This window comes from Mariniflexile sp. AS56 (genome assembly GCF_030552475.1).
Taxonomy (GTDB): domain Bacteria; phylum Bacteroidota; class Bacteroidia; order Flavobacteriales; family Flavobacteriaceae; genus Mariniflexile.
In genome coordinates this window covers 115,343-173,013 of record NZ_JAUPED010000009.1, presented here as the reverse complement: position 1 = coordinate 173,013, position 57,671 = coordinate 115,343, and the positions used below count along the sequence as shown (strand labels likewise).

The window sequence follows — 57,671 nt, the reverse complement described above, 5'->3', positions numbered from 1 at the left end:
TACCAGAAGCATCTGTAATCGTACCACTTAACATGATTGGCACATCGATGTTGCGTTCTTCCTTAACTTCTTCAATAGCAAATAGGGCTGCTTTTGCGTTTAGGGTATCGAACACGGTTTCAACTAAAAGTAAATCGGCACCACCATCCAACAAAGCTTCCACTTGTTGTTTGTAGGCGATACGCAACTCATCAAAAGTTACGGCTCTATAACCAGGGTCATTCACATCGGGCGACATGCTTGCTGTACGGTTTGTTGGCCCAATAGAACCTGCTACAAAACGTGGTTTATTTGGTTCGCGTTTTGTGAACTCATCAGCAACTTCTTTGGCTATTTTAGCAGATTCGTAATTTAGTTCATACACTAAATCTTCCATCTGGTAATCGGCCATAGCAATAGTTGTGCCCGAGAAGGTATTGGTTTCAACAATATCTGCACCAGCTTCAAAATATTTTCCGTGAATGGTTTTAATAGCTTCGGGTTGGGTAAGTGATAACAAGTCGTTATTCCCTTGTAATGGTGTTGGATAATCTTTAAAGCGTTCGCCTCTAAAATCTTCCTCATTAAATTTATATTGCTGAAGCATGGTCCCCATAGCGCCATCTAGCACTAAAATACGGTCTTGCAAAGCTTTATGTATATTTGACATGTTGATATTTTTATATCTGTATGTCATCAAGAAAAGTAAAAGAAACACTTTTCGTTATCTTTCCAATATTCCTTAAAATACTAGTAGAAGGTAGCACCTTTCCCGAAATTCGGGAGGTTGCCAAGGTTTCAACGGGTCTAGTCCCTCAACCTTTCTTGATAACACTATTAATACGTTTATGAACTAGTATGCAAAAATACTAACTATATTTTTGTTATCCTATTTAATTCCTTTTTGAGACCTGCTTGGTTTCAAATAAATTATTCAAATAAAGTGGAGGATAAATACCTATCACCTCTGTCGCAAATAATGGCAACAATAACACCTTCATCAAGCGTTTCTGCGATTTTTAATGCACAATACACAGAACCACCACTGCTCATTCCTGCAAATACGCCTTCTTCTTTAGCTAAGCGTTGTGTTGTTATTTTAGCATCTTGTTCGCTAACATCAACAACGACATCTACTCGAGAACGGTCGAAAAATTTAGGCACATAGTCTGGTGACCATTTTCGAATACCTGGTATTCTAGCACCATCTTCTGGTTGTGCACCAACAATGGTAATGTTTTTATTTTTTTCTTTTAAATATGTAGAAACACCTGTTATGGTTCCTGTTGTACCCATGGCAGACACGAAATGTGTAATTTCACCATTGGTATCATTCCAAATTTCTGGACCTGTTGCTTTGTAATGTGCTTTCCAGTTATCATCATTTTCAAATTGATTCAATAAAAAATAACCTTTTTCATCTCTCAATTTAAAAGCTAAATCTCTAGAACCTTCAATTCCTACATCTGCAGGAGTTAAAATAACCTCAGCACCATAAGCACGCATGGTTTTAACACGTTCTTCAGTAGAATTCTCTGGCATGATTAATACCATATTCAAGCCAAATAAGTTTGCAATAAATGCTAAGGCAATACCTGTGTTTCCACTGGTTGCTTCTACCAAATACCCACCTTTTTTAATATCACCACGTTTTATGGCTTCATTAATCATATTAAAAGCAGCACGGTCTTTAACACTTCCGCCAGGGTTATCACCCTCAAGTTTTAAATACAGCTTAACGCCTTTTTTTGAAATAAGATGACTTGCCTCTACAAGTGGTGTGTTGCCTATTTGATCTAAAATACCTTTAACGGATGCCATTCTTTTTGGGTCTGATTTTTATTTCTGTTTGATAGGTTACTAAAGAATTTTCTGGAACCGATTCGGTAATCCAAACATTCGCACCTATCGTACTATTTGCACCAATTACAATATCGCCACCTAAAATGGTTGCGTTGGCGTAAATAGTCACATTATCTTCAATAGTTGGGTGACGCTTGGTAGACTCTAAGCTCTTTTTAACTTGAATCCCCCCCAAAGTAACCCCTTGGAAAATTTTTACATTGTTTTTTATAATGGACGTTTCACCAATAACAATACCTGTACCATGATCTACAAAAAAGGAATCGCCAATAGTAGCACCCGGATGTATATCGATACCTGTAATACCATGCACATACTCACTCATCATTCTAGGAATAATGGGCACATTTTGAACATACAATTCATGGCTTAGACGATAAATTGAAATGGCATAAAAGCCAGGACACGCTAAATAAACCTCTTCTAAACTTTTAGTTGCAGGGTCAAAATTCACGACTGCAACAGCATCTAAATCTAATTTTTCTCGAATAGATTGAAACTTACCTTGGAAGGTATTCCAAACTTCGTCACCATTCTCGATTTTAAAATTATCTGCTATTTTTAAAAATGTTTTTTCGAGGCATTTTAATTCATCATCATGTGCATCAAACAAATAATAAAATAAATCTTTCGTAAAAGATTTAACTACATCTTTTAAACGAATGTTATATTTTTTATGAGTTAATTTATTATTCAATTCATTGCAAGGCTCCATATCAAAAATTTAGATTATCTAATAGTTGTCGTTTTTTAATCCTGAAATTTACAACATTTAGAAAACTTAAGTAAAATATTTAATCTATTTATTGAATGGATTGTACCACTGCTTTAGGCGCTTCTTTACGAGACCCATCAAAACCATCAATACCACTTACTGTTGTATATTTTAACACATACTTCTTACCTGGATTGATAATTCTGTAAGCTGCTTGACACATTAAAGTTGCTTCGTGGAACCCACAAAGAATTAACTTTAATTTTTCAGGATAAGTATTCACATCACCAATGGCAAATATACCTGGTATATTTGTTTGATAATTTAATGAATTATCAACTTTTATAGCATTCTTCTCGATATCAAGTCCCCAGCTTCCGATAGGTCCTAATTTTGGAGACAAACCGAATAATGGAATAAAGTGATCAGTCTCTAAACGGAACTCTTCACCATCTTTACTCACTGTAAGGGCTTCAATTTTACCATCACCATGTAGTTCTGTAACTTCAGCAGGTGTTATTAAATTGATTTTCCCTAAGTTTTTCAACTCACTTACTTTTTCAACAGAATCTAAAGCGCCTCTAAATTCGTTTCTTCTGTGAATTAAAGTGACTTCTGAAGCAACATCAGCTAAAAAGATACTCCAATCTAAAGCAGAATCTCCTCCACCAGAAATCACGACACGCTTATCTCTGTATACTTCTGGGTCTTTAATGAAATATTCTAACCCATTATCTTCATAAATATCTAGGTTGTCTAATCCTGGTTTTCTTGGTTCGAAAGAACCCAAACCACCAGCAATAGCTACTACAGGCGCATGGTGTTTTGTTCCTTTATTGGTTGTAACAATAAAAGTTCCATCTTCCAATTTATCAATAGTTTCGGCACGCTCACCTAAGGTAAACCCAGGTTCAAATTGTTTCCCTTGCTCTACCAAGTTCTTTGTTAAATCACCTGCTAATATTTCTGGAAATCCTGGAATATCGTATATAGGTTTTTTAGGATAAATTTCTGAACATTGTCCACCCGGTTGTGGCAACGCATCAATTAAATGGCATTTAAGTTTTAACAATCCAGCTTCAAAAACTGTAAATAATCCTGTTGGTCCAGCCCCTATTATAAGTATATCTGTTTTAATCATTTTAAGACTCTTTTTACTCTTTTTTCTCAATTAATCCTTTAGTGAATTCGTTAAGTGTTTCCACTTTTTGTTCAAAATCACCTTTTATTGTTTTTCTATATTCGTTTAAATTCTTAACCAAATCGTCTACATTTTCAGGAATAACATCCTCAAAAAATTGACGTAAACGTTTGGCCGTTGTTGGCGACTTTCCGTTGGTCGAAATAGCTACCTTAACATGACCTTTAGTTACGATGCCACCCATATAAAAATCGCAATACGGTGGGTTATCTGCCACATTTACTAAAATGCTACGCTTACGACAATGCTTATGCACTTTTACGTTCACTTTAGGCACATCGGTAGTTGCTATCACGATATGCTTTCCTTTTAAATAACGTTTACTATAACGCCTTTTCACCAACTTAACATCACCTATTTTTGCCAAAGCTATAGTTGCTTCTCTAAACATGGGCGATACCATAGTCACTTTAGCATCTGGGCTTGACTTTAACAAAAAAGTCAATTTTTCTTCAGCCACATGACCTCCACCTACAATAAGTACGTTAAGACTTTTCAGCTTTAAAAAAACAGGGTATAGGTTATTTCTTTCCCCTGCATCTGCTAACGAAGACACCTTCTTTAATTCACCAACATTCACGTGTTCTGTTTTCATTTATTATTGGCTACTTCTTTATAAATACTTGTTAATTGAACACGTTCTTTTACCACTTCGCCTATAACAATAATTGCTGGGTTTGATAATTGCTTTTCTTCAACCACCTTTTTTATGGTGCTAATGGTACCAAAACCAAACTTTTCGTTTTCGGTAGTGCCTTCTTGAATAATCGCTATAGGGGTGTCTTGTTTGTTTTCTGCTGAAAAAATTCGAACAATTTCATCCAATTTTCCCATGCCCATCAAAATAACAACCGTTGCTGATGATTTTGCGGCAATGGCAACATCGCCCGATAATTGATGTGCTTTTGTGGTTCCTGTTATAACCCAGAAACTTTCTGAAGCACCACGTTTTGTTAACGGAATACCTTGATATGCTGGTACTGCAATAGATGATGAAATACCCGGCACAACAAAGGTTTCTAAACCAAAGGTTCTAACATAATCAATCTCTTCGGCACCTCTTCCAAAAATAAAAGGGTCACCGCCTTTTAAACGTACTACGTGACCTTTTTCTTTGGCTTTCGTTACAATAAGTTCGTTAATTTGTTCTTGCTGAAAAGCGTAACACCCTTTGCGTTTCCCCACAAAAATAAGCTCTGCATCTTGCGAAGCATATTTAAGAAGTTCTTCGTTTATAAGCGCATCGTACAAAATCACATCTGCCGCTTCAATGGCCTTAATTCCTTTTAGGGTAATTAATTCCACATCGCCTGGACCTGCACCTACTACCGTTAATCTTGGGGTTATCGAACTCATTCTTTTTATTTAAACCGCTTTATTTTCAAGCTTAGTATCTGCTGCTCTAAAGGCTCTTACTTTTTCTAAAAATTGGTTTGCACTGTTTATATACTCAGCTGCAAACGCCTCAGTAGGAGCATTTTTGTTTATTTGATAAATTAAGTCTGAAAATGAAGTTCCTAAATTTAGTTTTCCGCTTTCAACAAATAATTCATCAAACTGGCTTACAATACCTGCATGTGTATTTGTGTTTTTATTTTCTGCCAATAACATCGCCTTAGACGTGTTCACTAAAGAACTGTAAGCATGATAAATAGCACTTGAATACACTTTCTCGTCGAATGATTTTTGTGCGTTTTCAATTTTCTCTTCACTCTCTAAAAACAAAGTTGCAATTAAATCGATAACCACACCAGCACACTCACCAATACCAATTTCTTTCTCGTATTTCTCTTCTGTTCCCCAATCGATAAAATCTTCTTGAGTTAAGTTTGAAACGTCTTGAAGGTCATTCAATAGATCATAAAAATAACGGTCGCCAGTTACTTTATAATACTCTACAAACTTCTTCCCATCTGCATTTGCTTCATAATCGTTTAAAATTCTGCGCAAAGCTTCTGGCCCTCTTCTACTTGGTACTTTTACTACTTTATCAGCAAATAATCCGTTTCCACCACCTAAGTTTCCACCACCTAATAATACTTGTAAAGCTGGTGCTACTAATTTATCTGGTGTACGAACAGACATGCCTTGGAAACCAATATTTGCCATGTTATGTTGTCCACACGCATTCATACAACCACTAATTTTTATAACAACATCGTCATTTTTTAAATATTGTGGGTATTCTGCTTTTATAACACGCTCCAACTCATCTGCAATACCTGTACTACTTGCAATACCTAAATTACAAGTATCTGTACCTGGACATGCGGTGATATCTACAGCTTTGTTATAACCCGCTTCAACGAAGCCTAGTTTTTCTAATTCTGTATAGAAAAAGGCAACTAAATCTTCCTTTACAAACGGAATTACTATATTTTGACGCAACGATAAACGAATTTCACTTGCTGCATATTTCTCTACTAAATCGGCTAATAAACGTGCTTTATCTGTGTAAAAATCTCCTAAAAGAACTTTCACTCCAATCGCAACATAACCTGCTTGTTTTTGAGGTAGTACGTTTGTCGATTTCCACAAATCAAAAGCTGCTTGATCTTGAATAGTTACTTGAGGCGCCACTACTGAAACCGGTACTGAAGCTTCATAAGCGTCTGCATCGATAGCTACTGTTTTAAACTCAATTGCTGCTTGTTCTCCTTCAACCAATTCTTTAAAAGCATCTAAACCAATGTCTTTAATTAAGAATTTCATTCTAGCTTTTGCACGACTTTTACGCTCGCCATAACGATCGAAAACACGCACTACACCTTCCATTAATGGAATAATTTTATCTGAAGGCAAGAAGCTATATAACTCGTCTGCATGACGTGGTTGCGACCCTAAGCCTCCACCAATCATCACTTTAAATCCGCGAACACCATTTTCAATTTTAGCTATGAAACCTAAATCGTGCATGTATGAAAGTCCGGTATCTTCATCTGAAGATGAAAAAGAAACTTTAAACTTACGTCCCATTTCTTGACTTATCGGGTTTCTTAAGAAGAAACGAAATAACGCATCCGCATATGGTGATACATCAAACGGTTCATCTACATCAATACCTGCCAATTCTGAAGCAGTTACGTTACGAACGGTGTTTCCACACGCTTCTCTTAACGTAATCCCATCTTTATCCAATTCAGCCCAAAGTTCTGGAGTTCTGTTTAAATCAACATAATGAATTTGGATATCTTGACGTGTTGTAATGTGCAAACGACCACGAGAATACTCATCAGACACATCTGATATTCTTCGTAATTGGTTACTTTTCACTTTTCCGTAAGGCAATTTAATACGAATCATTTGCACGCCTTCTTGACGTTGACCGTAAATACCACGTGCTAAACGAAGACTTCTAAATTTCTCTTCATCAATCTTCCCTGTATTAAATAACTCGATTTTTTTAGATAACTCTAAAATCTCGTTTTCAACAACTGGATTTTCTATTTCTGTTCTAAAACTTTGCATTTTCTTTTTTTTTATTGAATGAAACCTGCTCCAACTGTACTATTATCTTGTGTATCTATCAAAATAAACGAACCATTTGTTCTATGGCTTTTAAATTGATCGAAGAAAAGTGGCTTATTGAATTTAAAGGTTACTGAAGCAATATCATTAACACCCAATCCTTTTACATTTTTCTCTATACCTGAATAATCTGGGTTAATTTTATGGTTGATGGTTTCCACTTTCGCCAACACTTTGTTAACACCATGTTGTAACACATATTTTGAACCCACTTCTAAATCTGATGCACCCATCCAGCAAATATTCGCTGTAAATTGCTTATCGATGGTTGGTAAATCGTTTTCTAAAACAATCATATCACCTCTGCTTACATTAATATCATTTTCTAAAGTGATAGTAACAGACGAACGTCTTGAAGCGGTTTGATATTTTTCATCATAGAAATAAATATCTTTAATTTTAGATCTTGTTTTAGATGGTAATACTAAAATATTGTCGCCAACACTTAACTCACCACCATATACTTTACCAGCATAGCCTCTAAAATCGTGAAAATCTTCCGTTTTAGGACGAATCACATATTGTACTGGGAAACGTGGTGTACCCACATTATAAATATCTTTTTTATCTAATTGCTCTAAATGCTCTAATAAAGCTTCGCCTTTATACCAAGACATTTTATCAGATTTGTTTACAACATTATCTCCTTTTAAAGCACTTACTGGAATGAATGTGATTTTTTGATCTTGGTAATCTCTCTTGCTCATTAAATCAGAGAAATCTGCTTTGATTTTGTTATAAACCTCTTCAGAATAATCAACCAAATCCATTTTATTAATAGCAACAACTACATCTTTAATTCTTAATAAATTATTGATGAAGAAATGACGGTTGGTTTGCTCGATAACTCCTTTTCTAGCATCAATTAAAATAATAGATGCTTGTGATGTTGAAGCACCTGTAACCATGTTACGAGTATATTCAACGTGACCAGGTGTATCAGCAATAATGTAACTTTTTTTCGCTGTTGAAAAATAAATATGAGCGACATCAATAGTGATTCCTTGTTCTCTTTCTGCCACTAAGCCATCGGTTGCTAATGAGAAATCTAAGTAATCATAACCTTTTTGTTTACTTGTTTTTTCAATAGCTTCTAACTTATCGGTAGTTAATGATTTTGTATCGTAAAGTATACGCCCTATTAAGGTACTTTTTCCATCATCTACACTTCCTGCTGTTGCAATTTTTAATACTTCCATTCCTCTCCCCAACCCTCTCCAAAGTAGAGGGAATTCTTTACGGGTATAATTTAAAAATTAATACTTCTTCTTTTATATTTACAAGGTTTAAACACAACCTCACTAATTCCCCTTTCGGGGGTTAGGGCGATTAAAAATACCCTTGTTGCTTACGTTTCTCCATCGCTGCTTCCGAACGTTTATCGTCAATACGAGCACCACGTTCTGAAATAGTAGAATCTCTAATCTCTTCTACTACCTTAGAAATTGTTGCTGCTTCTGATAATACAGCGGCCGTACAACTCATATCTCCAACGGTTCTAAAACGCACCATTTCCTCAATTACTTCTTCACTAGCATCTCTGTAAACAACTTCATCTTCTGCAGACCAAATCATGCCATCTCTTAAGAATACTTTACGTTTGTGTGCAAAGTAAATAGAAGGAATTTCAATATTTTCTTGTTCTATATAAGACCAAACATCTAATTCTGTCCAGTTTGAAATTGGAAAACAACGTACATTTTGACCTAAATTAATTTGACCATTCAACATATCGAATAACTCCGGACGTTGGTTTTTCTCATCCCATTGACCAAAATCATCACGTACAGAAAAAATACGCTCTTTAGCTCTTGCTTTTTCTTCATCACGACGTGCACCACCTATACAAGCATCAAACTTAAATTCTTCAATAGCATCTAGAAGGGTGGTTGTTTGAAGTTGGTTTCTACTTGCGTATCTACCAGTTTCTTCAGTAACTTTACCTTCATCAATAGAATCTTGTACATTTCTAACAATTAATTCTAAACCTAGTTCTTTAACCAATCGGTCTCTAAATTCAACAGTTTCAGGAAAGTTATGCCCTGTATCGATATGCATTAATGGAAATGGAATTTTAGCAGGATAAAATGCTTTAACCGCTAATCTTACCAAGGTGATAGAATCTTTTCCTCCAGAAAACAACAATACAGGTTTTTCAAACTGTGCTGCTACTTCTCTGATAATGTATATCGCTTCGTTTTCTAGTGAATTAATATCGTAAGTGTCTTTGTTCATAATCTTATTTTTTCTCGTCACGCCTGTTTTCTAATTTGTGACTTTCTACTTTTATACTTTTTACTTTAAAACTTAATTAAGCATGTAACCCACACTCTCTGTTTTCTAAAGCTTTTGTTGGATCGAAATATTTAAATTCGTTTGGTAATTTATTTTCTTCTAGGTATGTATCTAAATCAGCATCAGACCAATAGTAAAACGGACTTACTTTTAAAACCCCATCTTTACTAACACTAAAAATACCAATACTATCTCTAAAGGCTGTTTGCCCTTGACGTAAGTTTGTAAACCACACTTTAGGTTTATGCTCTTCCATGGCACGTTTAAAAGGCTCTAACTTCACTTGTTCTGTAAATAAAGCGTGTTCTGGAGCATCTACACTTGGAATACCCATTACAACATCTCTATGCGCAGAGGTTTGTTTAGGCACATATAAAGACACCTTTAAATTTAAATCTTTTATTACCGTTTCGGCATGTCTATATGTTTGTGGCGTATTATAACCTGTATCGCACCACACCACTGGAATGTTTGCTTCTACAGAACTTACAGCATGTAAAATAGCTGCTTCGTAAGGTCTAAAATTGGTTGTAACTACCGCTTCTTTATTAAGTTCAAAAGCCTTCTGAATAATTCCAGACGGCTTAACGCCTTTAAAAAGCGTATTTAATTCGTTTATTTCTTCTTGTGTTATCATCTCTATTTTCCCCACTTAATGTTATTCCAAATACGTTCATGAAAGAAGTACAATACCATCTTAGTAACTAATTCTACCGAACCTATCGAAAATGCTAAAGCTAACTCTCCTGTTATTAACCAAGAAATTAAAATAGTATCTAAGGTTCCAATAAGTCTCCAACTAATAGACTTTACAATACTTCTAAGCGGCTTCTCTTTAGCGCTGTCTGTTGTATAAGTAGTTTTCTCGTTTTGATTTGAATTTGTTAACACGTGCCCAATCATTTTACTTAGTATTATATTAATCCTATCGATTTAGTAGGAATTGCAAATTTAATACTTTTTATTACTTATCAAACTATTTTTTTATTTTTTTTAACTTACCTCAGAGACAAGTCTTTAAGCGTTGTATTTTTAAACACTTCCAACGTACTATCCCGCACTTGAATCATCAATTTGTTAACACTACACAAATGCTCGTCTGGACAATCATCACACTTTTCGTAAAAATTCAAACTCACACATTGCACCATCGCAATAGGACCTTCAAGAACACGCATCACTTCAGTCATTAAAATTTCCGAAGGGTCTTTTCTTAAATAATAGCCACCATGCTTTCCTTTTTTAGAACCCAAAATACCAGATTTTCTTAAAGTAAGTAAAATGCTTTCTAAAAACTTTTGAGGTATTTGTTCGCTTTTAGCAATTTCGCCCACTTGCACAGGTACATCACTACCCGTTCTGGCAATAAATGTAAGTGCTTTTAAGCCGTATTTTGTTTTTTTAGATAGCATGTGCTGGTTATATAATTAATTTAAAGCCTGTTTCAAATCGGAAATAATATCATCAATATGTTCTAAACCTACTGAAACTCTCACCATACCATCTGTAATACCTGCTGCCACTTTCACTTCGGCTTCCACCTTAGCGTGTGTTGTGCTTGCAGGGTGCGTTACTATAGTTCTTGTATCTCCTAAATTGGCAGATAGCGAGCACATTTTAACAGCATCTAGAAAAGACCTTCCTCCTTCTAAACCGCCTTTTACCTCAAAGGCTATAATATTACCACCTAATAACATTTGTTTTTTTGCAATGTCATATTTAGGATGCGACTTTAAAAATGGATATTTCACCCATTCCACTTTAGGATGTGCTTCTAAAAATGTTGCCAATTTTAGTGCATTTTCGCAATGTTTATCGGTTCTAACAGCTAATGTTTCTAATGATTTTGACAGCACCCATGCATTAAAAGGACTCATTGAAGGCCCTGTCAGTCTTGAAAACAAATAGATTTCTCTAATTAATTCTTTCTTTCCAACCGTAACACCACCAAGCACACGCCCTTGTCCGTCCATTAGTTTAGTAGCCGAATGAATAACCAAATCGGCACCATATTTTATAGGATTTTGCAAATAAGGTGTTGCAAAACAATTATCTACCACCAACAAAATGTTGTATTTTTTACAAATAGCACTTAGGTATTCTAAATCCAACACATCAACACCCGGATTGGTTGGTGTTTCTGCATATAAAAACTTGGTATTTGGCTTAATTAAACTCTCTATGGTTTCAACTTCATTAACGCTAAAATAAGAACACTCAATATTCCATTTTGGAAAGTATTTTGTAAACAAACCGTGCGTAGCCCCAAATACAGAACTACAGGACACCACATGATCTCCCGCATCTAATAATGTTGCAAAGGTTGAAAAAACAGCAGCCATACCACTAGCAAAAGCAAAACCAGCCTCTGCTCCTTCCATTAAACACACTTTATCTACAAACTCGTTAACATTAGGGTTACTGTAACGGCTGTACAGATCGCGTTGTTTCTCTTCTGCAAAAGAGGCTCTCATCTCTTCAGCATCGTCAAAAACAAATCCTGATGTTAAATATAACGGTACTGAATGCTCAGAAAACTGAGTCGTTTCAGATTGTGTTCTTACGGCTAAAGTTTCAAATTTTTTTCTTTCCTCACTCATTTTATATCTTCTTTTAGGTCTCAACTACCCTTAATTTGTATTAATTTATATGTTTAGACAACCTTAATATATCGCCAAAAACACCTCTTGCCGTCACTTCCGATCCGGCTCCCGCACCTTGAATAACAATAGGTTGCTCACCATACGATTCGGTAAATATTTCAAATATAGCATCACTTCCTTTAATCTGTCCTAATGTACTATCTCCCGGAATGGATACTAATTTAACCTCTAAATTTCCTTTGTCTTTTGATAAATCGCCCGATAAGTCGCCAATATATCTAAGCACAAAACCTTCTTTTTGGTTTTCTTTTATTTTCTGAAATTCTTCATCTAAAACATTCAACTGATTTAAAAATTCAGCTACTGAAATATCTCTATATGCTTCAGGAATTAAATTTTGAACAGATACATCTTCAAACTCATTTTGTAAATCCAATTCTCTTGCCAAAATTAACAATTTTCTAGCAACATCATTTCCTGAGAAGTCTTCTCTTGGGTCTGGCTCTGTAAAACCTTTATCGATGGTTTCTTGAATAATAGCACTAAATGGCTTGTCTTGAATGGAAAAATTATTAAATAAATAACTTAAAGTCCCAGAAAATACGCCGCGAATTCTTGTGATGTTTTCACCCGACTCATGTAATAACTTAATAGTATCAATTAAAGGTAAACCTGCACCAACGGTGGTTTCGTATAAATACTGTTTATTATGCTCTTTTAATTGCGTTCTTAAATCGGTATAAAAGGCGTGAGAAATGGTATTCGCAATTTTGTTTGACGACACCAAATCGAAACCAGCCTCTACTAAAGGCACATAATTATTATGAAAATTAGGACTTGCCGTATTATCTACCGCTATTAAATTTTCTAGATGATTGGCTTTCGCAAAAGCAATAACATCATCCATAGAACTTTCTAATTCCGATGTTTTTATAGTTTCTTCCCAATCAGCATCTACTCCTTTTTTATTTAAAAGTAATTTTTTAGAGTTACCAATAGCAAACACATTTAAATTAATGCCTTTTCGTTTTTCAATATCACCTTTCGATTTCAATATTTGATTAATCAAAGCCCCACCAACACCACCATGACCAAAAATGGCAATGTTTATTTTCTTCGAAATCCCGAAAATCTCACCATGAATAACGTTCATTGCTTTATGCAATTGGTCTTTTTTAACAACCAAACTCACATTTTTTCCGGTAACGGTATTGTTAAATAACAAGGGGGTAATCTGGTTTTTAATAAGCGCGTTGAATGGTTTATGGAACGAACTTAATTCGATTCCAATAATAGAAATCACCGAAACATCATCAACAACCGCGATTTTATTAACATCTTGCGAATAAAAATCGTTTTCAAACTCACGCTCTAATGCAATAACCGCTTGGGTTGCTTGGTCGGCATTAATTATTAAGCCAATACCTCTTTCTGAAGACCCTTGAGAAATAATACTTACACTAATATTATGTGTCGCCAAGGCTCCGAAAATACGTGCATCTACGCCACTTTTCCCTAATAAACCACGGCCTTCTAAATTCAATAAAGCCACATCATCTAAAACAGATAAGGATGTTACTTCTTTAGAATTTGGTTTTGCGGTAATTAAAGTCCCTTCATCTTCTGGATTAAAAGTGTTTAGAATACGAAGGTTGATATTTTTCTCTACTAACGGAATGATGGTTTTTGCATGCAAAACGGTCGTACCAAAATTAGCCAGCTCATTCGCTTCACTAAATGATAGTTCACGTATTTTCTTAGCATCTTCAACTAAATCTGGATTCGCTGTATAAATTCCATTTACATGCGTATAATTTTGCAATTCTTCAGCATCTAAATAATTAGCTAAAAGTGCTGCGGTGTAATTACTTCCATTTCTACCTAAAGTGGTAGTTTCATTTTTCACATTCGATGCAATAAAACCTGTAACGACGTTTACAACATCATTACCTGCTTCTTTATAAAATTTTTTAACGTTGTCTTTTGAAAGCTGCGGAATAGGCTGTGCATTTCCAAAGGAATCATTCGTTTTTATTAAAGTTCGAGCATCTACTGCCGTTGCTTTTATGTTTTTACTATTTAATAAACTGGCAATTAATTTTACAGAAAGTAATTCGCCTTGCGCTAAAATTTCATCTTTCGTTTTTTTGCTATAATCACTTAATAAGCTAACACCTTCAAACATTTTATCTAGTACGGCAAATTCCGCAGAGAAATCGACGTCCTTTAAAGGTTCTGTTTGATAGTTTTTAAATACTTGTAATACTTCCTTATAAGGATTGCCTTTTACAGCTTTATTTAGAATATCTTCCAAATCATCGGTTGCAGAACTTCTTGCAGATACTACTACCGTAATTTTTTCACCTTCTTTTACCTTTTTTTCAATTATTGAAATAACGGTGTTCAATCCATCGCCGTTTGCCAACGATTTTCCTCCAAATTTTAATACTTTCATGCGTCTTTTTTTCGAATTTGGCACAAATATGCCTTCTACTATTTTCTCTAATTGCTCGTACTCCATTAAGAAAGCATCGTGCCCATGAACTGAATGAATCTCATTATAAGTCACATTAGGGTTCGATACTGCCAACTGTTTGTGCGTTTGCCTGTTTTCTTCAGCAGTGAAAAACAAATCGGAATCTACTCCAACTATATGGATGTTCCCGTGAATGTTTTCCAACACATTAAAATCGGTTGGTCTGTTTTTAGTAACATCAATCGATTTTAAAAGCTGATTCATTAATTTATAAGCAGACAGCTGAAAGCGTTCCTGTAATTTATTACCGTGATGTAACAACCAACTTTCTACATTAAAAATCTCTAATTCCTCGTTTTTAGTACGTTGAAAACGTTCATTAAAAGACTCTGGCGTGCGGTAACACAACATGGCGTGCATGCGTGCATCGTGTACAGGGTTTCTGGAGTTCAACAAAAATTGCTCTTGTATTTGGCAATTGGCTATTAACCAATCGGTCGATTTCCAATCTGTCGCCACCGGAATTAAATTCTCGGTGATGTCTGGGCTTAAAACAGCCATTTCCCAAGCAATACCACCACCTAAAGAGCCACCAACAAGTGCAAATAATTTATCAATTTTAAGTTCTTTCAAACCCAATAGAAAGAGACTTGCTATGTCGCGAGCTACAAAATCTTTGTAATTATCTATGACAAAACCATCAAAACCATTCCCTGGAATATTAAAAGCTAAAACAGTGTAAATTGTAGTATCTATAACCTTATCAGGGCCCACTACATCTTGCCACCATCCGTCTTTACCAGTAACATGACTATTTCCTGTTAAAGCATGATTTATTAACACCACAGGCGCTGTGCCTAAAGTTTTACCAAATACTTGGTAACTCAACTTGATTTCAGGGTTAGTCACTTTACTTTGGGTTGTAAAGTTTTGAATAATGATATGTTGCAAATTTGGTTTCAAATGTTACTGTTATTTTTGAAGTTCTCACAGATTGAAAAAACCTGTGAGAACTAAAATATATTATTAAATTTTGCTAAACGCTTCTTTCAAATCAGCTTTTAAATCATCAATATCTTCTAATCCTACAGACAGACGAATTAAGTCTTTAGGAGCACCTGCAGCTTCTTGTTCTGCATCTGTTAATTGTTGATGTGTTGTACTTGCTGGATGAATAATAAGTGATTTGGTATCACCAATATTTGCCAATAATGAAAACAGTTTCGAGTTATCTGCAATAGCTTTTGCAGCATCAAAACCACCTTTCGCGCCAAAGGTAACAATTCCACTCTGACCTTTTGGTAAATATTTATCTGCCAAGGCTTTATATTTACTAGATTCCAACCCTGGATAATTTACCCAAGCAACTTCTTCTTGCTGCTCTAACCATTTTGCAAGTTCTAAGGCGTTTTGGCTATGTTGTTTTATTCTTACTGGTAACGTTTCTAAACCTTGAATAATTTGGAAAGCGTTAAATGGGCTTAATGCACCACCAAAATCTCTTAATCCTTCTAAAATCAATTTAAAAGTATAAGCTGCTGCACCTAAAGCTTCATGGTATACTAAACCATGATATCCTGCTGAAGGCTCTGTAAACTCAGGGAATTTACCACTAGCCCAGTTAAAAGTTCCTGCATCTACGATAACACCACCTAAAGAAGTACCTTGGCCACCAATATATTTAGTTAAGGAGTGAATTACAATATCTGCACCGTGCTCTATAGGTCTTAATAATACTGATGTAGCTACTGTATTATCTACAATAAAAGGAACACCTGCTGCTTTAGCATGTATAGAAATAGATTTTAGATCTAAAACGTCTAACTTCGGATTCCCTAATGATTCCACGAAAAAAGCCCGCGTATTATCTTGTACTGCCGCAGCGAAATTATCTGGATTATCACCATCTACAAACGTGGTTGTAATACCCAAACGAGGCAATGTTACTTTTAATAAATTATAAGTTCCTCCATATAAACTACTTGATGCTACAATGTGGTCGCCTGCTTTTAATAAGGTTAATAAACCTGTTGAGATTGCTGCGGTACCCGAAGCAAAAACCACAGCTCCAATACCTCCATCAATAGCAGCTAAGCGTTCTTGTAATATTTGGTTTGTTGGGTTGTTAAGGCGGGTGTAAATAAATCCTAATTCCTTTAATGAAAACAGATTTGCTGCATGGTCTGAATTGTTAAACACATACGACGATGTTTGATAAATAGGTACAGCTCGAGTTCCTCCAGTTGCCGTTGTGTCGTGACCTGCATGTAATGCGTTAGTTGCTAATTTTAATGTACTCATTTTTCTAGTTTTTTTTGTATTAATAATTAATTAAAACAAAAGCCAAATGCATCAAAAATTGATGTACTTAATAGAAAAATGTTAAAAAGAAAATAAAATCACTTTCCAGTAATTTTGTTTGGTTATCTATCTAAAACGCTAAATTTAACTAGCTATTTAAGTAGAATTTAGCACCTTCTTTACAGGTAAAGGGTTGCTAAGGCTTCAATGGGTCTATCCCTCCGCCTTTCTTGATAACATTTCAATAAGTTTTTGAACTTTGTGAGTGCAAATATTCAGTTAGAAAAAGTTAAAATCCTAATTTTTTTAAACAAATTTTAGAAAAACATTTAAAATATAATCTTAAGAACTTAATATCTACTTATTAAAACGCATCTCGTAAAACTTATTTTGAATCACCAAAGCAATAGGTCTATTCTGTATTTTAGATTCTAACCATGAAATAATATCAAGGTATAAAAAGGCGCGACTTTGGTAAGGATCATCTTCAAACTCCTTCAGTTTTTTATGAAGTTTAATAAATTCATTTCTCACTTCATGAGGATATATTTCACCTAAGCCTCTTAAAAATTTAATAAACTCTTTTTGCACCTCGTACAAATCTTCCATCTTAATTAAAAACTTATAGGTGCTTCGTATTAAGACATCTAAATTATAATCCATTCCCGCTTCGTAATGAGCTACCAAGTTTAATATTCGCGCAAAACACAATAAGTCTTCACGCATTTGTAAGGACTTATTATTTATAATTTTCTCTAAGTACTGAATACATTTTTTATTTTCTCCAGCACCAAAATACATACTCGCAATTTTATAGTAAAACACCATTACGTGATGCTCGTCTATACGGTCGCTATAATTTTTTAAACGCTCTAAAACTTCCTCTATTAAAGGCAAACCTTCCTTAAAACTGCCTTCAATAAAATGTAAATTGAACTTATTATTGTAGATATACAAAAAGGTTAATCCATCAATATTATCATCAACAGGAAACCACTTTTCTTTGGTTACAGCTTCAAACCTGATTAAGGAATCTTTAAATTTCTCGTAATGGCGTAAATAAAATAAGGCTTCAAGTAAATAATGATTCCCTCTTAAAAAGAAAACAGGGTTCAAGGTAATTTGATCCTTATTTTCATAAAATAATTCCACCCACTTGGTGGCATATTTATAACAGGATAAAAAATCGACCGTTAAAAAACTGTACCACAAGTAGGCTTTATAAAGCCACAATTTTTCACGAAACCCTAAGGTATTGATATCGTATTTTGGAAGTCGCGCATTAAAATATTTAATAACACGCTTGCTCTCCTTATCATCTTTCACATAACCTGTTTTTAAAAACAAGCCATATAACTGTAATGATAAATTAGAAAGTTTACTTGCTAATACGTTTTGCTGACTTAACTCTTTGGCTTGAATAGACAACTCGTCGGCCCTATTGCTTAAACTTCGCGTTATATATTGCGATTCAATAACCTTTTCTAGTTCAACAATTTCATAAGCCACATTTTTTTCTTCGTTAGCAATGGCTAAGTTTTTTGCTTTATCTAAAATTTTTAAACTCTGCTTATATAAACCTTTATGGTATAAAATAGTTGCAAAATCTAATTGTTCTCGAATTTGAATTCGTATGTTTTGGTGTGAAGGGTTTAATCGTAAACTAATTAAAATCTGTTTATAGAGGTGTGCTTTTAAATTAGAGAGTTGCTCCTTCTTTACAATGCCTTTTTTAAGAATCGCCGCTTCATCATACCCCGAAAGTTTTTCTAAAATATTAAAAAGGGTCAGAAATTTTGAATCTTCATTCACCCCCAAACGCCCTACATAAAGTTTAAATTGTCGCTTTTCTGACTTAGAAAGTGATTTTACTAATACAAACAAATTATCTTTTTGCTCTTTTGTCATAGTTACAAAAACCATATTAATGGTTTGATTTTCAGTTATTTAAACGCATTATAATCAAGTTAAACATCGTAAAAAAATTGAGTTGCGTTATCATTTAACGAAACCAAAATATACATTCGTAATACAATAAGAAAATTTATTTTATTAAATGTCTAATACTAACGTCCAAATTTTTGACACAACGCTTCGCGATGGCGAGCAAGTCCCAGGTTGCAAATTAAACACCGAACAAAAAATAATCATTGCTGAACAGCTCGATTTATTAGGTGTTGATATTATTGAAGCTGGTTTCCCTGTATCAAGTCCTGGCGATTTTAAATCGGTTGAAGCCATTTCTAAAATTGTTAAGAATGCAACAGTTTGTGGTTTAACCCGTTCTGTTGAAAACGATATAAAAGTAGCTGCCGAAGCTTTAAAATACGCTAAAACGCCTAGAATACATACAGGAATTGGAACTTCTGATTCTCACATAAAATTTAAATTTAACTCAAACAGAGATGCCATTCTTGACCGTGCGTTTAAGGCGGTAAGTTACGCAAAAACTTTTGTTGAAGATGTAGAATTTTACGCGGAAGATGCAGGAAGAACTGATAACGATTATTTAGCTCGTGTTTGCGAAGCCGCTATTAAAGCAGGTGCCACCGTTTTAAACATTCCAGATACTACTGGATACTGTTTACCACACGAATATGGTGCTAAAATTAAATACCTAAAAGAAAACGTAAAAGGTATTGAAAGAGCGATTCTTTCATGCCATTGCCATAACGATTTAGGTTTAGCTACTGCGAACTCTATTGAAGGTGTTATTAATGGTGCTCGCCAAATTGAGTGTACTATTAACGGTATTGGTGAGCGTGCAGGAAATACTGCTTTAGAAGAAGTGGTTATGATTTTAAAACAACACCCGTATTTAAATTTAGACACTAATATTAAAACCGAAATGCTTTACGGTCTTAGTCAATTAGTTTCAGATAGTATGGGTATTTACACGCAACCAAACAAAGCTATTGTAGGTGCTAATGCTTTTGCACATAGTTCTGGAATTCACCAAGATGGTGTGATTAAAAACCGTGAAACATACGAAATTATAGACCCTAAAGATGTAGGTGTAACAGAATCTGCTATTGTATTAACAGCAAGAAGTGGACGTGCAGCCTTAGCCTATAGAGCAAAAAATGTTGGATACGAATTAACAAAACTTCAATTAGATGAAATCTATGTGAATTTCTTAGATTATGCAGATAAGAAGAAAGAAGTTAACGATGACGACATCCATATTATCGTAGAAAACAGTAGATTATATAAAGAAATTATCTCAGCATAAAATGAAATTAAATATAGCCGTTTTACCAGGCGATGGTATTGGTCCAGAAGTTATAGCTCAAGCTGAAAAAGTCTTGAAAGCTATCGCTATGGAGTTTAACCATGTATTTACATTTCAGCATGCTCTAGTTGGCGCGAATGCTATAGAAAAAACAGGAAACCCATTACCCGAAGAAACCATAAACATTTGTGAAAAAGCAGATGCTATTTTATTTGGAGCTATTGGAAATGCCGCGTTCGATCTAGATCCTTACGCCAAAGTAAGACCAGAGCAAGGGCTTTTAAGGTTACGTAAATCATTAGGTTTATATACCAATATTAGACCTGTAATTGCTTACGAAGATTTACTAAACAAATCGTCTCTAAAAAAGAAACAAATAAGCAATACCAATATTCTTATTTACCGTGAACTTACAGGAGGCATTTACTTTGGTGAAAAAAAATTAAGTGACGACGGTAATACCGCATCAGATATTTGTGAGTATACCCGTTTTGAAATAGAGCGTATTGCACATTTGGCTTTTAAAGCAGCACAATCTAGAAAACGCAAACTAACGTTGGTTGACAAGGCCAATGCTTTAGAAAGCTCTAGATTATGGCGCAGAGTGGTACAAGAATTAGCACCACAATACCCAAACGTTCGATTAAATTTCATGTACATTGATAATGCTGCTATGGAGCTTATTGTGAACCCAAGACAGTTTGATGTTATTTTAACGGAAAACATGTTTGGTGATATCCTTTCGGAAGAAGCCAGCGTTATTGTAGGTTCTATTGGGTTATTAGCATCGGCATCATTAGGTGATGAACACGCTATGTTCGAGCCTATTCACGGTGCTTATTCAAAAGCAGCGAATAAAGGGGTTGCAAACCCTATCGCAGCTATTTTGGCGGCAGCCATGTTGTTAGACCATTTTGGTTTAGACGACGAAGCTGCTTTGGTTAGAGAAGGTGTAGATAAATCGTTAAAATTACACATCACAACACCAGATTTAAACACCAAGTACGACAACATTACCACCACAAAAGTTGGCGATTTCATTGAAGATTTTATTAATAATCCAGATGAAACCAATTTAAACTTTACCAACATACATTTAGGACAGTCCACGATCATTTAATTATTTGAGTTAGTCACCGAAAATTAAAATTTTTGGAAAAGTCCTTAAAAGCGCACTGTTTACAGTGCGCTTTTTTAATTAACGCTTGCCAAGTTTTGCCGCTATAAAACTAATTATGACTATTTGTATGGCATGAAACAACATAAGTGGTAGTAAAACAATACCTATGGCCGCCGTGTTCCCAAATAAAATCTTAGAAAAAACGGTTCCGTGTACGAGCGATTTTTTGGTGCCACAAAATTGAGCTGTGATTTGATCTTCCTTATTAAAATTCAATTTTTCAGCAATAAGCTTGGTTATAAAAAAGGCTATAAAGAATAAAACCAACACAGCTACCAACATAAAAACCAAATCTAAACTAGATACTTCGCTAAATATATTTTCATAAAACGATTGTGCAAAACTCTTATAAATAATAAGTAAAATAACCGACTTATCGAATAAGGTAAGTTTACTACTGTGTTTGTTCGCAAATGCATTTAAAAATCGTTGCAGCAACAAACCAATAACCACAGGTAAAATAATTTGCAGAATAAGTTTGGTGTAAATTTCGGTAAAGTCGAATTGGGTTCCAGAACTATCAACAAATAACCCCATCCATAACGGAGTTACTGCAATACCGATAATACCCGAAATACTGGCATTAAAAATGGCCGCAGGTACGTTCCCCTTACCTATAGAGACCATAACCACTGAAGACGATACTGTTGATGGCAGCGTTGCTAGAAAAAAGAAAGCAAGCCACAACACTTCTTGTTCTTGCGTTTGCAACAAAGGGTAAAATGCCAAAACAATGAGGGGAAAAATAATAAACGTGGAAGCTTGCACTAGCAAGTGAAGTTTCCAATTCTTGAGACCCGATTTTAATTTATCAGGGTTTAACTTCAAGCCGTAAAAAAAGAAAATAAACGAAATACCGACCGTACAAATGGTATCTATAGGTATTTGGCTGTGTGCAGTTCCCCAATCAGGAAAAACATACGCCACACCTATTACCGCAATAATACATAAAACAAACTTATCGATTTTCATACCCTTAAAATATTTAAAAACACGTTAAGACAGCTGCGAGTAATCACTAAACCAATATAAACCTTCAAACAACTTATTTGCTCACAAATTCTTCAAAAGCATCGTTATAATAAATGGTCACTTCCGTACCTTTTACAATATCTGTTTTAGCTATAAAAGTTTGAATAAGGTTATCAAAATCGCGCTCATCAACTTCGGCTGTTGGTGTGCCACTATGGTTAAAAAAACTACCTACATCACTTATGCAAATAGCATCATACTCTTCTATCCAAGGAAACTGAAGCGTAGCCAACACTTCTGGCAAATTTTCATTTACATGAATAAGTGCCATGTCGCATTTAGCTAATAACTCTCCTTTTGCAATATTGCGCGATGCAAAAACACCTTTTCCGTGTACGGGCGATTGTTTTACTTCTACTATATTGGTCATTTATTCAGGAAACTTGCTTCGAATTTTATCTAAACTCAAATTATGAATACTACCAACATGCGTATGTTTTTTAGAAGTATCTGGAACATAGGTACCGTTTTGTACTTCACCACCAATTTTTTGGTAAGCTTCTCTAAAACTCTGTCCTTCTACAACCAAGGTATTAATATTATCTACTGTAAATAAGTATTTATATAAATCATTATTTACATCAACATCTTTAACAATGACCTGTTGAATTGAGAAATTAAAAATATCTAAAATATCTTTCACATCTTCAAAAGCAGCAATCATATTTTCTTTTAATAACTGAAAATCACGATGGTAACCACTTGGCAAATTATTGGTAATTAAAACCATTTCGGTTTGTAATGCTTGTATTTTGTTACATTTACCACGAATCAACTCAAAAACATCTGGATTTTTCTTGTGTGGCATGATGCTACTTCCCGTTGTTAATTCATCTGGAAAAGAAATAAAACCAAAATTCTGACTCATATATAAACACACATCCATAGCAAAACGGCTCATGGTGTTGCATAAACTCCCTAAACTAGCTGCAATGGTACGCTCACTTTTACCTCTGCTCATTTGCGCTGCTACCACATTGTATTTAAGCGTTGAGAAATTCATGTCTTTGGTTGTGAATTCTCTATCTATTGGGAATGAACTTCCATATCCAGCAGCAGAACCTAACGGATTTTGATCGACCGTTTTAAAAGCAGCATCAAGTAAATAAACATCGTCGATTAAAACTTCTGCATACGCTGAAAACCATAAGCCAAATGATGATGGCATGGCAACTTGCAGGTGTGTATACCCAGGAAGCACTTTATCTTTATAAGTATCGGCTAAGCCTAAAAGGGTTTCAAAAAGTGTTTGTGTTTTCTGCTTTACAACACTCAAGTTTTCTTTGTAGTATAATTGTAATGCCACTAAAACTTGATCGTTTCTAGAACGCGCTGTGTGGATTTTTTTACCAACTTCACCCAAGGTTTTAGTTAATTCGAATTCAATCTTAGAATGCACATCTTCAAACTGTGGGTCTATAACAAACGTACCGTTATCTATTTGAGCTTCTAATTTTTTTAAACCGCCTAATAATTCCACCAATTCGTGTGCTGTTAAAATGCCTACTTTTTGAAGCATTTTAGCATGCGCTCTTGATGCGATAACATCATATTTTGCAATGTGAATATCAATTTCTCGGTCGTTTCCAACGGTGAATTGTTCTATTTTTTTATCTATTGATATGCCTTTATCCCAGAGTTTCATAAATTTCTACGAAAGCAGAAATTTCTACTTTCAATTTTAAATGTTAATATTTTTAGATCTACCTGTTTCTTAAAGCCTGATAGATTTCTTTTTATAATTAAAACTTTATCGATTTTTTAAAAACCCATAAAGTCTATTAATGAGATTCCTGCCTACGCAGAAATTAATACACGATTCAACAATTCAACATAGATTTTTATACCTTCTTCTATTTCATGTAAATGAATAAATTCATTGGCTGAATGTGAACGTGTACTGTCACCAGGTCCTAGTTTTAATGATTTACAAGTTAACCAGGCTTGGTCTGATAATGTTGGAGAACCATAAGTGGTTCTGCCCATTGCAATTCCTGCTTGCACTAACGCGTGTTCCACGGGAATGGATGATGAATTTAAATGCAAACTACGTGGTACAATACTAGAACACGGTGCATTTTTTTGTAAAAACTCAGCAATCTCTGCATTGGAGTACGCGTCGTTTACACGCACATCAATTACCAATTCCACATCGGCAGGCACTACGTTGTGCTGCTTTCCTGCGTTAATTTGAGTGACTGTAAGTTTAACATCGCCCAAAGCATCCGAGCTTTTCTCAAACTTTACATCTTTAAACCACTGCAATGCTTCAATGGTTTTATAAATGGGGTTATCGTCGTTTGGGTGAGCTGCATGACTAGGTGTTCCTGTTACTTTTGCATCAAAAACTACCAAACCTTTTTCGGCAACAGCCAAATTCATCAAAGTGGGTTCGCCAACTATAGCCACATCAATCTTCGGAATAATTTTCAGCATACTATTTAAACCGTTAGGTCCGCTGCTTTCTTCTTCCGCGGAAGCGACCATAATTAAATTATATTTTAAGTCTTTATGGTTGTAATAGTGTGTAAAAGTTGCAATTAATGATACCAAACACCCACCGGCATCATTACTACCAAGACCGTATAATTTACCATCTTCAACAATGGCTTTAAGCGGATCTTTGGTATAGGCTGTGTTGGGTTTTACAGTATCGTGGTGTGAATTAAGCAACATGTTAGGCTTACTAGCATCAAAATGCTTGTTAACTGCCCATACGTTATTTTTGGTTCGTGTATAATCTATATCATAGCGTTTAAACCAAGCTTCAATGTGCAATGCTGTTTGATCTTCTTCAGATGAAAAAGATTCTGTTTCTATTAATTGTTTTAATAGCGCAATCGCATCGGATGTTAATTCTTGTATTGCCATATTATAAAGTTATTCTAGTGAAATTATCATTTTCTTGGGTTAACATCGCCGTGTTTCCCATATTTATGGTTTTTACACCATGGTTCAACGCATCGAAGCAATTTTCTAACTTCGGAAGCATACCATCAGCAATAATACCTTGGTCTAATAAATCCTTGTACAAGGAAGTATCGATATGTTTTATAACTGAATTTTTATCTTTTATATCCTTTAAAACGCCATCCAATTCAAAACAATAATAAATGGATGTTTCGTAAAGTTCACTCATACCCACAGCTACTTGTGAGGTAATAGTATCGGCATTGGTGTTTAACAGTTGCCCATTCCCATCGTGTGTAATAGCACAGAAAACGGGGGTGAAATCGGCCTGAATTAATTTATCAATGGATTTATGAGCTACTTTTTTAACATCGCCAACAAAACCAAAATCAACGTCTTTAACAGGTCTTTTTTCTGAAGCAATACTATTTACATCTGCTCCCGTTAACCCAATGGCATCAATTTGTAAAGCTTGTAACTTTGCTACGATGTTTTTGTTAACCAAACCACCGTAAACCATGGTAATGACTTCTAATGTTTCAGCATCTGTAATACGGCGACCATCAACCATTTTAGATTCAATACCTAATTTGGCTGCGATGTGTGTGGCACGTTTTCCGCCACCGTGTACTAAAATTTTCTTTCCTTTTAAGTTAGCAAATAGTTTCAGAAAGGCGCTTAAAGACGCATCGTCTTCAATAATATTTCCTCCTATTTTTACTATGGATAGTTTTTCCATTTTTATTTTTTTTTGAATTTGGCCATGCTAAAAACAAATTACTCCCATCTTCGCGATAACCTTATCAATTTACTTAATTCCTTCCAATAATTTTTTCAACACTAATTGTGCTGCATAAGTTCTGTTATTGGCTTGTTCTATAACCAGCGAGTTTTCACCATCTAAAACAGCATCCTCAACAATAACATTACGTCTTACTGGTAAACAGTGCATAAATTTAGCAGCACCTAATTTTTTATTGGTAATCATCCAATTAGGGTCGGTATTTAGTATTTTTCCGTAATCGTTATAACTACTCCAGTTTTTCACATATACAAAATCGGCATCTTTCATAGCCTCTTCTTGATTGTAATTTACAGGTGTATCGCCTATAATTTCTGGATTTAGTTCATAGCCTTCTGGGTGTGTAATTACAAATTCCACATCCATTTTTCGCATCGATTGAATAAAACTATTCGCCACGGCGTGTGGTAATGCCTTAATATGTGGTGCCCAACTTAAAACCACTTTCGGTTTTGTTTTTTGGGTTTGTTCTGAAATAGTAATCGCATCGGTAAGTCCTTGAAGCGGGTGCCCTGTAGCACTTTCCATATTCACAATAGGTACTGATGCATATTTAACAAACGATTTAAGCACCTGCTCGCTTTCGTCTTTTTCTTTATCTGTTAACGTTGGAAACGCTCTTACTGCAATAATATCGCAGTATTGTGACACTACGGCTGCGGCTTCTTTAATATGCTCTGCCGTATTTCCATTCATAACAGTGCCATCTCCAAACTCAATGCCCCAAGCATCGCCCGATACGTTCATCACAATAGGGTCCATACCTAAATTCAAAGCTGCTTTTTGGGTACTTAAACGCGTACGCAAACTCGAATTAAAAAACAATAAACCAAGGGTTTTATGTTTTCCTAACTCAATATGTTTCAACGGATTTGCTTTTAATGCTTTAGCTTCCTCAATCCAAGACTGGATATTATCTATATCGTGTATGGAGGTGTAATTTTTCATTATTCTTGTGTTATTTCTTTATTATTAGACCTCACAGGTTTTAAAATCTGTGAGGTCTAAACAATTATTTTATTTTAGTAAACGGTACTTTGCTATTCATAGCATTAATCATGAAATTATCTTCCAGACCGTTTACAATCCATGTTTCTATATTTGCTTTTTTGGTCACGGAGGCTGCTTCAATTTTAGACTGCATCCCGCCACTTCCATGAGACGATTTTGAATTGACCACTTGTTTTGCCAGTTCCTCAAAATCTTCTACCAACTCAATAGTTTCTGGTGTCCCCTTCTCCATGGATTCTTTCGTATAAATCCCTTGGGTATTGGTTGCAATAATAAATAAGTCGGCTTTTAAAAGCGATGCGGTTAAAGCGCCTAACTTATCATTATCACCAAATTTAATCTCATCGGTAGCAACCGTATCATTTTCATTAATGATGGGTATGTAATTATTACTCACCAACACATTAATTGTATTTACAATATTGGTTCTGCTTTGTTCTCTTTCAAAATCGGAATACGACAATAAACATTGCGAGGTTAGCAACCCACATTCTCTAAATATCTCTTGATATATACGCATTAAATGCGGCTGACCAATAGATGCTAGAGCTTGCTTAACCGTAATTTCTTTGCCTTTGCTTTCTAACTTCACAAACTGTTTTGCTGCAGCAATGGCGCCAGAAGTTACTATAACAAACTCACAAGTATCTTGTAAAGTTGCTATTTGGTTGGCTAAATCTTCAATTTTACCTCTCGAAATGTTATCGGTTTCTTTAGTGAGCGTATTAGAACCCACTTTAAGCAATATTCTTCTTTTTTTAAGCATGTTATCTTATTTGTCCATTGCCATGAACATACCATTTATTGGTTACCAAATGTTCTAAACCAATAGGACCTCTTTGGTGTAATTTATCTGTACTAATGGCTAACTCGCCTCCTAGACCTAATTGACTTCCATCTGTAAAACGAGTTGATGCGTTATGATAAACAGCCGCCGTATCCACATTCGCCATAAAGACCTCAGCTACAGCATCATTTTTTGTAATGATTGATGATGAATGACCTCCAGAATATTTATTGATCATAGCAATAGTATCTTCATTAGACCCTATTTCAGCAATTGCAATTTTATAATCTAAAAATTCTTGATACCAAATGTTGTCTGATTCAATAGCTTCAACACCATCAAATTTTGAAATAGCATCATCACCTAAAATCTGAACTTTAAATTCTTTTAATTCTGAAATTAATGTTTTTATGAAAGCTTCTTTATTCGGAAGATTTTCATCTATCAACACTTTATCCAAGGCATTACACGCTGAAATTTTAGCTGTTTTCGCATTAATTATCACTTTTAGAGCTAGATCAACATCTGCTTCTTTATGTACATACACGAAATTGTTACCACGTCCACTAATAATTACCGGACACGATGCGTGCTCTTTTACAAAAGCAATTAAACGTTCGCCACCACGAGGTACGATTAAATCGAGTTTCTGTGTTGGTTTTTCTAAAAAGGCTTGTGTTTCTGTTCTGTTGAATTGTAAATACTCCACCCAATCGGTAGAAGCTCCGTGCGCTTTCAACGCTTGATGCCACAATTCAACTATTTTTAAATTAGATCTTAAAGACTCTTTTCCACCTTTTAATAAAATTTTATTTCCCGATTTAAAAGCAATTCCTGCAGCTTCTACAGTCACATCTGGACGCGATTCATATATAATCAAAATCGTTCCAAAAGATGCCGTTTTATTATAAACCTGCATACCATTATCATGTTTAAAGCTGAAACGTTCTACACCAACAGGGTCTTCTTGCGAAGCCAAATGTGTGGCAGATTTAATCATTTCATCAACTTTAGAATCATCGGCTTTTAAACGGTCGTACATAGAAATATCATCACCATCATACGCGTCTAAATCGACTTTGTTAATCTTAATAATCGCAGCTCTTTCAGTTTCTAAAAGTTCTGCCATTGTAAGTAATACGGCGTTTCTTGTTTCTATGCTTAATAAAGTATTCATTTTTTTAATTTTTGTTTCTGAACTTTAATTTTATCAGAGTTTCTGATTATTAAATTTCAGAGTTTTTATTCTCCATGTTACTTTAAAACCTCTTTTAAGGCTTCAAAAAATGCATCAACATGTACTTTTTTAATTGTTAAAGGCGGTAGTATTCTAATTAACTTTTTGTTTGAAGCTCCACCTGTAAACATGTGCTGCTCATAAATAAGTTTTTTTCTTAGTTCTCCAACTTCAAAGTCGAATTCTAAACCAAGCATCAACCCTTTTCCTTTAATATTTTTAATCTGCGGAATTGTTTTAGCGATGCTAATAAAGTATTCCGATATTTCATTGACGTTGGCAATTAATTGCTCGTCATCAATGGTATTTAAAACTGCTAAACCTGCAGCACAAGCTAAATGATTACCGCCAAACGTAGTACCCAACATACCGTGTTTTGCTTCAATACTTGGGTGAATTAAAATGCCTCCAATTGGAAAACCATTCCCCATTCCTTTAGCTATTGATATAATTTCTGGCGTTACATTATAATATTGAAACGCGAAGAATTTACCTGAACGTCCGTAACCAGACTGTACCTCATCGGCAATCAAATACGTATTGTTTGCTTTACAAAGGGTATCTACTTGCTCGAAAAACTCGGCAGTTCCTTGGTCTAAACCACCAACACCTTGAATAAATTCTAAAATTACGGCACAAACATCTCCTTTTTCCAATTCTCTTTTAACACCTTCAATATCATTCAGTGCTAAAAAAGTAACCTGCTGCTGTGCGTTAATGGGTGCTACTATGTTTTTATTATCGGTTGCCGCTACCGCAGCCGATGTACGCCCATGAAACCCATTATTAAACGCCAGAATACGTGACTTTCCTGTTTTAAATGAAGCTAATTTTAAAGCATTTTCATTGGCTTCAGCTCCTGAATTACACAAAAACAACTCATAACCAGTACAACCAGACAAGCTTTCAATTTTGTTAGCCAACTCCACTTGTAAGGGGTTTTGAATGGCATTCGAGTAAAACCCAAGTGTAGAAACCTGCTCACTAACAGCTTTCACATAATTGGGATGTGAATGTCCTATAGAAATCACCGCATGACCTCCATAAAGATCTAAATATTCTACTCCCTTTTCGTCGTAAACAAGCATATCTTTGCCTGAAACTGGTGTTACATTGTATAATGGATAAACGTCAAATAATGGCATTTTAATTCTTTTTAATTTGATTAATTTTTTCAAATGAAGCTACAATACCTTGTATTAAAGCCGAACTCAATCCTTGGTGTTCCATGGCATTTAAACCTTCAATAGTACAACCACTTGGTGTTGTAACACGGTCTATTTCCTGTTCTGGATGTCTGCCAGACTCTATTAATAAACTCGCAGCACCAAAGCACGTTTGTGTAGCCAATTCATGTGCTTCATGAGCCTCAAACCCCAACTGAATAGCACCTTGTGTTGTGGCACGCACTAAGCGCATCCAAAACGCAATACCACTAGCACAAATTACTGTGGCAGCCTGAATTAAATCTTCAGGAATAACCAAGGTTGTTCCTAATTGATTAAAAATATCCTGCGCTAAAGATACCTTATCTTGGGCTTTATCGTTCGCTGCAATACAAGTCATTGATTTCCCAATAGAAATCGCTGTATTCGGCATCACGCGAATAATATTTTTATTCTTACCCAGAATCGCTTCAATTCTCGGTATTTCAACACCTGCAGCCACCGAAATCACAATATGATTATCGGTAATTTTCGACGCTACCGATTCTAAAACACCATTAATATGTTTAGGTTGCAGTGCAAAAATAACCATATCACTTTGTGCCACAGCCAAATCATTATCGTTTGTAACAGTTACATTTTCAACTGTTTTGTAAACATCAACATTGGCCGTGTTTTTATCACTTAAAACCAACGAGGTAAACGATTTATTCTGAATAAGACCCTTCGCTATAGCGCTTCCTAAATTTCCAGTTCCAATAATGGCTATTTTCATATTAACTCTTTTTTCCTTGCCTCCCCCCTCTAAAGGAAGTAAACTTGGGCGTGACTACTCATGTTTTTTGCTCTATTTTTTTTTACCGCAATCCATTCCCCTTCTTTAGAGGTGTTATGAGAGGATTAAAAATAAGTTGCTTTTAATTGCAATCCTGTTGTTTCTTCCAAACCAAACATTAAATTCATATTCTGAATGGCTTGACCCGATGCTCCTTTTAATAAATTATCAATAATACTAGTTACCAATAATTTGTTATTGTGTTTATGTAAATGAATTAAACACTTATTTGTGTTCACCACTTGTTTTAAATGCAACACCTCATCAGACACAAAAGTGAATTTTGCATCTTTATAAAAGGTTTTAAATAGAGCTTTAGCTTCTTCTAAACTACCGTCAAAATTGGTGTAAACTGTAGCAAAAATTCCTCTTGAGAAATTCCCTCGGTTTGGCATGAATAAAATTTCAGAACCAAAACTATTTTGCAATTGTTTAACCGATTGATTGATTTCGCCTAAATGCTGATGTGTAAACGGTTTATAATATGAAAAATTATTATCTCTCCAAGGAAAATGTGAGGTATCAGACAACGAGGTTCCTGCACCAGTTGATCCCGTAACAGCATTAACGTGTACATCGCTACCTAACATTCCATTTTCAGCAAGTGGTAATAAAGCCAACTGTATCGCCGTTGCAAAACATCCTGGATTTGCTATATAATTCGCTTTCTTAACAGCATCTCTTTGCAATTCTGGCAAACCATATACAAAGGTGTTGCCTTGAAACACTTTATCACTTTCAAGACGGAAATCATTCCCTAAATCAATAACCTTTGTGTTTTCAGAAAAGGTATTCGCCGATAAAAACTTCACAGAATTTCCATGTCCTAAACATAAAAACAACACATCAACCTTAGGGTTAACGGTGTCTGTAAATTTCATTTCTAAATCACCTAATAAATCTTGGTGAACACTGCTTATTTTATTTCCTGCATTGGATGTGCTGTACACAAAGTTAATTTCAACTTCTGGGTGATTAATTAACAATCTAATTAATTCACCCGCGGTATAACCTGCGCCTCCAATAATTCCAACCTGGATATTTTTCATTTTAAATACTGTTTCAACTTTCAAACCTGTCATGTATTTAAAACCTGACAGGTTTTATTAAAGCTATTATGAATTATTTACTTGATGGTATATTTTGTTTTGGTTTCCAACAATTTTGATAAAGCCTTTCGCCTCATCGGCAGTCCAACCTAAATTTTCTTCACCATAGCTACCAAACTTAGCATTCATTAAATCGTGTTCAGAACTGATACCATCTAAACTAAAATGGTAAGGTCTTAACGTTACAAACACATCGCCAGTTACTTTATCTTGACTACTTTGTAAAAAAGCCTCCATATTTCTCATTACAGGATCTAAATATTGTCCTTCGTGTAAATGCATTCCGAAGAAACTTGCTAAATATTCCTTATGTTGTAATTGCCATTTAGTTAGGGTGTGTTTTTCTAATAAATGGTGCGCTTTAATAGTAATTAATGCCGCAGGTGCTTCAAAACCAACACGCCCTTTAATACCAACAATCGTATCTCCTACATGAATATCGCGACCAATAGCATATGCTTTGGCTAAGTTATTCAAAGTTTCAATATTTATTTCTGGGTCGTTTTCAATACCATTTACAGCGACTAACTCTCCTTGTTCAAAAGTTAACTTCACTTTTTCGTCTTCCGCATGTTTTAATTGCGAAGGGTATGCTGTATCTGGCAATGGTTTATCTGAAGTTAAGGTTTCAGAGCCACCAACACTAGTTCCCCAAAGGCCTTTGTTAACCGAGTATTTTGCTTTTTCCCAAGACATATCAATGCCATTGGCTTTTAAATAGTCAATTTCTTCTTGCCTTGTTAATTTTTGATCTCTAATTGGTGTGATAATTTGAATTTCTGGAGCCAATGTTTGAAAAATCATATCGAAACGAACTTGGTCGTTTCCTGCACCAGTACTACCATGCGCAATATACTCCGCATTTATACTTTTAGCATATTCAACAATTTCAATAGCTTGAATAATACGTTCTGCACTTACAGAAAGTGGGTACGTATTATTTTTCAACACATTACCAAAAATTAAATACTTCACTACTTTTTGATAAAATGTAGCTACAGCATCAATGTTTTTATAGGTTGAAACCCCCATTTTATAAGCATTCGATTCTATGTGCTCGATCTCCGTTTTTGTAAAGCCACCTGTATTGACGCTTACGGCATGTACATCATACTCTTTAGATAAACTTACGGCACAATACGATGTGTCCAATCCGCCACTATATGCTATTACTAATTTTTTCATTTTCTACTTTTTATCTTTTTTTAAAAACATGGTTTCTTTAATATGTTTTAATCTATTAAAAACCTTTTCTTTTATTTTTATGGGTTCACTTTTATTTTTGTTCTTTGGGTCGTACAACATGCCTGTACACAAGCACATTTTTCTGTTGGTACGCGTTAAAACATCGTAATTTTTACAGGTTTGACACCCATCCCAAAAGGTTGGATCGTCGGTTAACTCAGAAAACGGTACGGGTTTATAACCTAAATCCGTGTTCATTTTCATAACAGCTAAACCTGTTGTGATACTAAATACCTTCGCATCTGGAAATTTGGTTCTAGAATGCTTAAATACTTTATGCTTTATTTTTTTTGCTAAACCAGCACTTCTATAATCTGGATGAACGATTAAACCAGAATTCGCTACATATTTACCATGTCCCCAAAGTTCTATATAACAAAAGCCAGCAAACTTATCGCCATCTAAAGCAATAACAGCATTGCCGTTTTCTAGCTTTTTGGTAATATATTCTGTTGTACGTCTAGCAATACCAGTGCCTCTAACAGCGGCAGATTCTGCTATCGTATCGCAAATAATTTCTGCGTATTTAGAATGTGATTTATCAGCAATTACAATTTCCATTATAATTTTTTAATTGAATTAAAAATTAGTTGATTTTTTTGATGAACTAGATTTCCCTAGTCTCTTAAAATGAAGTACGCCCTAAGGGCGACGTGGAAAAATATAGCCAAGGAAACGCTTGTTAAACAAATAACTAACTATATTTTGAAATGCTATAAATGCTGTTTTGTACACTAAGAAAAAAATTAAAATTACGTTTGGGTTTTGCTACTACAATAAGACTAAATGCGGCGGCGATTGCGCGCAGGCAAACCGGGTATAGAACAACGTATTTTATTTTTTAAAGTTTTCATTATGTAAAATTATAGCTTTATTTTTAAAATGAAGAATGAAACCCTAACTAATTGAATAAAATTATTAATTTCTTGACATTTTAATGGTTTTATTTTTGATAATTCAATTTTCACTAAAAATCTCTAATTATGAAAAACAAAAAACCTCTAATAAGCACATTTTTCGCGCTTTACTAGAGGTCTTTTTGACTATAAACACATTAAAACACAAACACCTAAGCATTTGGTTTTAATTACAAAAACTACTTTTTATACTCAAACGATCTTTTAGATGTTTCAGCTTCTTTGGGGAAATCGTTAGGCACATCTGTTTGTTTTACCTTTCCTGTCGCTGCCCATTCTGTACCTCTTGTTAGAAGCGTTATAAAGCCAACACACTCTAAGGCCTCCACATCGTGTCCTAAAGTGGTATGAAAAACTCTACCCTTACCATAATCAATAGTCATTACTACAGGTTCCTTTTGTTGCAATTCTTCCGCTTTTAAAGTGGTAACTGCTGTAGCCAAAACGGTTACATTATTGGCAGGTCCTCTTAAAAAAGCATAACACTCATCGATAGAATGCATCCATTCTTTTGGCAAGCCTTTCGTTATTGGGTGTTCAGAATTATAAGTGGTCACTAAAAAATCTTCACGCTTACCGTGTTTCCCGCCTGGACCCGCTGTATAATCTTTTTTAGGCTTATTATTTTCATCTATATACAAATAAGGCCCATTTTTTTCAGTCCGGTTTCCCCAGCCACCAATACCGATCATTTCATTATAAGCTTCCCAATTAGGAAAACAATTATCTGCCGCATGCACACTTACAAAACCACCTCCTTTTTTGATGAATTTCTCGAAATTTCTCTGGGTCTTTTCGGGCCATGGTGCCGCTTTGTATCCAAAATTAGAAATCACAACATCGTATTTGGAGAATTTAGGATTAAAATCCGGGTCAGTTTTCGACTCGCCTTCAACACCCTCTGGCACATTGGCTAAACTTAACCATTCTTGATGCTTTTCACTTTTATTTAAAAACTGAGTTCTAACAATGTCCACTGTAAACATCCCAGTTTCTTCTAAATACTGCTTCATCATAATGGTTGACTTTGGCCAAACATCATGGTTGTTTTGACCATCAACAATTAAAACTTTTATGACGCCGTCATCAATGGTAATCGCGAAAGTGTTCATGCAAAAGCAAACACTCATCAATAAAAAAACAAACTGTTTTATATTCATTATAACTTATTTTAATTCGAACAGGCTTTCATAATTCATTTACAAAAACACTACTGAATGTTTTAATTATTAGATTCCTAAAATAGATTTCAAAAAGTTCTCATCTGGTTTTGCCCCTGCAAAGTCGTCAAAACTACGTTCGGCGGCCTCTATAATATGACTCTGAATAAAAGGCGCTCCTTCTCTAGCTCCTTGTTCTGAAGACTTAATACAGCATTCCCATTCCATCACTGCCCAAACATCACAGTCATATTTAGTCAATTTTGTAAAAATACTTTTAAAATCGACCTGTCCATCTCCTAAAGATCTAAATCTTCCAGCGCGGTCTTTCCAGTCGGAATACCCTCCATAAACACCTTGTTTTCCTGACGGATTAAACTCGGCATCCTTCACATGAAAAGCTTTAATTCGCTCGTGGTAATAATCTATAAAAGTTAAATAATCTAACTTTTGAAGTACAAAATGACTCGGGTCATACAAAATATTGGCACGTTTGTGATTTCCTGTGGCGTCTAAAAAACGTTCAAAGGAAGTTCCATCATGCAAATCTTCTCCTGGATGAAGTTCGTAACACACATCAACTCCCTGTTCATCAAAATGATTTAAAATAGGCGTCCAACGTTTTGCTAATTCTTCAAACCCCATTTCAACCAAACCTTGAGGACGTTGTGGCCAAGGATAAACCGTGTGCCATAACAAAGCCCCTGAAAATGTAGCGTGCGATTGCAAGCCCAAACGACCACTTACGGTTCCTGCCTTTTTAACAGTATCGATAGCCCACTCGGTTCTTGCCTTTGGGTTGCCTTTTACTTTATCTGGAGCGAAACCATCAAACAAGGTGTCATAAGCTGGGTTTACAGCCACTAATTGTCCTTGTAAATGCGTTGAAAGTTCTGTTATTTCTAATCCGTAAGAGTTTACTTTTCCTTTTAGGTCGTCGCAATAGGTTTGACTTGTTGAAGCGGTATCTAAATCGATTAACCCCGACTCCCAAGTTGGTATTTGAATACCTTTATAACCCAAATCTGCAGCCCATTTACATATGGAATCTAAACTATTAAACGGCTTTTCGCTTCCTACAAATTGTGCTAAAAATATAGCTGGTCCTTTAATTGTTTTCATTTTTATATTATTTTTCTAGATCTACCCAAACATTTCCATTTTTATGAGATTTTACAGTACTTTCTATAAAATCCATACCTCGTACGCCATCTAGCATTGTTGGAAACTCTCCATCATTATACGTCTCTTCTCTAATCGCTTTTGCTACTCCTAAATATATATTAGCCATCGAATCAAAAATACCTTCCGGGTGTCCTGGAGGCAATTTGGTTCCTCCTAATGACAAATCAGAATTATAGGCATGACCTGGTTTGTAAACTTGAGTAGGCTCTGTATCACTTAATTTATATAAGAAATTAGGACGCTCTTGCTCCCAACGAAATGCGGCCTTTGCCCCATAAATAGTGATTGCTAGCCCGTTCTCTTCTCCGGTAGCTACTTGACTACTGCGAATAACACCTTTGGTATGCTCGCCCATTCGGATAAGTGCTGTACCATCAATATCCATTTTATTATCAGTATATAAATAATTGAAATCACATAACACAGAATTTATACGCAACCCCGTTGTATATTCAATTAAGTTAAAAGCATGCACACCGATATCTCCCATGCACGAACTAATCCCTGCTCTTTTAGGATCTAATCGCCATACGGAAGATCGTTTTTCTTCATCATGAATAATAGTGTTAATCCAACCTTGATAATAACGTGCATCTACCTTATGAATCTTTCCTAAGTCTCCAGATTTAATCATTTCTCGCATTTGTCGCACCATCGGGTACCCTGTATAGGTATGTGTTAGCGCAAAAACGGTTCCTGCTTTTTTATGAGTTTCTTGTAAAATTTTAGCTTCTTCCAAAGAGGTTGTCATTGGTTTTTCACAAATAACATGAAACCCATTTTCCAACAATTTTTTAGCCATTGGAAAATGAAGAAAGTTTGGAGTTAAGATAGAACATACTTGAATACGCTCTTCCTTTGGTAATTTCATTTCTTCCTCAATGAATGTATCAAAATCTTTATAAACCCTATTTGTTGGAATATCAATTTCTTTAGCGAAATTTATATTTTGTTCAAAATCAGGATTGAAAACAGCTCCTACAATTTGATAGTTATCATTAATATGAGACGCCACCCGATGTAAAACTCCAATTAAAGAGTCGCCACCTCCACCTAAGATTCCCAATCTAATTTTTTTACTCATCTGTATTATTTATTACTTTATATTAATTTAAATTTCAGAAGCTTTCGCTTGTTTTTTCATGTAGATATTTAAGCCCAAAAACGCCACAATAAGAATCGCTGGCAAAATAGACATGGTTCTTAAAGCCTCGGCGGAACTTGCATTGTCCATTAAATTCCCCATAATTGGTAAAACGATAGATACGGAGAACATACCCGCACCTCCCATTATTGAAAGTCCTAAGGCGCCTGTTTCCGGTAAATATTCTGCAACAAAACCTAACATAGTTGGCCAGAAAAATGTAACTCCAACAGCAAAAACTGCGGCAGCAAGAAATATCATTCCGCCACTTGTAACCGTAAGTAACCATAAGCCTATAAAGGTGAAAATGGCCGAATACATCAACATCCCAGACGGTTTCAATCGATGCACGACTTGACCTGCAAACAACCTACCTAAAGCCATAATACCATTAATGAACGCCAGTACTAATAAAGGCGCCTCTACAGATTTCTTTAAAAGTGATTCGATACGTTGTGTAGTACCCAACTCTGAAGCTGCTGTTAAAAGCATACAAAAAACCATAAATAAGAATAAGGGTTTTAAAACACTCGAAAACATCTTTTTATTACTAACACCCAACTGAACACGCTCAGTCACTGGCATTTTTTGTCCAAAAAACAAGACCGCATACAACACTAATGGTATGAATAAAGTTGCCACCATCACTTCCCAGCTTAACCCCATCACATCCATAGTAAGCCACCCAACAAGCGCTCCTATTACGATACCTCCAGGAAACCAAACGTGAAACCTGTTTAACATTTTGGTTTTTTCTGTAGTGTACATCGAGGCAATCATAGGGTTTAATGCCGCTTCAACCATCCCGTTTCCTATACCTATAAACAAGGTTGCTATGAATAACGAAGTCATGGAATCTGCCATTAAAGTTAAAACGATCCCTATAGCATGAGTAACGAATGCTACCCAAGTAATTTTTTTTATTCCTAATAAATCTACCAACGGACCTCCAATAATCATAGCGATTGTAAACCCAAAAAAGGCAGGAGCAAATGCATATCCTAATTGCTCTAAAGTTAAACCGACGCCCTCTGGACCGAAAACGGATTCTAATCGCGCTCTAATAGCGAAGGTCATTGCTGTTGTAATTAATGCGAGACAACTAGCTAGGAAAAGTCTGTTTTTGTTAATAGTTTCCATACTTAATAATTTAGTTTAATTGGTTGGTTTTAAAGTTACGTCTTAAATTAGAACTGAAACTCTATGGTTAAAAGCCCCTTTTTTCCTTAAAAAAGGCAGCATACACGCAAAAATTAGAAACATCACTTTATACAAAATGAATAATGCTCTAATTATGATAATACTGTGAAAATAAGGAATTGGAATAAAAAAGACGTCTATTTTAATTCAGTGAAAAAAATTAAACAATCTAGAATATGCATTTAAGCAAATTCTACATGTGTATTTGCACACTTAATTCTGTAAGCATTTGGAGAGCATTTCTCGTGCTTTTTAAAAACAGTCGCGAAGTACTGACTTGAAGTAAACCCACACATATAAGCCACCTCGGCAATGGTTAGGTTTTCGTTTTTCTGAAATATTTTTTTGGACATTTCAAGGCGCTTCATCGTTAAATAACGCATGGGTGTTAGATTGGTTATTTGCTTACAATGGTAAGTAAACCGTGTTAAACCCACACCTGCAGATTGCGCCATTAATTCAATAGTCCATTGGTCGGCAAGGTTATTCTCTAACTCTTTTAAAAAGTAACCAACACTTCTAGAACTATCGGTTAAAGCTTCATTTAAAACAATATCATTTGTATCTAACAAATCGAGTAAAGAAAGCAATAAGTAATTTATTAGAATTCTAATTCTTGAAGCATTACTCCCTCCTTTGTCTGTAGAAACCGCTTTATTTATTTGAGAAAAACAATCTTTAATACTTTGATTGGTTTTTAAGATAGATTTTTCATTATACCTTAAAATGGTTGTTAAACGTGCTAAATCTGGTTGTGTAAGCGTAATCCAATCGGGCCAAACCCATTCTTGATGTGGCCTTCTAACACCCAAATCTAAAATAACCCAATAGAATTTCCCCATACCAATATGCGGATTCCCAACTTTATGAGCTTCCCAAGGGCGCGTAATGGTAAGATGGTTTGGCATTAACAACACCTCTTTTCCTTCTTGCGCATAAGGCATGCTACCAGACTCTAAAAAATGAAATTCAATTCCCTCATTTCTATGCCAATCTAAACCCCAATCTTGTGGTTCATTTGCATCCCAATACCCAATACTATTTAAACCCAATGTATTATCATCCAGCCGATCACCCGGATAGGTATGTCTAGCAAGGGCTTTAAATTTTATTTTTTTACGTTTAAAAGCATCTGTTAATGGCAAACAGGTATCAGCGTGGTAAACAACACCACCAGCCTTATAGGGCTCTATTTTCTCTTTGTTTATTTTCACTGAAATTATTTAAACATTTACACATGGCAAATTACGTATTTTTTACCAATTGTAAATTTTATTTTAAAACACGCTAACGCTTTAGTTGATACAACAACGCTGTAACCGCTATAATGAGCCCAAGAAACTCTCTTGTTCCCTCTAAATAGGGTTTTTCATAAACCATTTCACCAAAAAGCTCCGATTTATTCTCAGTTTGCAACCAGTCTATTAAAAACATAAAATGCACGCTTGCATACATTAATAGGCCCAAAACAAATACTAGTATTAGCTTTTTAGGTATTAAAATAAAATTAGCACTTAACGACACAACCGCAACGCCCATATATATTAAAACCCACACTAAAGGATCGGGATCGTTTAATTGAATAGCCGCAAAAAGGGCAAACACAACAAAAAGACAACTATTTACTATTAATTTAGTTCTGGGTAATGGATTCTTCAACAAAGCACGTTTCTTTTAAAATGAATACTCAAAAATAATTAATCTATCGTTAACTTATAAAAACACAAACTTAAAGCATCCTTTAAGTGTTTAAAACTTTTCAGTGAGTTAATATGTACTCAAAAAGAGATTTAATTTTATAGATTTGTTAGCAATTCCATAAACCATAAACCCTCTCTCTTATTATTATGAATCAAATCAAATTTTTAGCACAACTATTAATAATGGCTAACGCCCTTTTTATTTGTGCACAAACAAGCATTAACGGCACCGTAAAAGATAGCAACGGTACGCCAATTACAGGTGCTAACATCACCTTAAACACTAAACCGACCGTACACAGCACAACGGATGCTCTTGGCAATTTTAGCTTTACAAGCATCAAAAAGGGCACTTATTCACTAACGATTTCACATTTAGGATATCGAACTATTGAAGATTCCATTCTTGTCGATTCTTCGAACACTACGCATACTTATGTTTTAAATACCGATTTACTAAACTTACACACCGTTGTAGTAACCGGCACCTTTAACCCTAGAACGCAATTAGAATCTAGCACCTCCATAAGTACACTTACCGCTAAACAAATTAAGCAAGTTTCGCCACAAGGCACAGCCAGTTTACTTCAAAACATACCTGGCACTTATACCGATGCATCTGCTGGCGAGGTATTTACCCGAGTTTACACGAGGGGTATTTCGGCTGCAGCCGAAGACGATATGGGCTGGTATTATGTGTCTTTACAAGAAGATGGCTTACCTGTAAGCCTATTACAACACTCTTATTACGGGCCAGACCTATTTCACCGTGTCGATTTAACCACCCAAAAAGTGGAAGCTTTAAGAGGCGGAAGCGCATCAATAACCGCTATGAACGCACCTGGCGGTGTTTATAATTTTATTTCTAGAAATAATACTGAAGGCTTAAGTGGTGAAATTCAAACGCAAAACGGTATTCAAGGTGAGGGCAACCCAACACATCGAGTCGATGCTGTTTTAGGCGGTGCCTTAGGAAATAATTGGTTTTTCAATGCGGGTGGACACTATAGATATGAAGACGGGGCAAGAAACACAGATTTCACTTTTAGTAAAGGCGGACAATTTAAATTCGATGTTACTAAAGAAAACGCACATGGTTATTTTAAACTTTATGCAAAATACTTAAACGACTACACGAACAGATATAACGGTGTAGCGGCCACAGACTGGAATAACCCTAAACCAGCCTTTGGTCAAGATTTTAATTCTACAGCCTTATTAATGCCTGCTTTTAAGGCAGCCATTCCTGATGGAAGATATTTAAACGAAGGCGTTACCAACACTTTTGATCCTTCACAAGGTGTGCACGCTAAAGATTTAGCTTTTGGTTTTGACTTGTTTCAAAATTTAGGCAACAATTGGTCGGTAAAAAACAATATCAAATTTTCATCAAAAAGCGCTAACTGGCAAACCTCTATAAGTAATGCTTTTGTTTCTATTAGCGATCCTACTGTTTACTATTTAGTAAGCAACGGTAACCCTTTTCCTGTTGGACAAATTGTTTTTCGTGACGCAAATTCAGGTAGTGAATTGGCTAGAATTGATAATAGCGGAATATTTAACGGAAACCCTTCTGAATATTTAACAAACGACCGATTGCCAAATGATGCCGTACTTGGCACCTCAACCTGGTATAAAGACAATGCTTCCGATGAAATTATGCAACAGTTAACATTCAGAAAAAAGCATGAAAATCATGATTTAAATCTTGGGCTTGCCTCTGGTTTTTCAGACACTTCTGTTTTCACTCAAGGAAGTTTTGCTTTTTCAACTTACGAAAATAACCCAAGAATGCTTCAGGTTACTTTGGAAAACCCAAACGAACCAGTTTTAGCATTATCTGACAGTAATGGCGTTAGTAATTATGGTGGATTGTTTTTCACGAATAGCAGAGCCACCGCTACGCAGCTAGCGGCTTTTGCAAACGACCAATGGAAATTATCTGACAACTTAGAACTCGACTTAGGACTTCGTTTTGAATCTATTAAACACAAAGGTAGCAATGACAGATTTGCTCCGTTTAACCAATCGGGAGGTTTAGATGGCGATGACAACACGGCTTATGACAATAACATTCTTCAACCTACAGGAGAACAAGACAACTTTAATTACAACTATAATTACCTATCCTATTCTACCGGTGTTAATTACAAAATAACGAATGACGCTGCTTTATTTGGACGCTTCTCCAAAGGACACAAAGCACCAGAATTGAATTATTATTTCAATAATTTTTCAAATGTTCCAATTAATAAAAAAGGGGAAGTACAGGATATTAACCAAATAGAACTCGGATTAAAATCAAACTTAAAAAACCTATCATTTACAACCACCTTATTTTGGAGTGAGCTTAAAAACATTGGAGTCACTAATTTTGAATTTGATGGAGACACCAATAGTATCTTTTACACACCAATTCAATTTAACACATCTCGTACCGTAGGTTTAGAATGGGAAAGTGTTTATGCGCCTTTAGAAAATTTTGCTTTTCGTTTTAACGGAATCTTCCAAGATCCAAAAGCAACGAAATGGAACGTTTATGATGCTGCTGGAAGTGTAGATATGAGTGATGATAGCACCACCGATTTTTCAGGAAACAGATTAGCCTTCAACCCTAAATTAATGCTTAATTTAACTACTGAATACGCAAGAAACGGGGTGTCCTCTTTTATAAAATGGCAATATATGGGCAAACGTGAAGGGAATGCTGCCAACGCTTTTCAACTAGCTGCTTATAGCATTTTTAATGCTGGCTTGGGATACCAATTTAACAAGCATATCTCTGCAAATATAATAGCGACTAACGTTCTAAACTCAGATGGACTAGCCAACTTCTTTGGAGCCAATTCTTTTGGAGCCAATGCTAATGGTGCTACACCTGAATACATTGAAGCCAACCCTGACGCTAGCTTTATTGTGGTACCCGTATTACCAAGAGCTACACTTTTACAATTGAACTACAGTTTTTAAGTTTTAAACATTTAAAATAATTCATAAAAAAAAAGGTTGAAATTAAAATTTCAACCTTTTTTTTACTTATTCGTTTTGACTACTTTTTCCCTTTTTCAAGTTCTTTCAACGTCCAGTAATCTTCTCTATCTTTCGATTTTTCTCTAGCATTTCTAACTACTCTTTTATGAACACCACCTACATCATTCATCGCTCTTACATACGTTAGCACATCAGCTATCCATTCATCACTATTAGAATTCAATGGCATCATAATACCATACTCTACACCATCTACAGGACCTATAAGTCCGTTTAATAATATCTTACTTAGCAATTCTGTATCATCACTTACAACACGAGGACTACCAATTAAAGACGGAGCAACAAGTGCATTTCCTTCTAGAGGAACACCACGCATATCTGGACCATGACAGGTAATACATAATTGATTATATGAATCGTAGCCTTTTAAAATACTGCGTTTATCGCCTAAAGATCTTCCTGAGATCCGTTCTTTTAATTGTGCTAACTTAGAATCATCTTTCTTTAAACTCTCTGTCACACCATGCGAAATAATTTCATTATTTTCATAAGCTGCACCAATAGCGTTTAGTAATTCTGTTGCCTTTTTATCTTTACTGTAACGTAAACTTAAAGCCACTTGATTCACCACTTCCAGAGAGGTATCTTTAGATAAAGCCTCTAAACCTTTTAGTACTCCAACATCACCCGATTTTAGAAACTTTTCACTTAACCTGATTGCTGTAACTCTTACTCGCGCATCTACATCATTAAACTTTTGTTTAATAACTTCTTTATCAACAACACCCAAACCTTCTAGAGTCCAAAGGGCATGCACACGCTGTATTCCTAAATCTCTATCAGTTCCAAATAATTTAATCCACCAAGATTCATTATCCAAGGCTACATCTTTTAATTCTGAAACAACCGATTTATCATCCTTTAAAATAATTAATTTCTGAGCTGTATCGCGGTACCATCCGTTAGGGTGCCCTAAATACTCTACTAAATCTGATGCTGTTTTATCTAATAACTGAGGTCTAACATCCGGTTTTATATCTTCATGAACAATTCTATAGATTCTTCCCTTACCTATGTTTTTATCCAACGCTTTACGGATAATTACAGGACGTAAGCTACTCCCTTTACGTGTCCAGTTACTTTCTTGAATAATACCTCGGTACATATCTACAATATACAAAGCACCATCTGGACCTGTTTTGGCTTGTGTTGGTCTAAAATTTAAATCTGTAGACGCCATAAACTCTGCTTGATCATAAGCATTGTATAACACCTTTTTACCATCTTCTACTTTTACTTTCGCTCTACGGATAAGTCTTCCAACCGGTTCTGGTATAAATAAATCACCATAAGTTGAAGGAGGTAATTTATGACCTCTAAAAATTTCTTGTCCGGCTACTCCTGTAAAATGGTTTAATGTATTATCATCACGCAATCTTTTTGGCCCTCCTTGTACATCTGGTGTACCAACAACTGGCCAAGGCTCAATAAAACCTTCAGACAATCTACCTTCAGGGTTATAATCACCATAAACTGCAGGTTGCTGAAAACCATACGCAGGGTTTTCACTTCCTGCTGAAGAGTAATACATATTACCCATATCATCTTGAGATAACCCCCATTGACCACTTGGCATGTTTTCAAGTGAATCTACCACTACTTTGTTTTTAGTAAATTTAAATCGGATTGGGTTATAGGTTGTGTACACCCAGTTATCTAAATTCCAAATTAATCCACTTTGCTGATGCTCTAAATTCCCCCCTCTTCGGTCTGGATTGTAGTAAACACGTTCTTTTTTATCGGCGACACCATCATTATCAGTGTCTTTGTAACTCCATAAATCATAAGAATAGGTTTCATTAACTATCAATTCATTTTCAAGCGGCAGTATCATTCTTGGTAACATCAAGCTATCAATAAACACCGTGCTTTTATCCATTTTCCCATCACCATCTAAATCTTCAAGCAGCTTAATTCTGCTAATAGACCTGTTGGTACCAGTACCATCTACATCTTGCATATAGGTATTCATTTCTGCAACGTACATGCGTCCGTTACCATCCCAAGCAATGGCAACTGGCTCATCGACCATAGGTTCACTTGCTACAAGCTCAACTTTATAACCTTCTGGCAAATAAAAAGTATTCATACTTTCTTCTGGAGAAAGAAATGCTGACGTTGCTTCTCTTACAATTTCAGGTTTTTCATAAATTTTGTCTATATACTCTTTCTTTTCGCAGTTGAAGCAAAGTAAAACTAGTAGTAAAACAGGTAAAATGTTTTTAATTATCATTTAGTTTAATTTTATTGGTAAAATATCCTTAAGATTATAAAGAAATAAATTTAATTTACATTCTTAAGGATATGGTTTTTAATATTATAAGGAATCTAAATACGATGTATGCACATGTATACGCACTGTTAGCTAAGTTTGGTACTACTCAACGATAAAAGCCCCCTTCATCATCATATAATGACCTGGGAAACTACATAAAAAATCATAAGTTCCAGCTGCTGGTGCATCAAACTCGATGGTCGTTGTTTGCCCACCACCAATTACATCGGTATGTGCAATAACATCTTGTTCAGAACCTTTTGGGATGTATTTATTATCTTTTGAAGTTGCTGCTTTTGCTGCAAATGATGCCAAATCAACGCCTTGATTTAAAAGCACGAAGTTATGCCCCATTACGTTAATATCTAGTTTACCTTTATGCCTAAGTGTTAATTTAACTTTTTTACCAGCTTTAACTCTTATTTCTGTTATATCAAATTTCATTAAATCAGTACCCACAAGAACAACCGTTTCAACGTCAGCGTCTTTAGCTACTGTTTCTGTTTTGGTTGTTTCTGTGTTTTCATAGGTAAAACCTTCTTTCTTTTTCTCTTCTTTTCCGCCACAAGCTATTAGCATTAAACAAGATAAAACCAACCCCGATACAAACTTTAGTATTTTCATTTTTATTACTTTATTTATTAAAACTCATCGTTTTAAGTTAATTAATTCGCATACCAGATTACTGATAGTAAAACCAAATATACATATCTATATTAAATTACTAGTGCAGGATTCTTCACTGAAAAATATTGTACTAAACAAGGGGTAGTATAAATACTACCCCTCTATTTAATTGAGAATAAAGTTAATTAAAAATGTGCTAAATAGAAAATTTAGACTTTTGATTAATTTATAAAATATAATCGGTACTAATGAAGTTAGATGTTTTCTTATCTAATAATTCCTTTACAATAGCATTGTTGTAGTCGTTATCTTTTGAAGCTACAAAGGTTCTAATTGAAAATGAACGTAATGCATCATGAACACTCAAGGTACCAAATGCAGAATCTTTTCTTCCTGTAAATGGATATACATCTGGACCACGTTGGCAAGAACTATTCAAATTCACACGACACACTAAGTTTACTAACGTATCAATTAACGGCGATAAGGTATTGATATCTCTACCAAACAAACTTACTTGTTGTCCATAATTAGATTCTGCCATATCGTGTAAAGGCTCTTCAATATCTGAAAACGGAATTACAGGAATTACGGGTCCAAATTGCTCTTCACTATATACTTTCATACTTGTATTAACAGGATACAAAACGGCTGGAAAAATAAAATTATCGGTTACAACCCCGCCTTTTTCATTTAAAATTTTGGCTCCTTTTTCTAAAGCATCTCCTATTAATTCTTTAATATATCCAGGTTTCTCAACTTCAGGAAGTGGAGTTAGTTTCACTCCTTGCTCCCAAGGGTTCCCAAACTTAAGGGCATCTACTTTGACTGTAAAACGTTTATTAAATTCATCGACAACAGACTCGTGTACATATAATACTTTTAAAGCAGTACAACGTTGCCCATTAAAAGATAAGGTTCCTGCAATACATTCATCAACTGCTGAATCTAAATCAGCATCTGGCAATACAATCGCAGGATTTTTAGCTTCTAAACCTAAAACCATACGCAATCTATTTCCTTTAGGATGTACCGCTTGTAAAGCATTCGCAGATTTACTGTTACCAATTAAGGCCAACACATCTATTTTCCCTGATTGCATGATTGGAGTTGCCAACACACGTCCACGACCGTAAATTACGTTAACAACGCCTTTTGGAAAACTATTCTGGAAGGCTTCCAATAATGGTGAAATTAATAAAACACCTAATTTTGCTGGCTTAAAAATTACAGGATTCCCCATAATTAAAGCTGGAATAAGCAAGGTAAATGTTTCGTTTAATGGGTAATTATAAGGTCCTAAACAAAGAACAACACCTAATGGACCTCTGCGAATGTGTGCATAAACACCGTCACTTTTTTCAAACTTAGCAGAATCTCTATCTATTTGTTTGTAAGCTTCAATGGTATCGTAAATATAATCGACGGTTCTGTCAAACTCTTTTTGTGAATCGGGTAAATTCTTCCCTATTTCCCACATTAAAAGTTTCACAATAACCTCGCGCTTGGTTTTCATTTGTTCTACAAACTTTTCCATGCAAGCAATTCTGTCAATCACTTTCATGGTAGGCCATAAACCTTGCCCTTTGTCGTAGGCTCCTAATGCTGAATTAAGCACTTCTAAAGCTTCTTTTTCGCCTAATTGTGGAATCGTCCCCAATAAGGTTGGTTTGTATTCTGAAGTTGAAGATATGGTCGAATAAACCTCGGCAGTTTCACCCTTCCATTCAATCAATTCGCCATTGCTTAAATAGGTGGATTGGTGTAGTAAGGTATGTATTTTATAATGTTCTGGAATTTCAAATAAAGTCGTGCTCATGGTTTAAAATTATATGTTAATAGCTATTGCTAATATACCCATAATTTAGAACAAAGCCTCTCAGAACGGGGCGCCTGACTTAAGAAATACCATATTCTTAACAGACTATTTACATGTCCTGAAAATGTATAAGGCTCAAACGTTTTCGCCAATTAATTCAAAAAACAAAACCTATTTTTTAAACCAAGAATTGAAATAAATCGGGTTTATTATTAAGATAATCGCCGTAGAAGTTACGCTGTTTCATTTTAGCTATTAATGGTTCCAAATCGGTTGCCGATTTCAATTGAATACCAACCACTGCCGAACCATTTTCACGGTTTGTTTTCTTGGTATACTGAAAATGGGTAATATCATCATTCGTACCCAAAATATCGACCACAAATTCCTTTAAAGCGCCTGCACGCTGCGGAAACAATACAATAAAATAATGCTTTAAATTGGCATACAATAAAGCACGTTCCTTTATTTCGGCGGTACGTGTAATATCATTATTACTACCACTTACCACGCATACCACGTTTTTCCCTTTAATTTCTTCAGCATAAAAATATAATGCCGAAATACTTAAAGCTCCTGCTGGCTCTACCACAATAGCGTCTTTATTGTAAAGCTCTAAAATGGTTTCGCAAACCTTTCCTTCTGGCACAGTCATCATACTATGCAAGTTGGTTTTACAAATATTGAATGTTAAATCGCCCACACGTTTTACCGCTGCACCATCTACAAACTTTTCAATATGTTCTAACTCGGTGTTTTTGTTATTTTTAATAGAGACCGACATAGAAGGCGCCCCTTCGGGCTCTACACCTATAATTTTAGTATTAGGTGATAATTCCTTAAATACGGTGGATAAACCGGAAGCTAAACCACCGCCACCAACTGCGATAAACACATAGTCTATGGGTTCGGTTGCTTGTTCTAAAATCTCTAAACCAATGGTTGCCTGCCCTTCAATTACTTTTTTATCATCAAATGGATGAATAAACATTTTTTGAAACTCCTTACACTCCAACATGGCTGCGTGATACGCATCATCGTAAGTGTCTCCAATAAGTTTAATTTCAATAAAATCTTCACCAAACATTTTTACCTGCTCGACCTTTTGGTTAGGTGTTGGCGCAGGCATGTAAATAGACCCTTTAATTTTTAATAATTTACACGACAAGGCAAAACCCTGCGCATGGTTCCCTGCACTGGCACATACCACGCCATTTTGAGACTCTTCTGCCGTAAGTGAGCTTAGTTTATTATAGGCGCCTCTTATTTTATAAGAACGCACTTGCTGAAGGTCTTCACGCTTTAAAAGAATATGCGCGTCAAACTGTTTTGAGTATCTTAGGCTAGGGCTTAAAGGCGTAACTGCCGATACCTTTTTAATGGTATCGGCAGCTACTTTTACATCTTTAAGACTCGGAAAATACGTGTATTTATCCTTGTTCATTAATTAATGAATTTTATATCTATAACATGTTACAGGTTTTAAAAACCTGTAACATGTAGATTGTATTATACTATTGGCTTCATAGCCGTCATAGACGCTCTTAAGAAAGAACCCACTTTTTCAACTGGGTGATCTCTTAACGCTTTGTTTACAGCAATTAACTTCGCATTATCTACTGCTTTTCCATTGTCTTTAGCATACGCTTTACCAATAACATCTGTATCGATATTTTTCATAAAATCGGTTAATAAAGGCTTACAAGCATGATCGAATAAATAACAACCATATTCTGCAGTGTCAGAAATAACAGAGTTCATTTCATATAACTTACGTCTTGCAATCGTGTTCGCGATAAGTGGCGTTTCGTGTAATGATTCGTAATAAGCAGAAGCATCGATAATACCAGAATCTGTCATAGCTTCAAACGCTAATTCAACACCAGCTCTAACCATAGCTACCATTAATAAACCGTTATCGTAGTATTCTTGTTCTGAAATTTCAACATCACCAGCAGGTGTTTTTTCAAATGCTGTTTCAGCTGTTGCAGCTCTCCATCCTAATAAATCTTTATCATCATTAGCCCAGTCAGCCATCATTCCGCTAGAGAAACGACCTTCCATAATGTCATCCATATGTTTTTGGAATAACGGACGCATGATATCTTTTAATTCTTCTGAAAGTTCAAAAGCTTTAATTTTTGCAGGGTTAGAAAGACGATCCATCATATTGGTGATACCACCATATTTAAGACCTTCAGTAACAGTTTCCCAACCGTATTGAATTAATTTTGAAGCATATCCAGCATCAATTCCTTTTTCAACCATTTTATCGAAACAAAGAATAGATCCTGTTTGTAACAAACCACAAAGGATAGTTTGCTCACCCATTAAATCTGATTTTACTTCGGCAACAAAAGATGATGCTAACACACCCGCTTTATCACCACCAGTTGCAGCAGCATACGCTTTAGCTTGTGCCCAACCTTTTCCTTCTGGATCGTTTTCTTCGTGAACCGCAATTAAAGTTGGCACACCAAAACCTCTTTTATATTCTTCTCTTACTTCAGTTCCTGGACATTTAGGAGCCACCATAATAACTGTTAAATCTTCACGAATTTGAGTTCCTTCTTCAACAATATTAAAACCGTGAGAATATGATAAAGTAGCACCTTTTTTCATTAAAGGCATAACCGCTTTTACTACACTTGTATGTTGCTTATCTGGCGTTAAGTTTAACACTAAATCTGCTGTTGGAATTAATTCTTCGTAAGTACCAACTGTAAACCCATTATTAGTTGCATTTACAAAAGACGTACGTTTTTCTGCAATTGCTTGAGCTCTTAAAGTGTATGAAATATCTAAACCAGAATCTCTCATGTTTAACCCTTGGTTAAGTCCTTGAGCACCACATCCTATGATTACAATTTTTTTACCTTTTAAAGCATTTACACCATCTTCAAATTCTGAAGAGTCCATAAATCTACATTTAGACAATTGAGTTAGTTTATCTCTTAACGATAGTGTGTTAAAATAATTTCCCATTTTTAATTTTAGTTATTATGATTATTGAATGCTTGTAGCATTTCGGTTACTTTCATTTCATCTTTTGTTACTGCAATACGTCCTGCACGAACAAATTGCATAATGCCAAACACATTTAAATCTCTATATAAAGATTCAATTTCGTTTCTTTTACCCGATTTCTCAAGCACAAAAAACTCTTTGTTTACGGTAACTATTCTAGCATTACTATCTTTTATTATATTTTGAATTTGAGGTTCTTCAAATAATAAAGCCGATCTTACTTTAAACATACAAGACTCTGTATAAATAGTTTCTTCGTCTTTATGGTAATAGGCTCTAATAACTTCAACCTGTTTCTCTAGTTGCCCAACAATTTTTTTAGCTTGAGCTTCCGCCATATTAACAACAATTACAAATCTATTAACACCTTCAATTTCCGATTGTGAAGTTGTTAAGCTTTCTATATTAATATGTCTGCGTTGAAAAATAGCTGATATACGATTCAACAAACCAATGTTGTTTTCTGTATATATTGAAATCGTTAATGTTTTTATTTCTTCGTTCATTTCTTTCTGAATATTTAGCTTAAACGCACTTCTGAAACCGATGCACCTGTTGGTATCATTGGAAACACATTACCTTCCTTTTCAACACAAACTTCAAGGAAATACGATTCTTTAGAAGCAATCATTTCTTTAACAGCATCAGCAAGCTCTTCACGTTTTGTAACACGTTTTCCTGCTATATGATACCCTTTTGCAATGGTTACGAAATCTGGATTTGTCATTTCGGTAGACGCATAACGCTTATCGAAGAACAATTGTTGCCACTGGCGCACCATTCCTAAAAACTCATTGTTTAATACTACAATTTTCACTGCTGCTTTTTGTTGAAAAATGGTGCCTAATTCTTGAATATTCATTTGGTAACCACCATCACCAATAATAGCCACAACTTCTCTTTCTGGAGCCGCCATTTTAGCACCAATAGCTGCTGGTAAAGCAAAGCCCATTGTCCCTAAACCACCCGAAGTAATATTACTTTTGGTTGTTGTAAACTCAGCATATCTACAAGCTATCATTTGATGTTGACCAACATCTGAAACAATAGCAGCATCTCCTTTTGTTTCTATATTTATTTGTTTTAATACTTCTCCCATGGTTAAACCTTCTTTAACTGGGGAAATATCACCTTTTATAACTTTATCAAATTCAATAGCGTATAAATCTTTGAATTTTTGCAACCAATCGGCATGCTTATTTTCATTAAGTAATGGCAATAACCTAGCTAAACTATCTTTTGAATCGCCTAAAACAGCCACATCTGTTTTCACATTTTTATCAATCTCTGCTGGATCAATATCAAAATGAATGATTTTAGCTTGTTTTGCATAGGTGTTTAAACTTCCCGTAACACGGTCGTCAAAACGCATACCAATAGCAATAAGTACGTCGCACTCGTTGGTTAACATATTAGGTGCATAATTACCATGCATACCAACCATACCCACATTTAAATTGTGTGATGTTGGAATCGCTGATGCTCCTAAAATAGTCCATGCAGAAGGAATACCAGCCTTCTCCATAACTGCCTTTAATTCGTTTTCCGCTTGACCTAAAATAACACCTTGCCCCCAAATGATAAACGGTTTTTTTGCTGAATTAATTAATTCGGCTGCCGCAGAAAGGCTTTCCGGCTTTGTTTTAGGAATTGGAATATAACTTCTAACACCTGTACATTTTTCGTATTTAAAATCTAGCTCACTTACCTGCGCATCTTTTGTAATATCGATTAATACAGGTCCTGGACGACCACTTTTCGCTATATAAAAAGCTTTTGCCAACACCTCTGGGATATCGGCCGCTTTGGTAATTTGATGATTCCATTTAGTAACTGGCGTAGAAATACCAATAATATCGGTTTCTTGAAACGCATCTGTACCTAATAAATGTGAAAACACTTGACCTGTAATACATACCATTGGAGTAGAATCTATTTGCGCATCTGCGATACCCGTAATAAGATTCGTTGCTCCCGGGCCAGAAGTTGCAATAGCAACACCTACTCTTCCCGAAATACGTGCATAACCTTGTGCTGCATGTGCTGCACCTTGTTCGTGACGTGTTAATACGTGATGTATTTGGTCTCTAAACTTATATAACTCATCATAAACTGGCATAATAGCACCTCCAGGATATCCATAAAGAATATCAACCCCTTCTGCTAATAAGCATCTTATAATTGCTTCACTTCCTGTAATACGCATGGTTTCTTCCGCCACTTCTTGTTTTTTATTTGCTGTTTGTGTATTCATGTTTACCTTATTAAAACCCTTCGACTAAGCTCTGGGTGACATGAGGTTCCTACTTACGCAAGAACTAGAATGCATCAGTAACACAACCTTTTGAAGCTGATGATACTGATTTTGCATATTTATATAATATTCCTTTTTTGTGTTTCAACTCTGGAGCAACCCATTGTGACTTTCTTTCAGCTAGTTCTTCATCTGAAATAAGTACATTAATAGTATTGTCTTCAGCACTAATTCTAATAGTATCTCCCGTTTTTAAAATTCCTATGGTACCTCCATCTTGAGCTTCTGGTGTAATGTGACCCACAACAAAACCATGAGTACCTCCAGAAAAACGTCCGTCAGTAATTAAAGCAACAGATTTACCTAAACCAGCACCCATAATTAACGACGTTGGTTTTAACATTTCTGGCATTCCAGGACCACCTTTAGGACCTACATAACGAATAACAACAACATCGCCTTTTACAACTTCACCATTAGAAATTCCTGTATTTGCAGCTTGCTCACCATCATACACCACTGCTTTACCTTCAAATAACAAACCTTCATTACCTGAAATTTTTGCAACAGCACCTTCTTCCGCAAGGTTACCATATAGGATTTGAAGATTTCCAGATGATTTTAAAGCTTTATCTTTAGGGTAAATAACATCTTGATCGTTTTCAAAAATAAGCGGTTCAACATCTGCTAAATTTTCTGCTAAAGTTTTCCCTGTTACAGTTAAACAATCGCCATGTAAGTAACCATTATCTAATAAGTACTTCATAACGGCAGGAGTTCCACCAACACCATGAACATCTTCCATTAGGTATTTTCCAGATGGTTTTAAATCGGCTATTAACGGTGTTCTATCACTTACACGTTGAAAATCTTCTAATGTAAATTCAATATCTGCCGCATGTGCAATCGCTAAGAAGTGCAATACTGCATTTGTAGAGCCACCTAAAGCGTTCACTAATGCTATTGCGTTTTCAATAGATTTTTTAGAAATGATATCCAACGGTTTTAAATCTAGTTCTAAAAGATTTTTAATGGCAATCGCTGTTCTTTCACTTTCTGATAATTTATTCGGATTTTCAGCAGGAATAGAAGAGTTATAAGGTAATGCAAACCCCATACATTCGATAGCTGAAGCCATTGTGTTTGCAGTATACATACCACCACATGCTCCTGCTCCTGGAATAGCGCTTTTTATAATTTCTCTATATTCTTCTTCTTCAATCTCTCCTGCCATTTTTTGCCCTAAAGCTTCAAAAGCAGAAACAATATTAAGTTTTCTTCCTTTATATTTTCCTGATGCGATAGTACCACCATACATCATAATTGATGGACGGTTTAAACGCAACATAGCAATCACAGCTCCTGGCATATTTTTATCACAACCTACAACAGATATAAGTGCATCATAACTTTGCGCATTCATAACTGTTTCAATAGAATCTGCTATAATATCTCTAGAAGCTAAAGAGTAATTCATACCCGAAGTTCCCATAGAAATACCATCACTAACACCAATAGTATTAAATCCTAAACCTACTAAATTTGCGATTTTACATTCAATTTTAACCTCAGCAGCCAAACCATTTAAATGCATGTTACACGGGTTACCATCGTACCCAGTACTTGCAATACCCACTTGTGCCTTCTGCATATCTTCATCTGTCAAACCTACAGCGTACAACATGGCTTGAGAAGCAGGTTGAGATTCGTCTTGAGTTAATCTACTACTATGTTTATTAAGTTTATTCATTTTTTATATGGATAATTTTATGCTTTGTCTTAATTTTTATTAATCTTTCAAAGATTTTATGATTTTCATTACAAACTCTTCAATCTCCTTAAATTAATGTCCGAAATTAATTTATTAGGATTTTACCGAGGCTAATCTTTCTTATTTAAGGTTAAATTCATTGTGTTTAAAAATAATTCAAACACCTGATTTACAGTATGTTAAATGAATATTTTTATGATGTTCAAAACGCTCAAAATATTCAATAAAAAAACCTTCCATTTCTGGAAGGCTCTTAATATTTACTAAAGTTTATAAATATGCCTTCCTAGCGATGTGAAATAATCACAACGACATTAATAGAAATGCTATTTAGTATTTGTTTCTTCATAATTAAAAAACAAATGTTGTAAATTAAAACGTAATAGCCAATTTATTCGTTAAAAAAAGGAAAAACAATTTGCTTTTCCTTTTATTTTTTTACTTTTGCAGCAGAAATAACAGAGGAAGGATTTGACTGATTGCAACCTCTTTATACCAAAAAAATTAAGGTATAAATAAAAATGCTAAAGGCAGTGTAAACTTCCTTCGACGTTCTCGTCAAATCTCCTATATAATATAAAAAAAATGGCGTATTTATTTACTTCTGAAAGTGTCTCAGAAGGACACCCAGACAAAGTAGCAGACCAAATTAGTGATGCTTTAATTGATAATTTTTTAGCATTCGATAAAGACTCGAAAGTAGCTTGCGAAACACTTGTTACCACAGGACAAGTAATTCTTGCAGGCGAGGTGAAATCGCATACTTATTTAGATGTTCAAAAAATTGCAAGAGATACTATTAACCGTATTGGCTATACAAAAGGCGAATATATGTTTGATGGTAATTCATGTGGTGTACTTTCTGCAATTCATGAACAATCAGACGATATAAACCGTGGTGTAGACCGCGCGACTAAAGAACAACAAGGTGCAGGTGACCAAGGAATGATGTTTGGTTATGCCTCTAACGAGACTGAAAACTTCATGCCATTGGCTTTAGATTTATCGCACAGAATTTTAAAAGAACTTGCTGAGTTGCGTCGTGAAAACAAAGACATCTCTTATTTAAGACCCGATTCTAAAAGTCAGGTAACTATTGAATATAGTGATGACAATGTTCCGCAACGTATCGAGGCTATTGTGGTTTCAACACAACATGATGATTTTGCTGATGATGACACCATGCTTGCTAAAATTAGAAAGGATATTGTAGATATTTTAATTCCACGTGTAGTTTCTAAATTACCAGAAAACCTTCAGACCTTATTTAGCAACGATATAAAATACCATATAAACCCAACAGGTAAATTTGTAATTGGTGGACCTCATGGTGATACCGGACTTACAGGTCGTAAAATTATTGTAGACACTTATGGTGGAAAAGGCGCACACGGTGGTGGTGCTTTTTCAGGAAAAGACCCAAGTAAAGTTGATAGAAGTGCTGCTTATGCTACCAGACACATTGCTAAAAATTTAGTGGCTGCTGGCGTTGCAGATGAAGTTTTAGTACAAGTAAGTTATGCAATTGGTGTTGTAGAACCAATGGGAATATTCATCAACACCTATGGTACTTGCCCGTTTAATATGACCGACGGTGAAATTGCCACCATCGTTTCTAACATCTTTGATATGCGTCCTTTCGCCATTGAAGAACGTTTAAAACTACGCGCACCAATTTACAGTGAAACGGCTGCTTACGGCCATATGGGGCGTATAAACGAAACCGTAACAAAAACATTTAGCCAACCAAATGGCGAAAGCATCACTTTAGATGTTGAGTTATTCACTTGGGAAAAACTAGATTACGTTGACAAAGTAAAAAAGGCTTTCGGTCTGTAATTTTTACAATTTCAAACAATATATTAAAGACCTTGTAATTTATTTTACAAGGTTTCTTTTTAAAAAAGAAACTACAAATCGTTTTAAATTTTAATTCAACCTTAAAATGATAAAGAAAAAAATCCACAGAACTTACCGCGTCTCTAAATACGTCATCTACAGAGAAACTTTGGTAGATTACAAAGAACACTT

48 protein-coding genes and 2 riboswitches (2 of these 50 running past the window's edge) are annotated in these 57,671 nt (G+C 35.2%); of the genes, 5 read left to right on the top strand and 43 right to left on the bottom strand.

The window, feature by feature from the left end; genetic code table 11:
• The 16 genes from Q5N74_RS12595 to Q5N74_RS12520 form a co-directional block, all read right to left on the bottom strand.
• Positions 1-649: the 5' portion of a homocysteine S-methyltransferase family protein gene (locus Q5N74_RS12595; RefSeq protein WP_304389203.1), read on the bottom strand. It extends 353 nt beyond the left edge of the window; the window shows 649 of its 1,002 coding nt (coding positions 1-649); its start codon is at positions 647-649; its stop codon lies beyond the left edge, outside the window.
• 51 nt (positions 650-700) lie between these two features.
• A riboswitch (SAM riboswitch) is annotated at positions 701-814 on the bottom strand.
• Positions 815-909: 95 nt separating this feature from the next.
• Positions 910-1,800, bottom strand: coding sequence for a cysteine synthase CysM (cysM, locus tag Q5N74_RS12590; RefSeq protein ID WP_304389202.1), 891 nt, complete (start codon positions 1,798-1,800; stop codon positions 910-912).
• Complete coding sequence (gene epsC, locus Q5N74_RS12585; RefSeq protein WP_304389201.1) at positions 1,787-2,557, bottom strand: serine O-acetyltransferase EpsC; 771 nt, start codon at positions 2,555-2,557, stop codon at positions 1,787-1,789. Before epsC ends, cysM begins: the two co-directional genes overlap by 14 nt.
• A gap of 88 nt (positions 2,558-2,645) precedes the next feature.
• Positions 2,646-3,698: an NAD(P)/FAD-dependent oxidoreductase gene (locus Q5N74_RS12580; RefSeq protein WP_304389200.1), complete on the bottom strand. Its 1,053-nt coding sequence runs from the start codon at positions 3,696-3,698 to the stop codon at positions 2,646-2,648.
• A 13-nt stretch (positions 3,699-3,711) separates the two neighbouring features.
• Positions 3,712-4,353 (bottom strand): bifunctional precorrin-2 dehydrogenase/sirohydrochlorin ferrochelatase, encoded by a 642-nt coding sequence (locus Q5N74_RS12575; RefSeq protein ID WP_304389198.1) that lies wholly within the window; start codon positions 4,351-4,353, stop codon positions 3,712-3,714.
• Complete coding sequence (gene cobA / locus Q5N74_RS12570; RefSeq protein ID WP_304389197.1) at positions 4,350-5,114, bottom strand: uroporphyrinogen-III C-methyltransferase; 765 nt, start codon at positions 5,112-5,114, stop codon at positions 4,350-4,352. The genes Q5N74_RS12575 and cobA overlap by 4 nt, the downstream gene beginning before the upstream one ends.
• A 9-nt stretch (positions 5,115-5,123) precedes the next feature.
• Positions 5,124-7,226, bottom strand: coding sequence for a HEPN domain-containing protein (locus tag Q5N74_RS12565; RefSeq protein WP_304389195.1), 2,103 nt, complete (start codon positions 7,224-7,226; stop codon positions 5,124-5,126).
• 11 nt (positions 7,227-7,237) lie between these two features.
• Positions 7,238-8,485: a sulfate adenylyltransferase subunit 1 gene (locus Q5N74_RS12560; protein WP_304389194.1), complete on the bottom strand. Its 1,248-nt coding sequence runs from the start codon at positions 8,483-8,485 to the stop codon at positions 7,238-7,240.
• A 130-nt stretch (positions 8,486-8,615) separates the two neighbouring features.
• The gene (gene cysD, locus Q5N74_RS12555; protein WP_304389193.1) at positions 8,616-9,521 is read right to left on the bottom strand and encodes a sulfate adenylyltransferase subunit CysD; all 906 of its coding nucleotides are present in this window, start codon (positions 9,519-9,521) and stop codon (positions 8,616-8,618) included.
• Between the two features lie 76 nt (positions 9,522-9,597).
• Positions 9,598-10,218: a phosphoadenosine phosphosulfate reductase family protein gene (locus Q5N74_RS12550; protein ID WP_304389192.1), complete on the bottom strand. Its 621-nt coding sequence runs from the start codon at positions 10,216-10,218 to the stop codon at positions 9,598-9,600.
• Positions 10,219-10,220: 2 nt separating this feature from the next.
• Positions 10,221-10,484, bottom strand: coding sequence for a DUF2061 domain-containing protein (locus Q5N74_RS12545; protein ID WP_304389191.1), 264 nt, complete (start codon positions 10,482-10,484; stop codon positions 10,221-10,223).
• 95 nt (positions 10,485-10,579) lie between these two features.
• Positions 10,580-10,993 carry an Rrf2 family transcriptional regulator gene (locus Q5N74_RS12540; protein WP_304389190.1) on the bottom strand — a complete coding sequence of 138 codons (414 nt, stop codon included), beginning with the start codon at positions 10,991-10,993 and terminating at the stop codon, positions 10,580-10,582.
• A gap of 15 nt (positions 10,994-11,008) precedes the next feature.
• Positions 11,009-12,181, bottom strand: coding sequence for a PLP-dependent aspartate aminotransferase family protein (locus Q5N74_RS12535; protein WP_304389189.1), 1,173 nt, complete (start codon positions 12,179-12,181; stop codon positions 11,009-11,011).
• A 40-nt stretch (positions 12,182-12,221) separates the two neighbouring features.
• A complete protein-coding gene (gene thrA, locus Q5N74_RS12530; RefSeq protein WP_304389188.1) occupies positions 12,222-15,623 on the bottom strand; it encodes a bifunctional aspartate kinase/homoserine dehydrogenase I in 3,402 nt (1,133 codons plus the stop codon).
• Positions 15,624-15,686: 63 nt separating this feature from the next.
• Positions 15,687-16,961, bottom strand: a complete 1,275-nt coding sequence (locus tag Q5N74_RS12525; protein WP_304389187.1) for an O-acetylhomoserine aminocarboxypropyltransferase/cysteine synthase family protein — start codon at positions 16,959-16,961, stop codon at positions 15,687-15,689.
• Positions 16,962-17,080: 119 nt separating this feature from the next.
• Positions 17,081-17,201: riboswitch (SAM riboswitch) on the bottom strand.
• A 117-nt stretch (positions 17,202-17,318) separates the two neighbouring features.
• A complete protein-coding gene (locus Q5N74_RS12520) occupies positions 17,319-18,869 on the bottom strand; it encodes a metallophosphoesterase (RefSeq protein WP_304389186.1) in 1,551 nt (516 codons plus the stop codon).
• Positions 18,870-19,017: 148 nt separating this feature from the next.
• Here Q5N74_RS12520 and Q5N74_RS12515 point away from each other — a divergent pair, with 148 nt between their 5' ends.
• Together Q5N74_RS12515 and leuB are read left to right on the top strand one after the other, a co-directional pair.
• The gene (locus tag Q5N74_RS12515) at positions 19,018-20,193 is read left to right on the top strand and encodes a 2-isopropylmalate synthase (RefSeq protein WP_304389185.1); all 1,176 of its coding nucleotides are present in this window, start codon (positions 19,018-19,020) and stop codon (positions 20,191-20,193) included.
• A 1-nt stretch (position 20,194) separates the two neighbouring features.
• Positions 20,195-21,313, top strand: coding sequence for a 3-isopropylmalate dehydrogenase (leuB, locus tag Q5N74_RS12510; protein ID WP_304389183.1), 1,119 nt, complete (start codon positions 20,195-20,197; stop codon positions 21,311-21,313).
• 78 nt (positions 21,314-21,391) lie between these two features.
• Here leuB and Q5N74_RS12505 read toward each other — a convergent pair whose 3' ends face one another.
• The 19 genes from Q5N74_RS12505 to Q5N74_RS12415 all read right to left on the bottom strand — a co-directional run bounded on the left by Q5N74_RS12505 (position 21,392) and on the right by Q5N74_RS12415 (position 40,772).
• Entirely contained in the window at positions 21,392-22,345 is a 954-nt protein-coding gene (locus Q5N74_RS12505) for a bile acid:sodium symporter family protein (protein WP_304389182.1), read from the bottom strand.
• A gap of 73 nt (positions 22,346-22,418) precedes the next feature.
• Positions 22,419-22,775: an SET domain-containing protein gene (locus Q5N74_RS12500; RefSeq protein WP_304389181.1), complete on the bottom strand. Its 357-nt coding sequence runs from the start codon at positions 22,773-22,775 to the stop codon at positions 22,419-22,421.
• Entirely contained in the window at positions 22,776-24,050 is a 1,275-nt protein-coding gene (argH, locus tag Q5N74_RS12495; protein WP_304389180.1) for an argininosuccinate lyase, read from the bottom strand.
• 152 nt (positions 24,051-24,202) lie between these two features.
• A complete protein-coding gene (locus Q5N74_RS12490) occupies positions 24,203-25,276 on the bottom strand; it encodes a M20 family metallo-hydrolase (RefSeq protein WP_304389179.1) in 1,074 nt (357 codons plus the stop codon).
• A 1-nt stretch (position 25,277) separates the two neighbouring features.
• A complete protein-coding gene (argB, locus tag Q5N74_RS12485) occupies positions 25,278-26,054 on the bottom strand; it encodes an acetylglutamate kinase (protein WP_304389178.1) in 777 nt (258 codons plus the stop codon).
• A gap of 69 nt (positions 26,055-26,123) precedes the next feature.
• A complete protein-coding gene (locus Q5N74_RS12480; protein WP_304389177.1) occupies positions 26,124-27,065 on the bottom strand; it encodes an N-acetylornithine carbamoyltransferase in 942 nt (313 codons plus the stop codon).
• 64 nt (positions 27,066-27,129) lie between these two features.
• A complete protein-coding gene (gene proB, locus Q5N74_RS12475) occupies positions 27,130-27,894 on the bottom strand; it encodes a glutamate 5-kinase (RefSeq protein ID WP_304389176.1) in 765 nt (254 codons plus the stop codon).
• 1 nt (position 27,895) lies between these two features.
• Positions 27,896-29,092, bottom strand: a complete 1,197-nt coding sequence (locus Q5N74_RS12470) for a glutamate-5-semialdehyde dehydrogenase (protein ID WP_304389174.1) — start codon at positions 29,090-29,092, stop codon at positions 27,896-27,898.
• Positions 29,093-29,169: 77 nt separating this feature from the next.
• Positions 29,170-30,297 carry an aspartate aminotransferase family protein gene (locus Q5N74_RS12465; protein ID WP_304389172.1) on the bottom strand — a complete coding sequence of 376 codons (1,128 nt, stop codon included), beginning with the start codon at positions 30,295-30,297 and terminating at the stop codon, positions 29,170-29,172.
• Position 30,298: 1 nt separating this feature from the next.
• The gene (proC, locus tag Q5N74_RS12460; RefSeq protein ID WP_304389171.1) at positions 30,299-31,093 is read right to left on the bottom strand and encodes a pyrroline-5-carboxylate reductase; all 795 of its coding nucleotides are present in this window, start codon (positions 31,091-31,093) and stop codon (positions 30,299-30,301) included.
• 125 nt (positions 31,094-31,218) lie between these two features.
• Positions 31,219-32,202, bottom strand: coding sequence for an N-acetyl-gamma-glutamyl-phosphate reductase (argC, locus tag Q5N74_RS12455; protein WP_304389170.1), 984 nt, complete (start codon positions 32,200-32,202; stop codon positions 31,219-31,221).
• A 66-nt stretch (positions 32,203-32,268) separates the two neighbouring features.
• Positions 32,269-33,447: an argininosuccinate synthase gene (locus tag Q5N74_RS12450; RefSeq protein ID WP_304389169.1), complete on the bottom strand. Its 1,179-nt coding sequence runs from the start codon at positions 33,445-33,447 to the stop codon at positions 32,269-32,271.
• A gap of 3 nt (positions 33,448-33,450) precedes the next feature.
• Positions 33,451-34,068, bottom strand: a complete 618-nt coding sequence (locus Q5N74_RS12445; protein WP_304389168.1) for a GNAT family N-acetyltransferase — start codon at positions 34,066-34,068, stop codon at positions 33,451-33,453.
• A gap of 535 nt (positions 34,069-34,603) precedes the next feature.
• Complete coding sequence (locus Q5N74_RS12440) at positions 34,604-35,584, bottom strand: ThuA domain-containing protein (RefSeq protein WP_304389167.1); 981 nt, start codon at positions 35,582-35,584, stop codon at positions 34,604-34,606.
• Positions 35,585-35,653: 69 nt separating this feature from the next.
• A complete protein-coding gene (locus Q5N74_RS12435; protein ID WP_304389166.1) occupies positions 35,654-36,706 on the bottom strand; it encodes a sugar phosphate isomerase/epimerase in 1,053 nt (350 codons plus the stop codon).
• Positions 36,707-36,713: 7 nt separating this feature from the next.
• Positions 36,714-37,853, bottom strand: coding sequence for a Gfo/Idh/MocA family protein (locus Q5N74_RS12430; protein ID WP_304389165.1), 1,140 nt, complete (start codon positions 37,851-37,853; stop codon positions 36,714-36,716).
• A 27-nt stretch (positions 37,854-37,880) separates the two neighbouring features.
• Positions 37,881-39,053, bottom strand: a complete 1,173-nt coding sequence (locus Q5N74_RS12425) for a sugar MFS transporter (RefSeq protein ID WP_304389164.1) — start codon at positions 39,051-39,053, stop codon at positions 37,881-37,883.
• A 242-nt stretch (positions 39,054-39,295) separates the two neighbouring features.
• Entirely contained in the window at positions 39,296-40,327 is a 1,032-nt protein-coding gene (locus Q5N74_RS12420) for a helix-turn-helix transcriptional regulator (protein ID WP_304389163.1), read from the bottom strand.
• A gap of 73 nt (positions 40,328-40,400) precedes the next feature.
• Positions 40,401-40,772, bottom strand: coding sequence for a transmembrane 220 family protein (locus Q5N74_RS12415; RefSeq protein WP_304389162.1), 372 nt, complete (start codon positions 40,770-40,772; stop codon positions 40,401-40,403).
• A 188-nt stretch (positions 40,773-40,960) separates the two neighbouring features.
• Between Q5N74_RS12415 and Q5N74_RS12410 the strand changes: the two genes are divergently transcribed.
• Positions 40,961-43,783, top strand: a complete 2,823-nt coding sequence (locus Q5N74_RS12410) for a TonB-dependent receptor (RefSeq protein ID WP_304389161.1) — start codon at positions 40,961-40,963, stop codon at positions 43,781-43,783.
• 79 nt (positions 43,784-43,862) lie between these two features.
• On the opposite strand, the gene Q5N74_RS12405 is transcribed toward Q5N74_RS12410, so the two are convergent.
• The 8 genes from Q5N74_RS12405 to ilvD form a co-directional block, all read right to left on the bottom strand.
• Positions 43,863-46,100 (bottom strand): cytochrome C, encoded by a 2,238-nt coding sequence (locus Q5N74_RS12405; RefSeq protein ID WP_304389160.1) that lies wholly within the window; start codon positions 46,098-46,100, stop codon positions 43,863-43,865.
• Positions 46,101-46,244: 144 nt separating this feature from the next.
• Positions 46,245-46,766 (bottom strand): azurin, encoded by a 522-nt coding sequence (locus Q5N74_RS12400; RefSeq protein ID WP_304389159.1) that lies wholly within the window; start codon positions 46,764-46,766, stop codon positions 46,245-46,247.
• 229 nt (positions 46,767-46,995) lie between these two features.
• Entirely contained in the window at positions 46,996-48,588 is a 1,593-nt protein-coding gene (locus tag Q5N74_RS12395; RefSeq protein WP_304389158.1) for an NADP-dependent glyceraldehyde-3-phosphate dehydrogenase, read from the bottom strand.
• A 178-nt stretch (positions 48,589-48,766) separates the two neighbouring features.
• The gene (ilvA, locus tag Q5N74_RS12390; protein WP_304389157.1) at positions 48,767-50,032 is read right to left on the bottom strand and encodes a threonine ammonia-lyase IlvA; all 1,266 of its coding nucleotides are present in this window, start codon (positions 50,030-50,032) and stop codon (positions 48,767-48,769) included.
• Between the two features lie 65 nt (positions 50,033-50,097).
• Positions 50,098-51,573 (bottom strand): ketol-acid reductoisomerase, encoded by a 1,476-nt coding sequence (gene ilvC / locus Q5N74_RS12385; RefSeq protein ID WP_304389156.1) that lies wholly within the window; start codon positions 51,571-51,573, stop codon positions 50,098-50,100.
• 8 nt (positions 51,574-51,581) lie between these two features.
• The gene (gene ilvN, locus Q5N74_RS12380) at positions 51,582-52,121 is read right to left on the bottom strand and encodes an acetolactate synthase small subunit (protein ID WP_304389155.1); all 540 of its coding nucleotides are present in this window, start codon (positions 52,119-52,121) and stop codon (positions 51,582-51,584) included.
• Between the two features lie 14 nt (positions 52,122-52,135).
• A complete protein-coding gene (gene ilvB / locus Q5N74_RS12375; protein WP_304389154.1) occupies positions 52,136-53,869 on the bottom strand; it encodes a biosynthetic-type acetolactate synthase large subunit in 1,734 nt (577 codons plus the stop codon).
• Between the two features lie 64 nt (positions 53,870-53,933).
• The gene (gene ilvD, locus Q5N74_RS12370; protein ID WP_304389153.1) at positions 53,934-55,619 is read right to left on the bottom strand and encodes a dihydroxy-acid dehydratase; all 1,686 of its coding nucleotides are present in this window, start codon (positions 55,617-55,619) and stop codon (positions 53,934-53,936) included.
• A 606-nt stretch (positions 55,620-56,225) separates the two neighbouring features.
• Between ilvD and metK the strand changes: the two genes are divergently transcribed.
• Positions 56,226-57,479 carry a methionine adenosyltransferase gene (gene metK, locus Q5N74_RS12365; RefSeq protein ID WP_304389152.1) on the top strand — a complete coding sequence of 418 codons (1,254 nt, stop codon included), beginning with the start codon at positions 56,226-56,228 and terminating at the stop codon, positions 57,477-57,479.
• A gap of 106 nt (positions 57,480-57,585) precedes the next feature.
• Positions 57,586-57,671, top strand: partial view of an HPP family protein gene (locus Q5N74_RS12360; protein ID WP_304389151.1) — the 5' portion only. The gene runs 475 nt beyond the window's last position; the window shows 86 of its 561 coding nt (coding positions 1-86); the start codon lies at positions 57,586-57,588; its stop codon lies beyond the right edge, outside the window.

Coding starts and splice junctions, on each gene's coding strand:
- metK (WP_304389152.1), top strand. CDS start 56,226: ATGGCGTATTTATTTACTTCTGAAAGTGTCTCAGAAGGACACCCAGAC.
- Q5N74_RS12545 (WP_304389191.1), bottom strand. CDS start 10,484: ATGATTGGGCACGTGTTAACAAATTCAAATCAAAACGAGAAAACTACT.
- Q5N74_RS12575 (WP_304389198.1), bottom strand. CDS start 4,353: ATGAAAACAGAACACGTGAATGTTGGTGAATTAAAGAAGGTGTCTTCG.
- Q5N74_RS12440 (WP_304389167.1), bottom strand. CDS start 35,584: ATGAATATAAAACAGTTTGTTTTTTTATTGATGAGTGTTTGCTTTTGC.
- Q5N74_RS12580 (WP_304389200.1), bottom strand. CDS start 3,698: ATGATTAAAACAGATATACTTATAATAGGGGCTGGACCAACAGGATTA.
- Q5N74_RS12535 (WP_304389189.1), bottom strand. CDS start 12,181: ATGAGTGAGGAAAGAAAAAAATTTGAAACTTTAGCCGTAAGAACACAA.
- argH (WP_304389180.1), bottom strand. CDS start 24,050: ATGAAACTCTGGGATAAAGGCATATCAATAGATAAAAAAATAGAACAA.
- Q5N74_RS12515 (WP_304389185.1), top strand. CDS start 19,018: ATGTCTAATACTAACGTCCAAATTTTTGACACAACGCTTCGCGATGGC.
- Q5N74_RS12465 (WP_304389172.1), bottom strand. CDS start 30,297: ATGCCATTATTTGACGTTTATCCATTATACAATGTAACACCAGTTTCA.
- leuB (WP_304389183.1), top strand. CDS start 20,195: ATGAAATTAAATATAGCCGTTTTACCAGGCGATGGTATTGGTCCAGAA.
- Q5N74_RS12395 (WP_304389158.1), bottom strand. CDS start 48,588: ATGAGCACGACTTTATTTGAAATTCCAGAACATTATAAAATACATACC.
- Q5N74_RS12445 (WP_304389168.1), bottom strand. CDS start 34,068: ATGGAAATTGTAATTGCTGATAAATCACATTCTAAATACGCAGAAATT.
- Q5N74_RS12410 (WP_304389161.1), top strand. CDS start 40,961: ATGAATCAAATCAAATTTTTAGCACAACTATTAATAATGGCTAACGCC.
- ilvC (WP_304389156.1), bottom strand. CDS start 51,573: ATGGGAAATTATTTTAACACACTATCGTTAAGAGATAAACTAACTCAA.
- Q5N74_RS12425 (WP_304389164.1), bottom strand. CDS start 39,053: ATGGAAACTATTAACAAAAACAGACTTTTCCTAGCTAGTTGTCTCGCA.
- ilvD (WP_304389153.1), bottom strand. CDS start 55,619: ATGAATAAACTTAATAAACATAGTAGTAGATTAACTCAAGACGAATCT.
- epsC (WP_304389201.1), bottom strand. CDS start 2,557: ATGGAGCCTTGCAATGAATTGAATAATAAATTAACTCATAAAAAATAT.
- cysD (WP_304389193.1), bottom strand. CDS start 9,521: ATGAACAAAGACACTTACGATATTAATTCACTAGAAAACGAAGCGATA.
- Q5N74_RS12435 (WP_304389166.1), bottom strand. CDS start 36,706: ATGAAAACAATTAAAGGACCAGCTATATTTTTAGCACAATTTGTAGGA.
- Q5N74_RS12520 (WP_304389186.1), bottom strand. CDS start 18,869: ATGACAAAAGAGCAAAAAGATAATTTGTTTGTATTAGTAAAATCACTT.
- proB (WP_304389176.1), bottom strand. CDS start 27,894: ATGCTTAAAAAAAGAAGAATATTGCTTAAAGTGGGTTCTAATACGCTC.
- Q5N74_RS12400 (WP_304389159.1), bottom strand. CDS start 46,766: ATGAAAATACTAAAGTTTGTATCGGGGTTGGTTTTATCTTGTTTAATG.
- Q5N74_RS12565 (WP_304389195.1), bottom strand. CDS start 7,226: ATGCAAAGTTTTAGAACAGAAATAGAAAATCCAGTTGTTGAAAACGAG.
- Q5N74_RS12490 (WP_304389179.1), bottom strand. CDS start 25,276: ATGGCAATACAAGAATTAACATCCGATGCGATTGCGCTATTAAAACAA.
- ilvB (WP_304389154.1), bottom strand. CDS start 53,869: ATGAATACACAAACAGCAAATAAAAAACAAGAAGTGGCGGAAGAAACC.
- Q5N74_RS12540 (WP_304389190.1), bottom strand. CDS start 10,993: ATGCTATCTAAAAAAACAAAATACGGCTTAAAAGCACTTACATTTATT.
- Q5N74_RS12480 (WP_304389177.1), bottom strand. CDS start 27,065: ATGAAAAATTACACCTCCATACACGATATAGATAATATCCAGTCTTGG.
- Q5N74_RS12430 (WP_304389165.1), bottom strand. CDS start 37,853: ATGAGTAAAAAAATTAGATTGGGAATCTTAGGTGGAGGTGGCGACTCT.
- Q5N74_RS12500 (WP_304389181.1), bottom strand. CDS start 22,775: ATGACCAATATAGTAGAAGTAAAACAATCGCCCGTACACGGAAAAGGT.
- Q5N74_RS12550 (WP_304389192.1), bottom strand. CDS start 10,218: ATGATAACACAAGAAGAAATAAACGAATTAAATACGCTTTTTAAAGGC.
- Q5N74_RS12560 (WP_304389194.1), bottom strand. CDS start 8,485: ATGGAAGTATTAAAAATTGCAACAGCAGGAAGTGTAGATGATGGAAAA.
- ilvA (WP_304389157.1), bottom strand. CDS start 50,032: ATGAACAAGGATAAATACACGTATTTTCCGAGTCTTAAAGATGTAAAA.
- Q5N74_RS12525 (WP_304389187.1), bottom strand. CDS start 16,961: ATGAGTACATTAAAATTAGCAACTAACGCATTACATGCAGGTCACGAC.
- cobA (WP_304389197.1), bottom strand. CDS start 5,114: ATGAGTTCGATAACCCCAAGATTAACGGTAGTAGGTGCAGGTCCAGGC.
- Q5N74_RS12450 (WP_304389169.1), bottom strand. CDS start 33,447: ATGAAAAAATTAGTAATAGCATATAGTGGCGGATTGGACACATCGTAT.
- argC (WP_304389170.1), bottom strand. CDS start 32,202: ATGAAAAATATCCAGGTTGGAATTATTGGAGGCGCAGGTTATACCGCG.
- Q5N74_RS12505 (WP_304389182.1), bottom strand. CDS start 22,345: ATGAAAATCGATAAGTTTGTTTTATGTATTATTGCGGTAATAGGTGTG.
- ilvN (WP_304389155.1), bottom strand. CDS start 52,121: ATGAACGAAGAAATAAAAACATTAACGATTTCAATATATACAGAAAAC.
- Q5N74_RS12470 (WP_304389174.1), bottom strand. CDS start 29,092: ATGAATACTTTATTAAGCATAGAAACAAGAAACGCCGTATTACTTACA.
- argB (WP_304389178.1), bottom strand. CDS start 26,054: ATGGAAAAACTATCCATAGTAAAAATAGGAGGAAATATTATTGAAGAC.
- Q5N74_RS12405 (WP_304389160.1), bottom strand. CDS start 46,100: ATGATAATTAAAAACATTTTACCTGTTTTACTACTAGTTTTACTTTGC.
- proC (WP_304389171.1), bottom strand. CDS start 31,093: ATGAAAATAGCCATTATTGGAACTGGAAATTTAGGAAGCGCTATAGCG.
- cysM (WP_304389202.1), bottom strand. CDS start 1,800: ATGGCATCCGTTAAAGGTATTTTAGATCAAATAGGCAACACACCACTT.